Raw genomic sequence first — 56,252 nt, forward strand, 5'->3', positions numbered from 1 at the left:
CTGTTCTCCGGGGTGTTCTTCCCGATCGACTCGCTGCACCCGGTGCTGCGCGCGGTGGCGTGGGTGCTGCCGCTCTCGCACGGCGTCGATTTGAGCCGGGCCGCCACACTCGGGGTCAATCCCGGCCTCGGCGGGCTGTGGCAGCTGCTCTACCTGCTCGTCTGGTGCGTGGGCGGGTGGCTTCTCGCGCTGAGCCGCTTCCGCCGCCGGCTGGTGGTGTGACGTGCTGGCGATGGTTTCCATTCGGCGTACGTCGTCGGTGACCGCTCGCAATGTGACGGCGCTCGGTTCGGCGTACTGGCTGGTGATGCTCGGGGGCTTCCTCGAGCCGGTGCTCTACCTCTTCTCGATCGGCGTCGGGGTGGGCGCGCTGATCGGCGACATCACCCTGCCCGGCGGTGAGGTGGTGGGTTACGCGGCCTTCGTGGCCCCGGCCATGCTCGCGTCGTCGGCAATGAGCGGGGCGCTCGCCGAGACCACCTTCAACTTCTTCGGCAAGATGAAGTTCATGCGGCTGTACGACGGCATGCTCGCCACGCCGATCCGGCCCATCGAGATCGCCCTGGGCGAGCTGACCTGGGCGATGATCCGCGGCAGCCTCTACTCGGCGGCGTTCCTGGTGATCATGGTGCTGATGGACCTGACGACGCCGTTGCGTGCCCTGGCCGCGTTCCCCGCCACGGTGTTGACCGGCTTCGCGTTTGGCGCGGCCGGCATGGCCACGGCCACGCTGATCCGCAGCTGGCAGGACTTCGACCTGATCGGGTCGGCACAGTTCGCGCTCTTCCTGTTCTCCGGGACGTTCGTGCCCGCTACGGCGTACCCGGCGGTGGTGCGCTGGGTGGTCGAGGCGTCGCCGCTCTATCGGGCGGTCGACCTGGTCCGCGGCATCACAACCGGCACGGTCGGGTGGGTGCAGATGATCGACGTGCTCTATTTGTTCGCGCTGATGGCGCTCTGCCTGTCCGCGGCCGGCCGCCGGATGAACAGGCTGCTCTGCAAGTAACGTCCGGCCGCGCCGGGTGCCGCTTCCGGGTGCCTGCGCGGGGTGCCGCTTCCGGTTCGCCTGCGCGGGTTTCGGTTGCCTGGGCGGGGTGCCGCTTCCGGTTCGCCTGGGCGGGTTTCGGTTGACTGCGCGGGGGTGCCGCTTCTCTCGCCGTTTTCCTGCGCGGCCACCGCTGGCAGGATCTTGGCGAGTTTCGGTGGGGTGAGTTCTTCGTTTGAGGGGCTTCGGGGTTGCCGCCCCTCCCGGTTGTCACGCAGGGTGATGGATCGGCGGGCAGGGTTCTGGCTGCGGCGTATTTGTGGAGACCTGTTGGGGTCATAGCACCCGCAGGTCTCCAAGATTGCCGCCTCCTGAGCACGCCTGTCACTACCGGTGACAAGTGCGGCCGGCGCGGCCGGTGCGGCCGGGAATGCCCGGGGCACCTCTGCTGGCGACCGCACGTTGCCAGGATCGCGGATAGAGGGTGCGCAATGGGGCGGCCCACGCCTGCTCGTCCTGCACCGCCATTTGCCGTCGTTCGCAGATCTTGTGAGTTTTGGCCGTCGTGCCGGCCACTCGGGTTTCGCCATTTGTGGAGCGGTAGTGGTTCAGGGCGGCGTGACGGCGTCGCGGCGTGGCGGGGTGGCGGGGTGGCGGCGTGGCGGCGTGACGGGGTGGCGGGGTGGCGGGGTGGCGGTTTCTCGGTGCGAGGCGCCGTTCGGAGATCTTGTGCGGTTCGGCCGGCCAATCGACCACGAGTGCACGAGTTCGCAGGACGGCCATCCGTGGCGGGTCGGTTTCGGGTGGCTGGCGAGCGTTGTGGTGATGCTCTGCCACCACGACAGGTGAACAGCGCTGGATCTTGGAGGCTCGTGGGTGTTCTATGCCAGGTGCTCTATGCCCCACCGGTCTCCAGACCTGGTGAGCGCGGTGCTTCGCAGTTTGGCGTGGTGAGCGCGGTGCTTCACCGCTTCGACGTGGGAGCGCGGTGTTTCACGGATCTTGTGGAGTTCGGCGAACCGTTTGCGCACAACTCCACAAGATCGACTAGGCCCGTTCGATCTTGTGGAGTTGTGCGGACACGTCAGCGGGGAAGTCCACAAGATCCAGGTGGCGCGGCGCGGCGCGGCGCGGCGCGGCGCGGGGCGGGGCAGGGCAGGGCGGTGCCCGGGGCGCGGGGGCGGCGCCCGGTCGTGGAGGGGCGGCGCCCGGTAACGACGGACCGCCTCACTCTTGGGGGAGTGAGGCGGTGCGTTGTGGGGTGGGAAGGGTGGGTCAGTGTTCGCCCAGCCCCTGCTCGCTGCCCTTCTTGAGCTTGCGACTGTCGCGCAGTTGCAGGAACGGCTCGTCGTCGGCCGGGTGGCCGGCGGCGATGGCTCGGCCGCGTTCCAGTTCGGCATCCAGCTCGGCGCCGAGCAGGATCGCGATGTTGGAGATCCAGAGCCAGACCAGGAAGGCGATGACGCCGCCGAGCGTGCCGTACGTCGCGTTGTAGTTGGCGAAGTTGGCCAGGTAGATCGCGAAGGCGGCGGAGGCGATCACCCAGAGCAGCACCGCGAAGATGCCGCCGGGGCTGACCCAGCGGAAGCCGCCGGTCTTGGCGTTCGGCGAGGCCCAGTACAGGACCGCGAACATCAGGCTGATCAGCATGACCAGGACCGGCCACTTGACGATGTTCCAGGTGGTGACGGCCACGCCGCCGAGGCCGATCTTCTCGCCGACGATCTGGGCGAGGTCGCCGGTGAAGATGACGATGGCGGCCGAGGCGATCAGCATGACGCCGACCACGGCGGTGACACCGACCCGGATCGGCAGGGTCTTCCAGATCGGACGGCCTTCCGGCACGTCGTAGATGGCGTTAGAGGCGCGCATGAACGCCGCGATGTACCCGGACGCCGACCAGAAGGCGACGATGACACCGATGATGGCGGCGAGGCCGGCCTTGCCGGTGCCCTGTACCTGGGTGAGCACGGTGTCGACGAGGTCGCGCAGCTGCTGGTTGGGCGCCAGTTCGCTGACCGCGTCCTGCACCGTCTTCTGGCCGTCCGAGCCGAGCAGGCCCAGCAGCGAGACGATCACCAGCAGGCCGGGGAAGATTGACAGCACGCCGTAGTAGGTGAGTGCCGCTGCCCAGTCCGAGACGTTGTCCTCGGAGAACTGCTTGAAGGTCCGCTTCACCGCGGCGAAGACGCCCTTGGCGTGCAGCTGGGTGGGCTTGTCCGGGCCGGCGTCGGGGCCGGGTGCGTTGAGATCCGTGCCCTTGTCCTCAGCGGTCCGGGTGCTCGTGGCGGCGGAAACGTCGTAGTCGGCGGCTCCCCGATCACGGGCCTCGCTGCTCTCGTGGTCTGTGGACTGCTCGTCCTTGGTGGGGCGAAGTTTCATCGAGGACCTCCTTCGGGGTGACGAACCGGCGGCTCGTGGTCGCTCACCCCAGCTGCGACGTGCGACTACGGCCGTGCCAGGACTGTTCCCCGTGTTCGCCGACGCTAACCCGAGCCACCCGTACGCGGCACGCTCGTGCCCCATGGCCGACCCCCCTGATTGTCACTTGTCGATCACGAGACCCAACTTTCGCCAGGATTTGCAAAAGTTTGTGTTGATCAAGAAAAAGGTATGGCTCGATGTGGCGGAAGCGCCCTAGTGTGACCCGCGTAACACGCTGTTAACGGAGGTGTACGTGTACCAGCCTGCGGCTCCTCACCTGCGACTACTGCGGCTGCTCCGCGACCAGGGCCCGGTGTCCCGTGCCGAGCTCGGTGACCGCCTGGAGCTGAGCCGGCCCCGTCTGCTGGCCGAGGTGGAGCGCCTCGTCGCGGCCGAGATGATCGTCGAAGCCGGCATGGCGGCCTCCCGGGGCGGCCGGCGCTCGACGCTTGTCGAGCTCCATCCGCGGCTGCGGTTCGCCGCCGTCGACCTGGGCGCCACCTCGATCAACGTGGAGGTGACGAACGGGCGGCTGGAGCCGCTCGCGGCGTACCAGGAAGCGGCTGACATCCGCTCCGGGCCGCGAGCGATCCTGCTGCGGGTCAACGAGCTGCTGGCGAAAGCGCGGACCGACGGCGTCTACGACCGTCTGGACGCGGTGGGCATCGGCGTGCCGGGCCCGGTCAGCTTCCGCGACGGTGTCCCGGTCTCCCCGCCGATCATGCCGGGCTGGGATCGGTACCCGGTCCGCGAGCTGCTCACCCAGGAGTACGGCTGTCCCGCCGTGGTCGACAACGACGTCAACATCATGGCGATCGGCGAGCGGCACGGCGGCGTCGCCCACTCCGTCGACGACTTCCTGTTCGTCAAGATCGGTACGGGCGTCGGCTGCGGCATCCATCTCAACGGTGGCGTCTTCCGCGGTGTCGACGGCTGTGCCGGCGACATCGGGCACATCCAGGTCGAGCAGAACGGCCCGGCCTGCTCGTGCGGCAACACAGGTTGCCTTGAGGCGCTATTCGGTGGCGCTGCGCTGGCGCGGGACGCCCTGGCGGCGGCCCGATCAGGAGAGTCGCCCGCCCTGGCCGCCCGCCTGGAGGCACTCGGCGGCGGGACACCCGGCGGCGGCGCGACAGCCGGCGGTGCCACGCTCACTGCCCGGGACGTCGCGATCGGCGCCGCCGAGGGCGACATCACCTGCATCCGGCTGATCCGCGACGGCGGACGCCGGGTGGGCAGTGTGCTCGCGACCCTCGTCTCGTTCGCCAATCCGTCGATGATCGTCATCGGGGGCGGGTTGGCGCAGCTCGGCCACGTGCTGCTCGCCGAGATCCGCAGCGTGGTCTACCGCCGGTCGCTGCCACTCGCCACCGGCAACCTGCCGGTGGTCCTCTCCGAGCTGGGCAGCCGGGCCGGCGTCACCGGCGCGACAGTGCTGGCCAGCGACGCGCTCTTCGAGCAGGCGTCATGACCGTCCCGGAGCAGGAACAGGAAAAACCCGTCGTCCTCCGGCTCACCGACGTGGTCAAGGTCTTCCCTGGCGTACGCGCTCTCGACGGCGTGCAGCTCGAGGTCCGGGCCGGCGAGGTGCACTGCCTGCTCGGCCAGAACGGCGCCGGCAAATCCACATTGATCAAGGTGCTGGCCGGGGTGCACCACGCCGACGCCGGCGAGGTCACCTGGCTGGGCGAGCCGTTCGCACCGCCCACGCCGCAGGCCGCCATGCGTGCCGGCATCGCCACGATCTACCAGGAGCTCGATCTGGTGGACGACCTGTCGGTGGCGGAAAACGCCTTTCTCGGGCACGAGCCGAGCCGGGCCGGGTTCACCCGGCGACGTGTCACGGCCTCGCGTACCAAAGAGATCTTGGGCCGGTTGGGGCACGGGGAGATCTCACCGCGCCGGATGGTCCACAGCCTGCCGGCCGCCGCCAAGCAGGTGGTGAGCATGGCCCGCGCGCTGTCACACGACGCCCGGCTGATCGTGATGGATGAGCCGAGCGCGGTGCTGGCCCACGACGAGGTGGCGAACCTCTTCCGGATCATCCGGGAGCTGACGTCGCACGGGATCGCGGTCATCTACATCTCGCACCGGCTCGATGAGATCCGTGAGATCGGCGACCGGGTGACAGTGCTGAAGGACGGCCGGACCACCGCGGCGAACCTGCCGGCCCGAACCACCCCGACCAAGGAGCTGGTCGGCCGGATGACCGGCCGTTCCATCGAGTACGTCTTCCCGCCCCGCGAAGGCAGCCCGGGTGAGAACCCGCTGCTGGTCGTGGAGAACCTGACCCGGTCCGGCGAGTTCGCCGAGGTGAGCCTGACGGTCCGCCCCGGCGAGATCGTGGGGGTCGCCGGGCTGGTCGGGTCCGGCCGGTCCGAGCTGCTGGAGACCATCTTCGGCGCTCGCCGGCCGGACTCCGGCACCGTCACGGTCGAGGGCAGGACGATCCGCGGGGTGGGCGGCGCGGTCCGGGCCGGCATGGGCATGGCGCCGGAGGAGCGCAAGAGCCAGGCGCTGCTGCTGGACGAGCCGGTCTACAAGAACATGACGCTCGCGTCGTTTGCCAAGTTCGCCCGGTTGGGCTTCACCAACACCGGTGGCGAACGGGCGGCGGCCATCCGGACCGCGGATCAGCTGGAGCTGCGCCCGCGCGACGTGGTCCGTCCGATCCGGACACTCTCCGGCGGCAACCAGCAGAAGGTCGTGGTGGGCCGCTGGCTGCTCGGTGGCACCAGGTTGCTGCTGCTCGACGAACCCACCCGTGGCGTGGACGTGGGCGCCCGGGCGGAGCTCTATCAGGTGATCCGGGACCTCGCCGCGAGCGGCGTGGGTGTGCTGCTGGTCTCCAGCGAGGTTCCCGAGGTGCTCGGTCTGGCCGACCGGGTGCTGGTGATGCGGGAAGGCCGCTTGATCCACGAGGCCCCGGCCGGGGAGCTCGAAGAAGACACCGTTCTCAACCTCGTGATGGCGGGGTCGCTTCTGGAAGGAGAGCCGGCGTGACAACTGAAACGGCACCCGCCGACACGCGAGCCGGCCGCGAGCGCCGCCGCCTCGACGAGGGCACGATTCGCAACCTGGGCCTGGTCGCCGTCCTGGTGATCCTGGTGATCATCGGAATCATCACCAGGCCGGAGCTGTACAGCGACCCGACCTGGGTACGGAACAACTTCCTGACGATCCTTCAGCAGGCGTCGGCGATCGGTGTCGTGACGGTCGGGATGACCTTCGTGATCATCGGCGGTGGCATCGACCTGTCGGTCGGGGCGATCATCGCGCTCGCGGCGGTCTGGTGCACCACTGTTGCGACACAGAGCTTCGGCGCTGTCGGCATGATATTCACGGCGCTCGCCGTCGGTCTCGGTGTCGGCCTGGTCAACGGGGTCCTCATCGCGTACGGAAGGCTCGTTCCGTTCATCGCGACGCTCGCCATGCTGGTGGCGGCCCGGGGTCTTGCCGCGCAGATCTCCGGCAAGCAGACGCAGATCTCCGAGAGCTCGGTGATCAACGGCATCGCGACCACGAAAATTCTGGGGATCCCGCTGCTCGTGATCATCCTGGCCGCGGTGGTCGTCGCCGGCTGGGTGCTGCTCAACCGCACGACGTTCGGCCGCCGCACGGTCGCCGTCGGCGGCAACCCGGAGGCCGCACGGCTGGCCGGCATCAACGTGAAGCGGCAGACCCTGCTGCTCTACATGCTCTCCGGTCTCTGCTGCGGCATCGCCGCGATCATGCTGACCTCGCAGGCGACCAGCGCGCAGGCCGCGATGGCGAACCTTTACGAGCTCGATGCGATCGCCGCGGCCATCATCGGCGGCACGCTGCTCAGCGGCGGCCGCGGCACCATCGTCGGCGCCCTCTTCGGGGTGCTGGTGTTCTCCACCATCACCAACCTGTTCGCGATCAACAACCTCTCCACCGAAGTTCAGAACATGGTCAAGGGCGCCATCATCGTGGCCGCCGTCTTGGTCCAGCAGTTCCGCTATCAGTCGCTCACTCAGCTCTTCAAACGATGACGGGAGCAATAATGTCCTCATTGTCCCGTAGGCGCGTTCTGTTCGGCGGCGCTGCCGTCGGCGCCGGCGCCCTGCTCACCGCCTGCACCAGCAACGAGTCCGGTACCCCCGCTCAGGTCAACCAGAACAGCGGCGACGCGAACGCGGCGCCCGGCGACAAGGTGACGATCGGCTTCACCGCTCCGGCCGCCGACCACGGCTGGATCGCCGCGATCACCAACAACGCCAAAGCACAGGCCCAGCAGTACTCCGACGTCGAGCTGAAGGTCACCGAGGCCGGCTCGGACGCGGCGGCCCAGCGTGCGGCGCTCGCCACGATGATCGCCGAGAAGCCGACGATCATCGTGATGCTGCCGCACGACGGCAAGGAGCTGAACTCGGCCGCCGAGGAAGCCATGCGGGCCGGCATCCCGGTGGTCAACCTGGACCGGGCGTTTCCCTCGCGGGACGCGTACCGGTTGCAGATCAAGGGTGACAACTTCGGGATGGGACTGGCCGCCGGGTCGTACATCGGTGAGCAGCTCAAGGCCAAGGGCGTCAGCAACCCGATCATCGGCGAGATCCCGGGCATCGACTCGCTGGAACTGACCCAGGAGCGGTCCGACGGCTTCAACACCGCGCTCGCCGTCTACGGCTTCAAGGTCGCCAACCGCCGTCCCGCCGACTTCACCATCGACGGCGGCCAGAAAGCGGCGACCGACCTGCTCCAGGCGCTGCCCAAGATGGACGCTCTCTGGAACCACGACGACGACCAGGGCGTCGGCGTCCTCGCCGCGATCAAGCAGGCGAACCGCAGCGAGTTCCTCATGGTCGGCGGCGCCGGCGCGAAATCCGCCATCGACGCGATCACGGCGGACGACACCGTGCTCAAGGCGACGGTCACCTACAGCCCCTCGATGGCCTCCTCGGCCATCTCCCTGGCGCGGTTGATCGCCCAGGGCAAGGGCATGAGTGACCTGGTGGAACTCCAGGTGCCGAAGGAGATCACGCTCGCCTCCGAGACGATCACCAAGGAGAACGCCGCACAGTACGCCAAGCTCGGGTTCTAAGAGGGGGCAGCATGTCGCAGGACCTGCGAGTCGGCATGGTCGGCTACGCGTTCATGGGGGCCGCGCACTCGCAGGCCTGGCGAACCGTCAACCACGCTTTCGATCTGCCCTTGCGGGCGCGGATGTCGGTGGTGTGCGGCCGCTCCACGGACCAGGTGGCACGCGCCGCCACGCGCCTGGGCTGGGAGAACCACACCACCGACTGGCGTGCCCTGGTGGAGAGCGACGAGATCGATCTGGTCGACATCTGCACGCCGGGTGACACCCACGCCGAGATCGCGCTCGCGGCGCTAGCCGCCGGCAAGCACGTTCTCTGCGAAAAACCCCTTGCCAATTCGGTGGCCGAGGCAAGAGAGATGGCCGCGGCCGCGGCCCAAGCCCAGACCCATGGGGTACGCGCGATGTGCGCCTACAACTACCGCAGGGTCCCGGCCGTCGCGTTGATGCGAGACCTGGTGGCGTCCGGACGGATCGGTGCGATCCGGCACGTCCGGGCGCAATACCTCCAGGACTGGATCGTCGATCCGGAGTTCCCCCTGGTCTGGCGGTTGCGCAAGGAGATCGCCGGTTCCGGGGCACTCGGTGACATCGGCGCGCACATCGTCGACCTCACCCAGTTCGTCACCGGCCAGTCGATCAGCGCGGTGTCGGCGCTGACCGAGACGTTCATCCGGTCCCGCCCGCTGCCGTCGGAGTCGTCGGGGCTGGCGGCATCGGCCAACGGGACCCTGTTCGGCGACGTGACTGTCGACGACGCCGCGCTCTTCCTGGCCCGGCTGGACGGGGGAGCGGTCGCCACGTACGAGGCGACGCGGTTCGCCACCGGCCGCAAGAACGCGTTGCGAGTCGAGCTCAACGGCGCGCTCGGCTCGCTCGCTTTCGACTTCGAGCGGATGAACGAGCTGGAGTTCTACGACGGCACCCGGGAGAGCACCGAGCAGGGCTTCACCCGGATCCTGGTCACCGAGCCGGACCACCCGTACCTGGCCGCCTGGTGGCCGCCGGGCCACTCGATCGGATACGAGCACTCGTTCACCCATGAGGTCCGTGACCTGATCGAGGACATCGCGGCGGGACGGCCGCCGGCGCCGTCGTTCACCGACGCGCTGCAGGTTCAGCTGGTTCTGGACGCGGTCGAGCGGTCTGCCGCCGGCGGCTCCTGGGCCGAGGTCGAGACCGTCCTGGAGCCCGCACAGGGCTGAGAGATAACGGCTACTCAGGGCCGATGACGTCCCGTCGGGGGCGGCGAGGGACGGCGTGGCTGCGCCCCGCGCCGGTCGTCCGCGGCGGGCGGTGCGGGTGCACGGGAACCCCCTGTGCATCCGCACCGGCGCGTGGCACGCGGCGAACGCACGAGCAGCCGGTCATTGCATGTCCGTTTGTTCAGAATATGAACAATGTGGCTGTCCGACTATGCCCTTCCGGTGCGTGACAACAAAAGCTACTCGCTGGTCACCCGGGTCGAAGGCATTGGCGTCAGTAAATTTACCGGTCTGTTTTAGATCATGTTGTGGCCGGTCAGGATGTCGCACGGCCGGTGTGCCGGTGATCCGTCATGTGACGCAGTCTCGTATCCGAGGACATGCATTCCACGGATGGAGGCGACGATGACAACCCGGTGGCGTGGCAGCGGCCGATCCGAGACAGGTCGCCGGATGGTCCATACTGGAGGCGTTAGCACGAGCGGATGCACGTGCACCTGCACGGGAGACCTCGTCCGGGGAGGAAATTGATGCGGCTGCGCCATCCCTCCGGCCGAATCGTGCACCTGAGCTGCGGCGTCAGCCTAGTCCACGCGGAGACGCCGGCAGATGGGCTGGAGCGGCTCGAGGCCACGGCCGCCGAGCTGCGGTCCCATTTCGGAACCGGGCTGCTCGGTGTGGCCCTGCGGCTCTCGTACCCTCTCGCCGCTGCCCTCGCTGACGACGGCCGCGCCCGCACCCGGCTGCGCGCCGAGCTCGACGCCAAGGGCCTCGAGGTCGTCACGCTGAGCGGAGTGCCCGACGCCGAGGGCGGCGGCGAGAACACCGTCACGACCACCGACGACGCCGCGGACGACCCCCGGCTCCCCGGGGACTGGAGCACGCCGTCCCGGGTGCGCCACACCCTCGCCCTGGCCCGGATCCTCGTCGACCTGCTGCCTTTCGAGGAGGTCCGCGGCGCGATAGCCACCTGCGGCCTCGGACCGGCCACCGAGTGGGACGAGAACCATCAGAAAGCCGGCGCCCGGCACATCTCCCGCCTTTCCGGCGGGCTCGCCGACCTCGCCTGGCGGGTCGGCCGCGCGGTCCGCTGCGGTTTCGAGCCCGGTCCCGGCCAGGTGCTGGACAGCCCGGAGGCCACTGTCGCCGCGCTCACCCGGGTCGACAAGGACCGGCTCGGCGTCTGCCTCGACCTCGCCACCGTGATCCGCGACTGGCCCGACCCGGAAGCCGGCATCGACCGCATCACCGACGCCGGCCTCTCCGTCATAACGGCCCGGATCACCGACCCGGCCTCCGGCTGGCAGCCGATCCTGCGGCACCTGCTCGCCGCCGACACGGCCCGGACCGAGTACGTGGACGTCGACACCCCGGCGGGGGCGGCCGATCTCCCGTACGTCCTGGAGGAGCTCACCGCGATCGGCCTGGTGCCGGAGCAGCAACCCTGCACCGCGCCCTGATCCCGGTCTTTCGCGAGCCCATTTCTGGTCTTTCGCGAGCAGGGCCGCCGCCGTAGAGTCCGGGGAGAGGCACCGCTGCGACGCGCGGGCCGGGATGGGTGCGCAGATCCGTTCCGGCATCGATACGCCGTTCAGTCGTTGCGCGCCCTCGTGGGCCGGTCTCCCTCGCCGGCCGGTAACGCGGCCACGTCTCGTGGCCACATCACCAGCCACGAGGAGGGACCATGGCACGACCCATCACACTCTTCACCGGCCAGTGGGCTGACCTGCCGTTCGAGGAGGTGTGCCGGCTCGCGTCGGAGTGGGGATACGACGGTCTGGAGATCGCCTGCTGGGGCGACCACTTCGAGGTGGACCGGGCGCTCAACGAGGACGGTTACCTCGATCGCAAGCACGAGCAGCTCGCCAAACACAACCTGAAGTGCTTCGCGATCTCCAACCACCTGGTCGGTCAGGCCGTCTGCGACCATCCGATCGACGAGCGGCATCAGGACATCCTGCCCGCCTCGATCTGGGGCGACGGCGAGGCCGAAGGCGTCCGGCAGCGGGCGGCGGAACGGATGAAGGACACCGCGCGCGCCGCGGCACGCTTCGGTGTGCGTACGGTCGTCGGCTTCACCGGATCGTCGATCTGGCACACCGTCGCGATGTTTCCGCCGGTGCCCGCCTCGATGATCGACCGTGGGTACGCCGACTTCGCCGACCGCTGGAACCCGATCCTCGACGTCTTCGACGAGGTGGGCGTCCGGTTCGCGCACGAGGTGCACCCCAGCGAGATCGCGTACGACTACTGGACCACCCGGCGGGCGCTCGATGCGATCGGCAACCGGCCGGCGTTCGGGCTCAACTGGGATCCGTCGCACTTCGTCTGGCAGGACCTCGACCCGGTCGGGTTCATCCTGGAGTTCAAGGACCGGATCTACCACGTCGACTGCAAGGACGCGAAGGTGCGCACCGGCGACGGGCGGCGCGGGCGGCTCGCTTCGCACCTGCCCTGGGCGGATCTGCGGCGCGGGTGGGACTTCGTCTCCACCGGGCACGGCGACGTCCCCTGGGAGGACTGCTTCCGGGCGCTGAACAGCATCGGGTACGCGGGGCCGCTCTCCATCGAGTGGGAGGACGCCGGGATGGACCGTCTGGTCGGGGCGCCCGAGGCGCTCAAGTTCGTGCGAGGGCTGGCGTTCGAGGCGCCGTCGGCCGCTTTCGACGCGGCCTTCTCGTCCCGCTGAGGTTCGCTGCTCGGAAATGCCGCCGGGCCGCCCCGCGACAGTGCGGGGCGGCCCGGGCGACGTTTGACCGGCTAGCGGTACCTCAGTACGTGGTACCGGTGCTGGTGCCCTTCGATCCGGCGAGCGAGTCGCTGGGGGCCAGCAGCTCGTCGGTCGTGCTCGTGGTGCTGGACGTCGTGCCAGTGGTGCTCAGCTTCTCTCCGAGCTTGGACGACTGGATCTTGTCCTTGCCCTCGGTGTACAGCTTGTTGGCCTGCGCCTGTGCGACGCCGGCCGCCTCCTGCACCGTGGGGTTCTCCCAGATCTTCTGAGCGTTGGCCCGGATCTCTTCGTACTTCTCCCGGCCGGCACGGGTGCCCAGGACGAAGCCCGCCGCGAGACCCGTGAGGAACATCAGCTTTCCGCGCATGGTGGCGGCTCCTTCCGTTCGATGACGCGCGTGCGTCTTACGAGTGGTGCATACCCATCCTGTCGGCGCGATACTCCCGTTCAGCAGGTTTCCCGGATGTCGCCCTGTCGGGGTGGGTATCCCTGTTGCTGAGGACCCGGGATGGTCATGTAGTCTGTTCTCCGTTGCCAGGGAAACCCGGCGGCACAGAACAGAACGATCCCCGATAGCTCAATTGGCAGAGCAGCCGGCTGTTAACCGGCAGGTTATTGGTTCGAGTCCAATTCGGGGAGCCACACACCACCCCAGGCGGTTCACCTGCCTGGGGTTTTCTGTTGTCTGCCTCCCTGTATAACCCCGGGCCCCGCCCTGTGTGGTGACGGCTATCCGACTGGGGTGTGCTTTGCGCGTACCCAAGCCGGCTTTTGATCTTGATGGTCTTGCCTTGCCTGGCCTTTCGCCTCCTCGGGCACGTCTGCCCGGTTACGCTGAGTTCCGCGTTGAATGCAGCATGTGAGGTGGTTATGTCGCAGCCGGTTGAGGTGGACGTCGTCATCGTTGGCGGCGGGCTCGCCGGGCTGGCGGCTGCCCGCAGGCTTGATCGCGCCGGGGTCGAATGGCTGCTCGTCGAGGCGAGCGACCGGATCGGCGGTCGCGTGGCCACCGACGTCATCGACGGCTGGCACCTGGACCGCGGCTTCCAGACGATCAACACGGCCTATCCGCTGCTGCCCGCGCTCGTCGACGTGGACGCGCTGGACATGCGGTACTTCACGTCCGGTGTGCTGGTGCGCCGCGGCAGCTCGCTGCACCGCCTGGAAAATCCGCTGCGCGAACCCCTCACCACTACGAAGACCCTGCTCTCCGGCGTTGGCAGCCTCGCCGACCGGCTGAAGTTCGCCGCGCTCGCGACCCGGTGCGCGACACTGCCCGCCGCGAAACTGCTCGACATGCCGGAGATCACCACCCAGGAGATGCTGCGCAACGCCGGCCTCTCGCACCGGATGATCGAGGAGGTGCTGCGCCCGTTCTTCTCCGGCGTCTTCGGCGACCGCAGCCTCGACACCTCCAGCCATGTTGCCGCGATGACGCTGCGTTCCTTCACCCGCGGCCGGATCGGCGTGCCCTCGGCGGGGATGGCCGCGCTGCCCGCCGCGATCGCCGGGCCGCTGCCGTTTCCGCAGCTGCTGATCGGCGCGCGCACCCTGTCGCTGGGCCGGGGCATGGTGGTCACCGAGGCCGGCGAGATCCACTGCCGGGCCATCATCGTCGCGACCGACCCGCTGCACGCCTCCGAGCTGCTCAGCGGCCGCATTTCGCGACCCGACGTGCACGGGCTCACGACCTTCTACTTCGGCGCGCCGCACGCACCCATCGACGAGCCGATCCTGGTGCTCGACGGTGACCGGCGCGAGATCATCGCCAACACCGTCGTGATGAGCAACGCCGCGCCCGAATACGCACCGGGCGGCATGAGCCTCATCGCGGCCACCGTGGTCGGCGTCTCGGCGCCGTCCAGCGCCTCGGAAACCGTGATCCGGGTCGAGCTGTCCCGCATCTACGGGGTGCCCACCGACGACTGGCAGCTGCTCGAAGTGATCAGCATGCCGTACGCCCTCCCCGCGGCCCGCGTGCCGCAATCCCGCCTCCGAAAGCCGGTCGCCCTCGGCGACGGCCTGTTCGTAGCGGGTGATCATCGCGACAGCCCGTCCATCCAGGGCGCGCTCGCCGGCGGCTGGCGCACCGCCGGAGCGGTACTGTCCGCACTCGGCGCCCACGTAGGGGTGTGACCCATCATGAGCGATTTCAACCCGGAGAATTACGCAGAATTCACCACGCAGGATGGCCCGGGAGAGCCAAGCGTGGGCGACGATGAGTTACCGCGGATAGAGGATCTGCAACCGCCGGAGATGGTGGTGGACCCGGCCAGGCAGATCGTCCTCCTGCCGAAATCCCTGGTGCAGTGATAGATCGCCTAGCTGAGGGAGCAGGGCACGAGATAGGATCGCCGCCGGTACGGGGCGGTAGCTCAGTGGGTTAGAGCAGGGGACTCATAATCCCTCGGTCGCGGGTTCGAGTCCCGCCCGCCCCACTCGTATCTCCCTGGGGGCGACCCCCGGACCCCACGTTGCGGTGGGCCAGTGGGTGGCTCGGTGCGGGCGTGGCAGGCGGTGGATGTCTGGGACAGCGAACATGTGCTATTGGTCGAGTTCGCTGGGCAGGCGCCGCACACGTTGATGGCTCAGATCTCCCCGGCCGGGGGTGTGCTGGTGAACAAACTGGCGGTGTTGCAGCCAGGGGCTGCGGAGACCTGGGATCGGCTGCGGGAGCCCGGCGAGGTGCCGATGCCGGCCGTCGAGTGCCCGGTCGAGGTCGCGCTGGCGGAACTGGCCGACGCGTTGCGGACCACGGACATGACCTGGCCCCGTCATGATGACGAGGACTTCGTCGATTTGCGTGCGATGGCCTGGTCGCGATGTCTGCCGTACCTGCCGGACTTCCGTGACTGGCAGCGGATGGGCGAGGAAGAACGGCAACGGCTGCTGGACGGGTTCGCGCCGGTCGGCGACACGGTCGCCAGGTCGCTGGCGGACCTGTTCCTGGATTACGGCGACGGCTACATGACCAGCGGCCCGTTGTGCTGGAGTCCGGAGCAGGTGGGCTTGTTCCTGGCCGACTGGCTGCCGCGCAAGGCGGCGCTGGACGCCGAGCAGCGTGTCGCGCTTCCGGAGGTGTTGCGGCGTTGGATCCGGTACGCCCTGGAACGCCGGGCGGTGGACCCGGTGTGGATCGGTCCGGTGATCGAGGCGGTCGACACGTCTCTTTCGGCATTCGAGGCGGCGTTCGACGACACGGCTGCGTGGGGTCCGGCCAAGCAGATCGCCGCCGAGTTGACGGCCCGTGGCATCGATCTCTCCGACACGGAAGCCGTCGAGGACGCGATGCGGGGCCTCAACGCCGAACGCCTCGCTCGATATCTGACCGACTGATCACCCGAACGAGGCACCCCGTAAGGATCTGACTCCGGCAGGTCATAGGTTGATGGCGTGTCGATGTCTGATGCCGCGCTGCTGCGACGGGCTGGTGACCTCAAGGGCGAGCTGGTGGCGTTCTCTCAGCAGCCCCGCTACGACCGGGCTGCGTCGAGTTTTCTGGCCCAGTACGGCAGCGGTTTGGAAGACGCCGACGAGCAGCGGTGGATGCTGCTCTGGGACTGTTTCATCCTGGAGCACCGGCTGGCGAACGGCCGGACGGTGGTGGAGCAGTTCGTCGAGGCCCGTCCGGACCTGCCGGAGGCCGAACGGGCGATGGTGCTCGGCTGGCGCGATGTGGTGCAGGGCCCGTTCGAGGTGCAGCGCAAGGACGGGCCCGCGCTTGTGGTGGAGAGCCTGGTCGACGACTTGACCTACCGCGTCCGGTCGAACATGGGTCCGGCCGTGTTCAAGCAGATGCCGCGCCGGTCGTTCATCATTGCCCGGCTGGTCGCGGTCGGTGACGAGTGGATGCTGAGCGGGCCGGTACAGATCCTGCGCGGGAGTGAGCGGGGCATCGCCTATGAGCTCGCGTTGGACATGTCTTTGCGTACGCCGGAAGCGGTGTTCCGAAACCCGGAGAAGGTGGCACTGGCATGGGAACACCAGCGTGCTGACCGGGCACGGTTCGTCGAGTTCTTCGGCACCGACCTGCTGGTGGTCCCGGGGGAACAGGCGAAGGAGCGGCTCGACGCCTACTACACGTTCTGCCGTGACGCGGTTCTCGGGCCGGACCCGAAGGACATCCCGCCGGCGGTGTCGATGTCGTTGCCGGAGGATCTGACCGATGCGGAGACGGTGGCGCTGATCTACGACGAGAGGAACGGGCTCGGCTTCTACGCGGAGTTCGGCCTCGTGGAGGAAGCGTTCGCGAACCCCGATCTGCTGCGGCGCCGTCGGTGGCGAGAGCAGACACTGTCCTATCTCGAGGACGACAGCCTGGAGCCGATGGTCCTACGCCGGTTGGCTGATCGGGATCCCGAGAAAGCGACTACCGTCATCCGGCGGCTGCTGAAACGGCCACGGTTCGACTGGAGCCGGGACGGTGAGGCGCTGATGCGAGAGGTCAAGCCGGGCTATTTCGATCGGCCACCGCGCCCGCGGGTGAGCCCGCTCAGCGAGCGCTTGGCAGCATTCGCCAAACGCCGCTGATCAGGAACGAGAGGGCCGGGCGCTACTCGTAGTGGTACCGGCAGGAGATGATGGTGATCTCGTTGGGCTCGACGGCGTACACCATGCGGTGTTCGTCGTCGATGCGCCGTGACCGGAGTCCTGCGAGGTTGTTTCGGAGGATCTCCGGTTTGCCGATGCCCTGGCCGTCGGGGTCACGTTTGATGTCGGCGATCAGCGCGTTGATGCGTTTGAGAGTCTTGCGGTCCTGAGTCTGCCAGTACAGGTAGTCGTCCCAGCCATGGTCGGTCCAGCTGAGCTTCACTCCTCGGGCCCGAAATCACGCTCGGTGGCTCGGCCCGCTCGCCACTGCTCGACGCTCTCGACGAGGCGCTTAGCGTTGGCGGGCGATCGAAGCAGGTAGTTGGTCTCCATGATCGAGTCCCAGTCCTCCTTGCTAACCAGGACGGCGTTGCCACGCTTGGAGACGATCTCGATCGGGGTGTGATCCTCGTTGACACGCTCGATGAGCGGGAAAAGGGACTTGCGCGCCTCGCTAGCACTGATCGCTGAAGTCACGATGCCTCCCAAGGTTGTACCGGATACGGTACCACTTTCGTGGTGGCTGTACGCTCGCTCCTGACACCCGTTCGGGCCGCCCGTGGCGCCCCCGAGTGCGAATTGCGGGCGGTGTCGTCGCGGGGGCGGATCACGTCGTCGAGTTTCGTCACGACTATCAGTGGGGCGCTCTCAAGGCTGATCCGGCCAAGTGGATGGAGCGGTATTTCGACGCGCATCTTTATTTGGCGAACTGGGGCACGCGGCGGATGATGCTGAGACTGCCCCGAGCGGTGCTGGACCCGCGAGCAGCGCTTGGACGAGCTGGCACGGAACCCAGTCCGCGCTTGGGACCAGGTGGACGAATTGATCGCGACGAAAAGTCCGAAGGACTACGACGCGGCGGTGACCCTGCTTTTGGATCTTCAGGCGCTGGCGGTACGGGAGGGTGAGATCTTCGAGTTCGCGGAGCAGATGACCCGGCTGCGGGACCGGCATGCCCGTAAGCCGAGCCTGCAACGTCCGGCCCACCCTTACCTGCCTGGGGGCGACCCCCAGACCCCACGTTGCGGTGGGCGCGCTGGGTGAGTCGGTCCAGGTCGGGTGGCGTTCCCAGCCGGTCTGCTTTAGACGGTGTGCGCCGCGATTTCGCTGTGGGCGGCCGGTTTGCACTTTTCCGACTGCGGCTGCGTCTCAGCCTTCTTGGTAAGGCTCGGTCCGGTGTGCGGGCGAGTCCAGTTGGACACGGCCGGCCTGCGGTACGGCTGTCCCGGCGGCCAGCAGCGACAGCAGCGCCAGGTTGTCGTGCGAGCTGCTGCCCGGGTCGGTGTGGTAGATGAACAGCACCTGGTCCGCGTCGCCGGGCAGCGGCAGCGCCTCGTACCGGAGCGTCATCGGGCCCACGGCGGGGTGAGCCACCCGTTTGACGCCATGGGTGCGCTCGTGCACCTGGTGTCCGTTCCACCACGCGGCGAATTCGGCGCTCTTGATGGTCAGCTCACCGATCAGCTCGTTCAACCGTACGTCGTCGGGATGGCGCCCGGCGTAGAGGCGTAACGTGCCGACCACCTCGGCGGCTACCGTGCGCCAGTCGAGGAACAGCTCGGCCGCCGCTGGATCCAGGAACATCCATCGCGCGTAGTTGCGTTCCCGCGCCGGCAGCCTGGTCCAGTCGGTGAACAGCTCCCGGGCCAGCTTGTTCGCGGTGAGCACGTCGGTGCGCCGGCCGAGGATCAGGGCCGGATGCTCGCTCATCGAGGCGATCAGCTGCTGCATGGCCGGCCGCACCCGCTGCACGGGTGGCTGTGCCGTCCTGTGCCGTACCGGACGGGCGAGGTCGGCCAGGTGGGCGCGGGCCGCCGGTTCGAGCCGGAAGACGCGAGCCAGCGCTTCGAGCACCGCCTCCGACGGGCTCAAGTGCCGGCCCTGTTCCAGCCTGGTGTAGTAGTCGACGCTGACCCCGGCGAGTTGAGCGACCTCCTCGCGCCGTAGTCCGCGCACTCGCCGTTTCACCGGGCCACCGTCGTCGAGTCCCACGGCCTCCGGCGTCAGGCCGGCCCGGCACCTGCGCAGGAAGTCGCCCAGATCCGTACGCGAAGCTGCCATGCCCCGATGGTCGCACCATCCCCGTCCGGCATACACGGTCTGGGTGGGCATGCCGTTCCTATGTAGCACTGGGCCTGCTCAACCGTGTCCGTCCAGGTCCGGGCGATCAAGCATGGAGCCATGTCCAACACATGGTTCGTCACTGGCACTTCCCGAGGCCTTGGCCTTGAACTCGTCCGGCAACTGCTGTCGCAGGGGCACAATGTCGCGGCCACGTCCCGCTCCTCCGAACGCCTCACCGACGCCCTCGACGACGTCGACTGCGCGCGGCTGCTGCCGATCGAACTCGACCTCACCGACGAGCGGGCCGTAACCGCTGCGATCACCGCGACCGCAGACCGTTTCGGCGGGATCGACGTCGTGGTCAACAACGCCGGCTACGGGTTCCTCGGCGCGGTCGAGGAGACCAGCAGCGCCGAGGTCCGGCGCATGTTCGAGGTGCAGGTCTTCGGCGTCTGGAACGTGTTGCGTGCCGTGCTGCCCGGCATGCGGTCGGTCCGCCGCGGACATGTCATCAACGTGTCGTCGATCCTCGGCCTGACCGCGTTCCCTGGGTGGGGGCTGTACTGCGCCGGCAAGTTCGCACTGGAGGGACTCTCCGAGTCGCTCGCGGCCGAGGTCGCCGAGTTCGGCATCAGGGTTTCGTTGATCGAGCCCGGCTACACGCGGACCGACTTCCTGCGTCCGGTCTCGCTTGGTCTGCCCGTGTCGACAGTGGATGGATACAGCGCGATCCGGGAGATGACCACGGCGCATCTCGCGATGCCGGGCACCCAACTCGGCGACCCGGCCAAGGTGGCGGCGGCCGTCATCGCGGTCGCCTCGAACAGCGCGTCGCCACTGCACCAGGTGCTCGGCTCCGACTCGTACGGGCTGGCGAAGGCTCGGGTGGAGTCGCTGCTCAGTGACGTGCAGGCAGGCCGTGACCTGGCTTTGACGACTGACGTCAGCCCCGCCCGTCGGCAGTAGACAGAGGGGCGGGAACACCCCGCGATTGGTGCCCGTTACGAGGCGACGCGGTCGCGGATGCTGTCGAGCACCGCTTCCGCCGCCCATGCGGCGGCGTCGGCGATGTCGCGCCGGTCCATGTCGAACTCGCGGCGGAGCGTCACCCAGGTGCCGGCGGAGTCGAGGTGCGACAACGCCGCGATGACCGCCCTGCGCTGCGCCGCGTCGAGGGAGGGCACCTCGGCATCCAGCAGCCGCTCGAGGTGTGCCCGGTCGGGCGACGGCGATGCGCCGCTCACGCCGCGCATCGCCGTCTCGGCGACGACATGCGCGAGTTCCGGTCGCGCGTCGTACCGCTGCATCGCGTCGCGGATCGCGAGAGGGATGTCGAAGATCGAATGCGACTCCTCGCGGGCGAACAGCGTCGCCTCGATCCACGCTGCGGTCGCCAGCAGCAGGTCGACGCGCGTGGGGTAGTTGCGGAAGACCGTGCGCTCGGCGATGCCGGCCCGGCGCGCGATGACCCGGTACGACACGTCGTCGCTGCCGAGCTCCTCGATCAGTTCGGCGTAGGCGGCGAGGATCGACGCTTGTGTGCCGCTCAGCTCCGGGACAGCACTTGACCCGGTCACTGCTCCGCCCGGGTCACGTCGGGCAGCTTGGCGAGCACGTTGTCGACGGCGCGATCGAACGCGTCGCAGATCTCGCCGGCATCCAGGTCGAAGCCGGTGCGCAGGCGCGCCCAGAACATCGCCGACGAGAAGAAGCGCAGGGATGCCGCGACCCGCCGCTGATCCCGCCGGTTGAGCGTCGGCGCCGCCACGGCGAGCATCGCCTCGATCGCACGGGTGATGTAGGCCGGCTCGGTGTTGATCGTCGGCGAGATCGCGGACGCCCGCGCACCGACGTACGCGTACGCGGGCAACGCGTCGAAGGCACGGAAGCGTTCGTGCACGGCGGCGCGGAAATCGGAAACGGTCACGAAAGGCGGCAGTGGGAAGCAGGTCTGCTCGATCCAGTTCGAGAGTGCGGCGAGCAGGTGCGCGCGCGTCGGGTACTGGCGGTAGATCGTGCGCTCCGAGATGCCGACCTCGTCGGCGAGGGCACGATAGGAGATGTCGTCGAAGGTGCGCTCACGCAGCAGCACCGCCGCGCTCGCGAGAATCGCGGTCGCGGTGTCGACCGGCTCCTCCATCACGTCTCCCTCTGTCGGGCGGCCGCCCGGTACGGGGGTCCGGTGACTTCCGGCGGGAGCACGTAGTGATCGGAATCGTCGAGCGTGAGCGCCAGCGACGAGACGTACTGCACTTCGCCGTGCGGTCCCCGCTCAGCCGAGGCCAGCATATCCGGCCGCTCAAAGGTGTACCCGGTGACATGACAGCGGAGCCGCTCGCCCGAGGGGTTGCCGTTGTCGTCGAACCGGGGGGAGTCGATGCCGTCGGAGCGGCGGCGCAGGTAGTAGCGCCCGCGCGTGGCGAGGGCCACAACCGGCGTGGCCACGAACGCGACGCCGATCGCGATGAGCACCGAGAACGGCTTGAGGGCGGCGCCGAACGCCCCGGCGAACGCGAGCAGCGACAGCACCGAGGCGAGCCCCACCGACACCGGCCCGACCGGGTTCCAGTCGTGCAGCATGCCGCGGCGGAACTCGGGGAAACGCGGCGAGATGCGCAGCACCCACTTGTTGATCGCGATGTCGGTGGCGATCGTCACGAGCCATGCCATGACGATGTTCGCGTAGAGGCTCAGCACGAAGGAGATGAGGGTGAAGACGTCAAGCATCATGAGCACGTAGGCGATCACCAGGTTGAACAGCACGAAGATCGTGCGACCCGGGTAGTGCTTCGCCACCCGGGTGAAGACGTTCGACCACGCGAGCGAACCCGAGTACGCGTTCGTCACGTTGATCTTCACCTGCGCGACCACGATGAGGACCAGGGCGAGGACGATCGCGAGCCAGTCGGGGAGGAGGGTCTGGTACATCACGACGAACTGCTTGGCCGGTTCGGCCGCCTGGCGCCCGAGAGTGGGATCGACCTTCACGAGCAGGTAGACGGCGAGGAACACACCGATCACCTGTTTGGTGCCGCTGAAAATGACCCAGCCCGGGCCGGCGAACGCGAACGAGGCCCACCACGAGCGTACGTTCGACGGCGTGCGCGGCGGCATGGCGCGGATGTAGTCGATCTGCTCCGCCAGCTGAGGGGTGAGGGCGAAGCACACCGCCGCACTCGAGACCACGGCGCCGAAGCTGATCGAACCGTCGGAGTCGCCGGTGAACGACGTGAAGGCGCGTACCGCCTCGGGGTCGGAGACGACGATCCACAGCAGCGGCAGCAGGGCGAGGGCGAGCCACAGGGGAGTGGTCCAGAACTGCAGGCGTTCCAGCGCGCGCATGCCGTAGATGACGATCGGGATCACGACGACGGTGGAGATCAGATAGCCGAGCCACAGCGGCATCCCCGTCGCCAGCTGCAGCCCCTGCGCCATGATGGCGCCCTCCAGGGCGAAGAAGATGCAGGTGAAACCCGCGAAGATCACCGTCGTGATGATGGAGCCGTAGTAGCCGAATCCCGAGCCGCGGGCGATGAGGTCGAGGTCGAGGTTGTAGCGCGCGGCGTAGTAGGCGACGGGCACACCCACGATGACGATGATGACCGACGCGAACACGATGCCGAGCACGGCGTTGGAGGTGCCGTGGTCGATGCCGATGCTCGCGCCGATCGAGAAGTCGGCGAGGAAGGCGATGGATCCGAGGGCGGTCGCGCCGACGGAGGCCGCGCTCCAGCGCCGGAAAGTGCGCGGCACATAACGGAAGGCGTAGTCCTCCAGGCTGTCCTCTGCGGCCGCGCGCGCGTTGTCCGTCGACACAGTGGCATCCCCTAAGGCACCTCGCGTTGGCGCATCCTCCCTATCCGGTGTTACGACGGCATTGCGGGCGTGGGTCATGCCGGCTCAGATCGCCATGGCGGCCCGCACGGTGGAGGTGGCGGCCATGCCACCCACCCCGGTCTGTGTGACGAAGCCCGAGGCGAGTACGACGTAGCGTTCGGCCGCTTCGAGGGCGAAGCCGATGTGCTGCTCGACCAGCAGCACGTTGATGCCCTCCGCGGCGAGTTGCATGATGGTCTGCTCGATCTCGGCGACGATCGTGGGCTGGATGCCTTCGGTCGGCTCGTCGAGGATAAGCAGCTTCGGCTGGGTGATCAGGGCGCGGGCGATCGCGAGCTGCTGGCGCTGCCCGCCGGATAGCAGGCCGGCCTTCCGGGCGGCGAACTGCTCCAGTGCGGGGAAGCGGGCCATCTGCGCGTCGATGAGGGCCTTGCCGCCCCGGCGCCCGTCGGCGACGAGCTGCAGGTTCTCCAGTGTCGTGAGCTGGCCGAACGATTGCTGACCCTGTGGCACGTACGCCATGCCGCGAGCGACGCGCTGGTTGGGCGCGAGTGAAGTGACGTCCTCGCCGTCGAACAGCACCCGGCCTTTCGACGGCTTGATCAGGCCGATTGCGAGGCGCAGCAGGGTCGTCTTGCCGGCGCCGTTGTGGCCGAGCACTGCCACCACCTTGCCGGTCGGCACCGTCACACCGTGCAGCACCCGCGTGCGCCCGTAACCGGCCTCGATGTCGGTGAGCTCCAGCATGTCAGTCCTCCGTCCGCTTATTCGTCCCGGCCACCGGTTCGGGCACGACCGACATGGCAGCCGTGGTGGCGGCGCCCGCGGTGCCGAGGTAGACCTCCTGCACCTTGGGATCGGCCTGAACCTCGGCCACCGAGCCCTGCGAGAGCACCTTGCCCTGGTGCAGCACTGTCACGCGGGTGGCGAAGCGGCGCATGAAGTCCATGTCGTGTTCGACCACGAGCACGATCCGCTTCGCCGCGATGCGCTGCAGAAGCTCGCCGGTCGCGGTGCGCTCGTCGTGGCTCATGCCGGCGACGGGCTCGTCGAGCAGCAGCACCTTCGCGTCCTGCACGAGCAGCATCGCGATCTCCAGCCACTGCTTCTGTCCGTGCGACAGGATCCCGGCCGGCGTGCCGAGTTCGCCGGAAAGCCCGGTCTCCTCCAGCGCCTGCTCGATCGACGGGTCGACACCACGCCGGGCCCGCAGCAGCGAGACCGGCGAACGGTGGCGCCCGGCGGCGATATCGAGGTTCTGCAGCACGGTGAGTTCGTCGAAGACGCTCGCGGTCTGGAACGTGCGCCCGACCCCGAGGCGGACGATCTTGTGCACCTGCTTGCCGAGCAGTTCCTTCTCGCCGAGCCTCGCCGATCCGGTGCCCTTGGACAGCCCGGTGATGGCGTCGATGCAGGTCGTCTTGCCGGCGCCGTTCGGGCCGATGAGGAACCGGACCTCGCCGGGGTGCGCGTCGAAGGAGACGCCACCGACCGCAACGAATCCCGAGAACTCGACACGGAGGTCGGTGACGACGAGCGAAGCGTCGGTCATGACCGCACCTCTTCGAGTTCTGCGGCGACGATCGCCGGGGTGGGCTGTACGTCCGGCTTCCGGCGGGCAGCGGCGATCCGGGCGGGCAGCGATGACAGCCCGTTCGGCAGGAAGAGGACGACGACGATGAACAGCAGGCCGAGGATGTAGGTCCAGCCCTCCGGCCAGGTCGAGCCGAGGCTCGACTGTCCCCAACCGACCGCCATCGCGCCGAGCGCCGGGCCGAAGAGCGATGCGCGGCCGCCGAAGGCGACACCCGCGATCATCAGGATCGAGGCGGCGGCGCCGATCTCGGCGGGGGTGATGATGCCGACGATGGGTACGAACATCGCGCCGCCGATGCTCGCCATCAGCGCGGAAACGATGAAGGCGGCCAGCTTGACGTTGGCCGGGTCGTAACCGAGGAAGCGCACGCGCTCCTCCGCGTCCCGGGTGGCGATGAGGAGTTCACCGAAGCGGCTGCGGTAGAGCTGCCACACCGCGAGCAGGCACACGATGAGCAACGCGGCCGTGATGAGGTACACCATGGCCTTGTTCGCCGGGTCGTTCAGTACGAAGCCGAAGAAGTACTTGAAGTCGCTGAGCCCGGTGTCGCCGCCGGTCTCGCGGATCGTGGAACTGATCAGAACGGCCAGCGCGACGGCGAGCGCCTGCGTCAGGATCGCGAAGTACGCCCCCTTCACCCGGCGCTTGAACAGCGCGTAGCCGAGGACCCCGGCCACGATCACGGGCAGCACGACGATCGCCAGCAGGGTGACCGTCGTGCTGCGGAACGGTTCCCAGAACATCGGGAGCGGCGCGAGCGGGTCGTAGAGCACCATGAACCCGGGGATCCGGTCGCCCGCGGTCTCCAGCGTGAGGTGCATTGCCATCGAGTACGCGCCGAGGGCGAAGAACACCCCCTGCCCCATCACGAGCATCCCGCCCCGGCCCCACGCGAGGCCGATGCCGACCGCGGCGATGGCCCAGCAGCAGTACTTGCCGAGGTTGTTGAGCCAGTGATCGGTGAGCATGAGGGGAGCCACCGCGAGCAGCAGGACGGCGAACACCCCGATACCGCTGAGGGAAAGCCATGACTTCGACTTGGTCATGCCAGACTCCTGGTTCGCACCGTGAACAGGCCCTGCGGGCGCAGCTGCAGGAAGATGATCACGAGGATGAAGGCGAGCACCTGCGCCAGGCTGCCGGTCGTCCAGTACGCGAAGTACGAGAGAGCGACGCCCACCGCCCACGCGGCGATGATGGTGCCCTTGAGCTGGCCGATGCCACCGGCCGCGACCACGAGGAACGCCGGGATGATGTACTGCGCGCCCATCTGGGAGTTCGTGCCGCCGATGAGTGACGCGGCCACGCCGGCGACCCCGGCCAGCCCTGATCCGACAAAGAAGGTGAGGCGGTCGATGGCGCGGGTGGAGATTCCCGTGGTCTCGGCGAGGTCCCGGTTGTGTACGGTCGCCCGGATGCGGCGGCCGAACGCGGTGTACTTGAGCCAGGCCGACAACGCGGCGACGCAGACGACCGCGAGCACGATGGTGAACAGTTGTCGTAGCGGCCAGTTGTAGCCGAGGATGTTCAGCTGCCCGTCGAGCCAGTTGGGCTTCTCCACCGGTACGCCCTGGGACGGGAAGATCTGCAGTGCCGCCTGCTGCAGGATCAGGCCGACACCGACCGTGACGAGCAGGGTGTCGAGGGGCCTGCGGTACATCCATCGAATGATGGTGACCTCCAGCAGGAGACCGAACAGGCCGGCGACGACGAACGCGACCGGCAGCGCGACCGGGATCGACAGGTCGCTGGCCTCGATGACCTGCTGGACGAGGTAAGCGGCGAAGGCGCCGATCATGAGGAACTCGCCGTGGGCCATGTTGATCACGCCCATCTGGCCGAAGGTGAGCGAGAGGCCCAGCGCGGCGAGCAGGAGCAGCGCACCCTGTGCGCTGCCGTTAAGCAGTGGGGCGATCAGTGCGTCCACGTGCTCTCTCCCTGTAGCGGGTTGATGTTCTCTCCGAGCGCGGGGCCGCGCGCCGCAGGCGACACGCGGCCCCGCCGGGCGGTCAGCCCGCTGCGTCCACCAGCTGCTTGCGGATGTCCGCCGGGAACCAGTCGTAGCCCTCGAGGTAGGGATCGGGCTCGATGAACTTGTCGGAGGCCCACACGATGTCGAACTGGTTGTTGGTGTTGATCTGGCCGATGTGGCCCGGCTTGGAGATGTGGTGGTTCTCGCCGTCGAGCGTGACGGTGCCCTCCGGCGCGTCAAAGGTGATCTTGTTCGCCTTCGCCGCGGCGTTCACCGCGTCGACGTCGAACGAGCCGGCCGCCTCGACGAGCGCCTTGTACAGGTACATCGAGATGTAGGCCGCCTCCATCGGGTCGGAGGTGACCCCGCTGCTGTTGGGGTAGGCCTTCCAGCTCTCGATGAACTTCGGGTTGGTCTCGGTCTTGAGCGACTGGAAGTAGTTCCAGGACGCGTAGTTGCCGGTGACCTCATGGCCCATGGCCGGCGCCTCTTCCTCGGCGATCGACACCGAGATGATCGGCGTCTTCGCGGGGGTGAGGCCGGCGTCGTAGTACGCCTTGACGAAGCCGACGTTCGACGAGCCGTTGATGGTGTTGAAGATGAAGTCGGGCTTGGCTGCCACGATCTTCGCCACCTGGCTGGTCCAGTCGTCCTTGTCGAGGGGCACGTACTCCTCGCCGACGATCTCGATGCCGAGCTTGGCCGCGTAGAGCTTGATGATCGCGTTCGCGGTGCGGGGGAAGACGTAGTCGCTGCCGGCGAGGAACAGCTTCTTCACGCCCTTGGAGGCGAGGAAGTCCATCGCCGGGATGATCTGCTGGTTGGTGGTCGCACCGGTGTAGTAGATGTTCGGCGACGACTCGAGGCCCTCGTACTGCACCGGGTAGAAGAAGAGGCCGTTGAGCTTCTCGACGACCGGCTTCACGGCCTTGCGGGAGGATGAGGTCCAGCCGCCGAAGATCGCGGCGACGCAGTCCTGGGTGAGCAGCTTCTCGGTCTTCTCCGCGAAGGTCGGCCAGTCGGTGGCGCCGTCCTCCTGGACGTACTCGATCTTCTTGCCGAGGATGCCGCCGCTGGCGTTGATCTCGTCGGAGGCCATGTGCAGCACATTGGAGACGGTCTTCTCGGAGATCGCCATGCCGCCGGTGAGGGAGTTGAGGAAGCCGAGCTTGACGGTGTCTCCGGAGGTGTCGACGCAGCTGGCTGCCGGGGACGACCCGGCGCCGGCCGTGTCGTCGCCGGCCCGGGCGCCGCAGCCGGCGAGCACGAGGGCCATGGCCGTCCCGAAGGCACCCGTAGCCATCAGCGCGCGCATCCGCTTGCTGGAGTTGGACATATGTGAGAACTCCGTTCCTGGTGAAGGAGACGTGACGCCGGGGTCGCGGCACGACGGATCGTGCGGATGAAAAGTGCAGGCGAGCCGCCGTCGTCTCGAGTTCCCCGCCCCGTGCCGTCGGCTGCCGGTAGTGAGAGCAGACTGAACTTGAGTCATTACTCTGACATTTCTTGACTGTTCCAACTCTGTAGCCACCACATTGGTCAGGCTGCGTAAGTCCTGGATGCACACGGAAAACCACGGCTCCGTGATGTCAAAGTTCTGCCACCACCCGGCGGCGCGCGACGTGCATGGCACACTCCTGACATCACCGATGCGGCCGGCCTGAACGTCTCCACGCGGCAACCCGCTTCGGGCCCGCCAGCAGGCAGCCGCCGAATCGAGCAGTTTTGGATAAGCCGCCGGGACGGCGGTTTTCATATCCTTACGACGTTCCGATCCGATGAGCGGGGAGCGCGTAATGATCACGAAGTTGAACGTCACGTCCATCTACGTCCTCGACAAGGACGAGGCGCTGGAGTTCTACGTCGGAAAGCTGGGCCTGGAAAAGGGCAACGACGTTCAGCAGGGCTCGTACCGCTGGCTGACCGTCCGCGTGCCCGGCGCGGACGGCACCGAGATTTCCCTGGAACAGCCGGGCGCGCCGCTGCACGACGAAGCGACGGCCGAGCAGCTTCGTGAGCTGATGGCGAAAGGCGCGCTGACCGGCCTCGTTCTCAACTCCGACGACGTCCGAGGTCTGTTCGAGACCCTCAAGGCGAGCGGCTTCACCGACTTCACCCAGGAGCCCGCCGACCACTTCTACGGCACCGACATGGGCCTGCGTGACCCTTCCGGCAACCCGATCCGCATCCTCCAGCAGGGCAGCCCGGCGGCCTAGTAGTGGCCGTTGTTCTGGAAGTACGTCCAGGCGCCGCACGGGCTCTGGTAGCGGCCCTTGATGTAACCAAGCCCCCACTTGATCTGGGTGGCCGGGTTGTTCTTCCAGTCGGCGGCGACTGAACTCATCTTGCTGCCGGGCAGGGCCTGGGGGATTCCGTACGCGCCCGAGCTGCGGTTCTCGGCCTTGTAGTTCCAGCCGCTCTCCTTGTTCCACAGCTGGTTCAGGCAGGGGAACTCGGCCAGCCCGAAGCCCTTGTCGAGCATCAGGGTGCAGCCGATCGCGCGGCTGCCGCTGAATTCCTGGCAGGAACTCGGGATCGGGCCGGTGAAGGCGACCGGGCCGGCGTTCGCCTCGGCCTCCGCCTTCTTCTTCGCGATCCGCTTCTTCTCCAGGCTGCGCGCCTGGGTGGCGGCGCTCTTCGCCTCGGTGGCAGCTTTCTTGGCGGCGTCGTTCTCGGCCTGGTGGCGCATCGCACGGGCGGCGGTGTGCTGGTTCTGCCGGTCCTTGAGCAGCTGCATGTCGCTGATTTCGGCCTGGGCGAACGACGCGACGGACGGCGAGAGCGAGGTCTGCTTGCCGAGGTGGACACCCCCGGCCACGCCGGCCAGCAGCAGCGCCACCGAGGCAGTTCTGGCTCCGGCCACGCTCCAGGCACGTTTCACCGTGCCCATGATGGTTTCTGTGAGGCACAAGGGCCAGACCAGATCCGTGACCGAGCCGCTACACCACGATTGACGACCTTGCCAGGCCCACTAGCCGCGCCGCCACCTGTCGAGGACCCGGTCGATGTCGTCGCGGATCTGGGTACGCGCCTGCTCACGCTCCACACCGGACATCAGCAGCTCGTCGTACGGGGTGTCCTCGTGCCGGATCGAGGCGATCACGGCACGGGTCACGGCGTCCGGGTCGAGGGCCCGGCCGGCAGCGCTGCGGCCCACCCGGCCACTGCCACGCACGGCGGTGTGCCGGCTGATCTCCAGTGCCCGTGGTGGCGGGCAGCCGGGGAACAACTGGACGATGTGTTCGGCCAGGTCCTGCTGGAACGTCTCGTCGGCGGCCTCTCGGCGTACCCGGTCCCGCTCTCTGCGGCGGGCGCGGGCGTCCTCGTCGGACAGGCACTCCTGCTCGGCCTGCTCGAGCGCGGTCCGGTCCACCAGCAGTCCCTGCCGGTCGTACCGTTTGCGGGAGCGATTGAACCGCACCACCACCGCCGAGAGCCGGCTGGCCTTCTTGGCCCGGCGGGTCAGCGCCGCGTCACCGGCCGGCAGGAAGACCGCTCTTCACCCAGCGGTGGAAGATCTCCAGCGCGTCGGCGAGGCGATCGGGTGACACCGCGGCGACCGCCTCAAGGTCCGGCACCCGGCCCTGCCGCCAGTCCGTGATCAGCCCCAGCGGCACCCAGCCCAGGCCGGTCAGCACGTCGAGAGGGCTCACGTGATGCCGGCGCTTCAGCGCCTGCTCGGCGGCGGTCACCACCCGGCGTTCCAGCTTCGAGGCGGGCTGCATGGGGGGAAAGGTTACCGACTGTGTCGCGCGGCACAGAAACCTGTGGTGATCCGAACCGGCCAGTGATGCGTATCACCGGCTGTCACCTGTGTGGCCGGCTCCCGATGTGGGGGGCGCACACGCTCGAGTCCAGGAGGTTCGCGTGGCTGCTGTCGGGTCGATGACCGCGTGGCGCCGGCTGTGGGCGGCGGCAGTGATCGCCACCGCTCTGACGTTGCTCGTTCCGGAGGGGGCGTTGGCGGCCGACGTGCCGGTGCCTCCGGAGAACCTGCTCTCCGACCAGGGCGAGGGCAAGCTCACCGATGCCGACCGGGACTTCGTCATCAGGGTTCGTCTCGCCGGGCTGTGGGAGATCCCGGCCGGGGAGATGGCGCAGGAGAAGTCGGAGAGCACCCGGATCAAGCGGATCGGCCGCAGCATCGCCGACCAGCACGCCGAGCTCGACCTTCTCACCCGGAACGCCGCGAAGAAGCTGGAGATCAAGCTTCCGAACGAGCCGAACGAGGATCAGCAGGGCTGGCTCGACGAGATGGAGGAGTCGCAGGGAACCGACTTCGACGAGATTTACATCGACCGGCTCCGGGCCGCGCACGGCAAGATCTTCCCGGCGGTCGCGACGATCCGGGCCAGCACCCGCAACGACACCGTGCGCAAGCTCGCGCAGCAGGCCAATCAGTTCGTGATGACGCATATGACGCTGCTGGAGAGCAGTGGCATCGTCGACTTCGCGGCCCTGCCGACCGCGCCGGCGCCGGCCGCTGCCACGTCGGCGCCCGCTCAGGCGCTGGCGGCCCAGGAGAGCGAGGGCGGTCAGGGCACCGGGGGACAGACCCAGAATCTGCCGCTGATCCTCGCCGCGCTCGCCGGCGGACTTGTCGCCGGCGTCTTCGCCACCAGGCAGATCGTCGGCAACCGGCGGCCCGGTTACCGAAGCCGCCGAACCCGGTATTACGGAGGCTGATCAGCGGTTGGCGGGGCCGAGGACCGAGACCCGGGTGATCTCGGAGTCCTCGGCGGCGCCGAGCCCGGAGACGCGGTAGCTGGTCAGCACCTTCAGCCAGCTGGCCGGCAGGTGGCCACGGTCCGGGTCGCCGACCAGGACGTGCGCGCCGCGAGCCACGGCACGCTGGAGGAAGCTCTGCATCCGGACGGCCAGGCTGGACGCGTAGAAGGCGTCGCCGATCAGGATCACCTCGGCGTCGCCGCCGTCGCCGTCGAGCAGCTCGTCCTGGTCGAAGGTCACCGCGACCGCGTTCGCCTCGGCGTTCATGGTGGCGGCGACAAGTGCGTACGGGTCGATGTCGTTCGCGATGACCGTGCTGGCGCCGGCCTTGGCCGCGGCGATGGCGGCGATCCCTCCGCCGGAGCCCACGTCGAGCACCCGCCGCCCGGCCACCACCTCGGGGTGGTCGAGGACGTACCTAGCGAGTGCCTGCCCACCGATCCAGGCGATCGCCCAGAACGGCGTCGCCCCCGGCCCGAATTCCGCCTCGATCCGCGCGCGCAGCACGATCGGGTCGTCCGCCAGATGCAGCCGAAGCTCCGGGACGAACGAGGGACGCACCAGGCGCAGCCCGTCGAACCCGTCAGCGCGCGAGGCGATGAAGGGCGTGAGCTGGGTTTCGGTCATGGTAGGCAGGGAGTGCTCCGCTCAGTAGGGCCCCAAAGGGCTCAACCGACAGTACGCGATGCCCCTGAGGTCAATCGGACAACCGGTCTGTATGCCACGTTCGGGCGCTCAAGGCGCCTAACTTGCGCTCCATTACTCTGTACGCGTATTCGCGCACTGACTCTTGGCAACCGACCGTCTTGGTGAAATCGTCAAGCGCGTGATCGACCCGTACCTCTGGCTAGAAGAGCTCGACTCGGCCGACGTCCTCCCCTGGGTGGACGAGCGCAACTCGGAGACGCTGGGTGAGCTGGGGGGTGAGGGGTTCACCCGGCTCAAGGACGCCATCCGCGAGGTGCTGGACAGCAAGGACCGCATCTCCTTCCCGGGCTGGCGCGGCGACGGTTTCTACTACGACTTCTGGCGCGACGCCGACCATCCGCGTGGGCTGTGGCGGCGGACCACCCTCGACCAGTTCCGCCGCGACGAGCCCGACTGGGACGTGCTGCTCGACGTCGACGCGCTGAACGCGGCCGAGGACGAGAACTGGACGTGGAGCGGTGTGACAGTGCTGCGCCCCGGTTACGGCCGCTGCCTGATCAAGCTGGCCCGCGGCGGCTCCGACGCCGTGGTCGTGCGGGAATTCGACCTGGTCGACCGGGTCTTCGTCACCGACGGTTTTGTGCTGCCCGAGGCGAAGACCGACGTCGACTGGATCGACGCCGACCACATCTACGTGGCCACCGACTTCGGGCCCGGCTCGCTGACCACGTCCGGGTACGCCCGCGTCGTGAAGCGGTGGCGTCGCGGCACCCCGCTGGCCGAGGCGGAGACGGTGTTCGCAGGCGAGCCCGACGACGTCCTGATCAGCGCCGGCCACGATCCGACACCCGGTTACGAGCGGGACTACGTGATCCGGCGGGTGGAGTTCTTCCGGACGCAGTACTACCTGCGCCGGGCTGACGGGGAACTGGTGCTCGTCGATCTGCCGGAGGACGCCGATTTCGACGTGCACCGGGAGTGGATGCTGGTCCGGTTGCGGTCGCCGTGGCTGTCGTACCCGGCCGGGGCTCTGCTCGCCACCGGCTTCGAGGAGTTCCTCGCGGGGGAGCGGGAGTTCACCGTTCTGTTCGAGCCGGACCCGAGCACGTCGCTCGTCTCGTACTCGTGGACGCGTAACCACCTGCTGCTCGTGACGATGACCGACGTGGTGACGCGAGTGCATGCGCTCACCCCGGGCACGCCCCTGTGGAGCAGCCGGCCGCTGCCCGGCACGGCTGAGTTCGGCACCACGTGGATCGTCGACACCGATCCGGAGAACGACGACGCGTACCTGATCGCTTCGGAAGGCTTCCTGCAGCCGGCGACCCTCAGCCTGGGCAGCGTCGGCGGTGACGTGACGGTGCTGAAACGGGCGCCGGCGTTCTTCGCCGCCGACGGCCTGGCGGCGCGGCAGTTCTTCGCCAAATCCGCCGACGGGACCCGGGTTCCCTATTTCGTGGTGGGCGGCGACGGCGTCCTGGACGGTGACGGCAAGGGCCCGGCCCTGCTGACCGGTTACGGCGGCTTCGAGATCCCGCTCACCCCGAACTACAGCGGCGTACGCGGCCGGGGCTGGCTCGCGCGCGGCGGCACCTACGTCCTCGCGAACATCCGCGGCGGCGGCGAGTACGGCCCGGCCTGGCATCAGGCGGCGCTGCGGGAGAACCGGTCCCGGGCATACGAGGACTTCGCGGCCGTCGCCGCTGACCTGGTGGCCCGCGGCATCACCACGCCGGAGCGGCTCGGTATCACCGGCGGCAGCAACGGCGGTCTGCTCATGGGCGTCATGCTGACCCGCTATCCGGAGCTTTTCGGTGCCGTCGTCGCGGGTGTGCCGCTGCTCGACATGCGCCGGTACACCAAGTTGCTGGCCGGGAAGTCGTGGATCGCCGAATACGGAGATCCGGACGTCGAGGCTGATTGGGCATTCATCCGGGAGTATTCGCCCTATCAGAATGTCCAGCCGGATCGGCCGTACCCTCCGGCGCTTTTCATCACGTCGACCCGCGACGATCGGGTGCATCCCGGGCACGCCCGCAAGATGATGGCGCTGCTTCGCCAGCACGGATACGAGAGCCTTTTGTACGAGAATGTCGAAGGCGGTCACGGTGCTGCCGCGGACAACGAACAGGCTGCCACGAAAGAGGCGTTGACCCTGGAATTCCTCTGGCGGAAATTGAGCCCTGACGAGGCGTGACCCAGCCCGTACCATCGGGCGGTGCGAAATCGAGGACTGGCTCTGGCAGTGGTCGGCGTGCTGATGCTGAGTGCCTGTCAGAGCGGTGGTTCCACGGGACGGGTGAGTTCTTTGCCCGTACCCACAGAAAGCGGGACAACCGCGCCTGGGTCCGCACCCTCGGGGTCGGTTTCTGCCTCTCCGTCGTCTTCGCCCTCGCCATCGGCAACGAAGATCGAAAAGCTTCCGAAGCCCGGCAATCCGGATGGGAAAGCGACCGTTCCGGCCGCGGCCAGAGCGGTCGACACGAGCAAACCGACGCGTACGGTCGGCAGCGGCACCGCGGCGAGCTGCACCTCCGCCGCCGTGGTGAAAGCCGTCGCGGCCGGCGGGATCGTCACGTTCGACTGCGGGCCGAAACCGGTGACGATCACGATGGCCAAGACGGCGAAGGTGCGGAACACCAGCTCACAGGTGGTGCTCGACGGCGGCGGGCGGGTCACGCTCAGCGGAGCCGGCAAACGGCGCATCCTCTACATGAACACGTGCGACGAGGCGCAGGTCTGGACCACCTCGCACTGCAACGATCAGGACGAGCCACGCCTGACCATCCAGAACATGGCCTTCACCAAGGGAAACAGCACCGGTGACAAGACCGACGGCGGTGGCGGCGGCGCGGTCTTCGTGCGCGGCGGGCACGTCAAGGTGGTCAATTCGCGGTTCACGAGCAACAAGTGCGACCGGACCGGGCCGGACCTCGGCGGTGCTGCCATGCGGGTGCTCGACCAGGGCGGCGGCAAGCCGGTTTACGTCGTGGGCAGCACGTTCACCGGCGGCGTCTGTTCCAACGGCGCGGCGCTGAGCAGCATCGGGGTGTCCTGGAAGGTGCTGAACAGCCACTTCTCCGGCAACTCGGCCGTTGGCAACGGTGCCAATCCGGCGAAAGCCGGCACACCCGGCGGTGGCAGCGGCGGTGCCATCTACCTGGACGGCAACACGTTCTCGCTGACCCTCGACGGCACAGTGATCGAAAATAATGCCGCGGTCGAGGGTGGCGGTGCGATCTTCTTCGTGAGCAACGACCGGACCGGGACGCTGACGGTGCGGAATTCCACGCTCCGTAAGAACCCCAACGACGGTTTCGAGACGCCGGGGCTGCCGGGCATCTTCTATCTGGGATCCGGCGAGCCGTCCGTCAACGGATCCCGCATCCGAAAATGACGAACCGAACGCCTGACCGGCGCTGACCTGCGGATGTGACAGCGTTCCCGGCGTGACGGACAAGCGGGTCGATCTGTTCTGGGCGTTTGTCGCTGTCGCGCGACGGGCGAAAAGCGCTGAGGCTTATGCGACGGCGATCTCGATCTATCGGGATGGTTCGTTCAGTGGGGATTCCGAGGATGAGTTCTTTCTGGTCGTCGAGGAGTATGCGGGGCTGCTGGAGGCCGCCGGTGACTTGAGCGGTGCGGCGGAGGCTGTGCGGTTGCTCACCGATGCTTCTCCTTTTCATGCGGATTCGCAGGCGGGGCTGGCGCGGATCGCTGTGCTTGCCGAGGGTGGTGAGCGGGCGGCCGGGCTGTGGGAACAGGTCGGTGATCGGCGGGTTCAGGCCGGTGATCCGGGCGGGGCATTGAGCGCTTTCGATCAGGCGTTGGAGTCGGTTTCGCGTACCCAAGAAGGCCGGATCCATCGCAAATGCGCGAGTGCGTGGCTGATGCGGCATGAGGTGGATGAGGCGCAGCCGCATCTCGCGGCAGCGGCGGCGCTGGGGCCGGATCCCGCTGAGAGTGGGCGGCTGCTGGGCGTGCGGGCGGCCCTCGCTGTCGAGGCCGGTGACCTTGCCGGAGCGCAGGAGCTTGCCTCGCGGGCGCATTCGGTCGCACGTGATTGCGGTGACGCCGAGGGTGCCGCGGTTTCCGGGGAGACGCTTGCGGTGATTGCGCATTTGCGCGGTAATTGGCGGCCTGAGCTGCACGAACTGCCGAGCGTCTGGGATTTCAACCACTGCCTCAGCCAGTCGCGCCTCTATGAGGCCGGCGATCCTGGTGGTTATGCGCGGCGCATCGTGGCCGACGGTGCCGCCCCCGGGCAGGCTTTCGCCTGGTGTTTGCTGGGGGAGTCGCTTCTGCTGCGTGCCGAATGGGACGAGGCGGCGGCGTGTCTGGAGCGTAGTTGCGCTGTGTACGAGTCGCTGAGTGATCGATCGCCGGAGTTTCCCGGGTCGTCCCGGGCTCCGGTGGCTTTGCCCTGGTTGCGCCGGGCTGAACTTGCCGCCTGCATCGGGGATCACGCCGAAGCGGCGGCTCTGCTTGAGCGGGCCACCGCGATCGCGACGGAAACCCCGATGCCACGGCACGCGTGGGCCCGGCTGCACGCCACCGCCGCCTTCGCGGCGATGGAGCGAGGCTCGGCTTCGGACGCAATCCGATCGGTACGCGCGGTGCAGAGCGCAGCGGCCCGGCACGGCGAGTGTCCGACCTGCAGCGCTGTCGTGAACCCGGTCGGCGCTCAGGCCTATGCGCTGGTCGGGGCGGTGGACAGCGCCCAGGCCCTGGCGGTGTCGGCGGAACGCCTCGCCGGGTTGTTCCCGGGTTCGGGGTGGAGCGCGATGGCTGACTCGGCGGGCGGGTGGGCACTGTTGGCGGCGGGTGACGGGGTCGGCGCTGGGGTGCGCTTCCGCTCGGCAGCCGCAGGGTATGCGGAGGCGGGTCATCGCTTCTGGGCGGAGAGGTCTTCGCTGAACGCCCTTCGTTGAACGGTCTTTGCTGAACGCCGAGGAAGCGAAACTTCCACCCGGAAGCGTGTCGATTGGGGTGCGATTCGCACCTGAAGTCCACACGCTCCGGTGAGACGGTCAGGCGGTGGGGTGGGCGTTTGCGCGGCCATCTATTCCAACCGTTCGATCACGTAACCGAACTGGGCGATCGAGCCCTCTCGATCGATTTCATCGAGGATCTCAGGGTCGAAGCTGGGCATCGGCGGATCGTCCGCCCGCTTGCGCCAGCCTCGCATCGAGACGGACTTCCACTCGAGGTTGACCTCGCCGTTCTCGGTATGGAAGGAACCGCCGCGTTCGAACAGCAGGATCAAGGGCTCGAAGGGATCCTCCAGTTCCTCGGGAAGGAGGAAGTCCGGAGTCGCGCGGAGCGCGGTCCAGTGAAGGATGAACGGCGCGACCTGTTTGACGTTCCAGCCCCCACGCCCGATGGCGAGTTTCTCGACGAGATCGTCGATGACGCGCTGGTCGGCACGAACCGCCGGGTCGACGCACGCGGCGATGTCGAAGAACGGCCCGGGTGCGTCGCACGCGTATACAGCGGACCATCGCGCTGCCCGGCGAAAGTACTCCTTCAACAGAGCGGCTTTCGACCAGGCTTTGTCGCCGTGTCGCTCCCAGTCGATGGAGCTCAGGCGAGTTGTCATCGCATGCAGGGCTTCGTCGAGTGTCATCGTCTCAATCCTCGCAGAACCGTGTCGACGATCGTGTCCAGATTAGAGAGGTCATCGGCCATCCGGATGCCTGAACTGTCGATGCCGAACACGCGCCAGTGCTGAAGAGGAGCATCGGCCCGCCAGGCGTTGGGTGCCAGTTCGTGCGCTCCGGGGTGATCCCGGCTCATGATGCGGTCGCCGTCAGCGTCGAATGCATCCGGATGTGCGGAGCGATAGGGGAGTCCCGCCTCCATGAGCCGGTTCTCGACGTACTCATGGGCTGCAAGGCTGCGGAACGCTGTCACGTCGTCGGGGTCAAGAGTGCCCCGCGCGGCGCCGTCCCAGAGCGCGGCGGTGCGTTCGTCCGGAGTGAAGAATCCGCGTTCCACCTGATTGGGGCCGAGCGCGACGTCGTGCTGCTGGACGAACAGATTCTGGCGCATAACCTCGATGATTCGAGGGTCGAGGCCGGTGTTGGCGGCGATCAGGGGAGTGTCTTCCGGGCTGTGCCGGATCCGCCGATATGCCTCCGCTGCGCGCTCGGAAATCTCATTGCCGTCATCGACGAAGTGGGAGCCGCGCGGGAAGTCGGCGCGGAACTCGCTCGGCCCCGTGGTCAGTGGGTGGGAGCGGGATTGGGTGTTTGCTCGGGTGGTCAGTCTGCTCAGGGCTCCGGTCAGCTTGTCGAGCATGGGGTGCAGGCGGCGGAGGCTGGTCAGTAGGCCTCGGATGAACTGTTGGATTCGGTTTGTCCATTTCAGGACCAGGGCTGACACCTGGCTCGCCACCGCCGGTGTGGCTATGCCCAGGGTCAGGCCCTCCATGGCCAGCCACTGCGGTAAGCGGACCGCCAGGGTGGCCACGAACTCGGCGATCAAGTCGCGGACGATGCCTCGGACCAGGGCCACCAGAAGGCCGGCACCCTCCACCGCGTACGAAATTCCGCGCGCTGCTGTCGCCAGGCCGTTCAGGGTCTCCAGGTGGAGGCGGGCGTGCTCTCGGTACGCGTCACCGGCCGCGCCGAACCAGCCGGTCACCTCGGTGTTCAGGCGACTGATGTAGTCCTGGCGGGCTGTGGCGGTGAAATCGGAGACATTTGACCAGGTGGCGGCTTGGGCGGTTACTTCGTCGGCGTTGCCGGCCAGCCAGTCGAGAGCGTCCTTCAGGGGTTGGACGTGTTCCATCAGCCAGGAGACGCCCCAGGCCACGAGACCGCCCAGCGGGTCGATGGCGAGGGTGAGCAGGTCGAGGCTTGCGCCCACGCCGCCGAGGATCGGGTCGACCCAGCTGTTGTTGCGGATCCCCTCGGCGATGTCGGCGAAGTCACCCGCCAGGCCGAGACCGGTGTGCCAGGTCGTCGAGTCGTGGGCCTGGACCACCAGGGGATTCGGGTACGTCACGGCTTGCCGGCCTCCCTACGGGATAAGTCCTATCCGGAGGAACACCGGCTTGCGGAAGCCGGTTCAGCAGCGGTGATCAGACGGCAAGCTGAAAGTTCGGGATCTTGGGTTCTCGCTGCTCGGCGGGCAGGCGAATATCCCGGACGACCGCGTCGTCGGGGATGAGTGTGCGAGAAATGCCGATGCCTTGCAGGCAATGGTCACACCAGAAGGCGGCGTATCCGACATCGCGATCAGGCCGGCCGGTGAAGACAATCCGGAGGCATCGTTGTCCGCAGTTGGGGCAGGCGATCTCGACGTGCCCCGGCAGCATGTCGTAGGCATCGCTGTAGGTATCCAGCCACTGGTCGTATGTCGCCATCATTGGACTCTCGGCTCGGGTCGGATCGGCTGATTGTCCCACCAATCGTCCTCGTGTGCGTATGCCCTGTCTTCGTAGGCATCCAACTCTGCATCGTCACGGGGATAAGGCCTGCCGGCTGCAAGTTCGTCGTGATGGAACTTTTCGTGGACGAGCGTTCTGGCGAGGTCCTCTTCGCTCCGGAAGCCTGGGACGAACAGCCTGATGGAGCCATCGGGCAGGGTCACGCCGCAAACCCCGCGAATCGTCGGCTTGCCCAGCGAAATCTGCAGTCCAGAGATATCGATGCCATATTTCTCGGCGATTTGTCGCGCTGAGCGCATTTTGAAGGGCCGGGACTCTCCTTCGCCGATCTTTTGAACACGATTGAGAGCATGAGCTGGCACGTTGTCGGTGAGGAGGTTTTTGAGTTCGGTGATTCGGGTGGTCAGGGTTTGGGTGATCGGGGTCAGGTTGCGCAGGCTTCGGATCAGGGCTCTCAAGAACCCCGCGATCCGGGAACCCCACGAACTGATCGCCGCGGTGACCTGCCCTATCACCACTGGCGTCGCCAGGCCCAGGGTGAAGGCTGCCTCGGCTGCGTACACCACGAGCCGGGACACCAGGAAGGCGATCGCGTCGCGGACCAGGAGCCGGACCGCCGCTACGAGTGCCCCGGCGCCTTCGATCAGCTCGGCCAGGGTTTGGGCCGCTGCGGCCAGGGCGGACGTTGCCTGCTGGTCCCTCGCTGACCGGATGCGGTAGGCCATCGCCGCCGGGCCGTCCCACTCGGACAGATCCAGGCGGACCGACCACCCGATTTGGTCGGCCTGCGTGCGCAGGCCTGCGGCTGTCTCGCGCCAGCTCTGCGCGGAAGAACTTATTTGTACGGGATCACCCGCCAGCTGATCGAGTGCCGCGGTCAAGGGCCGGACGTGCTCGATCAGCCAGGCGACCCCCGATTGCAGCAGCATGCCGACCGGATCCGCGACGTAAGCGAGCGCATCGAGGCTCGCGCCGGTTGCGCCGAGCGTGCCGTCGATCCAGCTGCCGTTCCGGATGCCGCCGGCGAGCAGCTCGATGTCCTCAGCGATCCCGATCCCGGCCACAGCTGAGGTCATCACGCCCCGCCGAAAGCTCCGCCGACAACCCCGCCGAAAGCTCCGCCGACAGGCCGGCCGAAGAACCCTTGGCCTCGCAGCTCTGCGGCACCCAAATCGTCGGTGAGCTGGTATTCGTCTGCTGCTCGCCGGATCGCGGTGGCGCTCGTGCCGACCGCTCGGGCCGCCGCGCCGATTGCCTCGGACAGCGGTGCCCTGACCTGTTCGAGAAGAATGAGAACTATGACGCAGAGATGACCGTAGGCGTCGGGCGTCATAGCGGTGTCATCTCCGGCGATTCGGGCGCGGACCAGCTTCTCGGTCACGTCATCCAGGTGGGCGGAGTGCCGCCACAGCTCTTCGGGCGTGACCCTCATCGCCGGGTACCCAGGCGATCGGTGAAGGCTGTCAGCAGCACCCGCCCTTCGGCCGTCTCGTCGTCGCCGTTCTCCCGCGCCACCTGGATCGCTTGGCGGGCCAGTTCGGCTCGGGCTGACTCGGAGGCGGTCAGGATCTGTTCGGCTATCCAGCGGGCCGAGTGGCGGCGTACCTCGTCGGACAGGTAGAGGTTCGTCAGGGCGCCCGCGCTGTCCACGGTGGCCTCGATCAGCCCTCCACCCGACTGGGCGGATCCGGTCAGGGCGTGCAGCTTGACGGACAGGGCTCGGGTACGCGCCAGGCGTTGCTCCAGCCCAGCCTGCCAGTCGCCGACCCAGCGGTCGGCGTCGTCCAGGGCAAAATCGGACATGTCACGAGGTCTGGGTCAGGATGTCGTTGGCGATCTTCTGCACCTCGGCGCGCTGCTTCTCCGGCGCGGTCGCGGCCACCGCCACCTGCCACTTGCCGGCGAAGAAGTGGTCCAACTCCATCTCGTATTTCCCGGTGCCGGACGAATCCAGGAAATTCGTGGCGTTGCCGGCCGCCTTCGGTGTCGCGCTGAACCAGTCCTTCGTCAGCCGCGCGGCGGCCTGCTCGCCACAGGGCGGTGCGCAACTGCGCAGCATCACGCCGACGCGTTTCTCGCCGCTGGGGTCGGATTCGTCGATGCAGATGTACGCCTTCGCGCCGGTCAGCTCGACCTTTGCGCCGAGGCAGCCCCAACTCGCCGGCGTACGGAAGGCAAACGGCCAGCCGCTGAACCGCATCGTCGCTGTCTTCTCCGACGCTTCGAAGGTGGCGCCGGCGACGTTCCGCACGGCCGCGCCTTCCTTCAACGCAGGCTGAGAAGGCAGGGCAGGCTGAGAAGGCAGGGCAGGCTGAGAAGGCAGGGCAGGCTGAGAAGGCAGGGATGGCAGCTTCGGGATCGTCCGGGCCGGCGTCGGTGTCCAGGCCGGGACCGTGCGGGTCTCGGCGGAGGCGGCGACGATCGCGTTGCCGACCGCGCAGAACGCCATCAGCACAACGAGCGCCAGCAGGACGATCGTGGCGATCATGCCGGGGTATTTCTGCGGCGGTGCGCCCAGTGCGCCGCGCATGTAGGCGATCATCGGCGCGCGGTACTCCAGCGCGGCGGTCTGGCCGGGCAGCACGACGACGTCGAGGTCGGCCTTGCCGATCCGGCGCGGCAGAAGGTACGGGACATGAACGTGCACGTGGTGCCGCCCGGGCGCGACCGGCAGCACGATCGGCCGCTTCCAGCCCGCGCGAACCGGCTGCCCGTCGACAGTGAGCACCGGCGTGAACAGCCCGAGCAGCATCGCGAGCGGCGAATACCGCAGCGTCACCGCGAGAGCAGCATGCTGCGGATGACTGGGCTGTTGATAGATCGGGGGAGCGGAACTGACAGGCGTATACGGCTGCCATTGCTGGTCGTACATAGCGAACCCTCTCGCAGGCGGAGGTGCATCCCTGCCTGGAGAAACAGCAACGCTACGCAGTCAGTTCAGTACTCAAAGGCATTGAACTTCATCGGTGGAGAGGGGGTATAGAAAGAGCCCGCCGGGCGCGAACCCGGCGGGCGAAACGAACTCAGGCAGCCGACGCGGCCAGCGGCACACCCCGCCGGGCGGCGTCCGCGCCCTGGTCGTCGAGCTGTTCCTGGGCGGCCAGTTCGGCCATGACCACTGCTTCGTACCGGGCGATCTCGCGCTCGGTCTCCTCATCGGTCCAGCCCAGTGCTTCCGCGACCAGCTTCGCGGTGGTCCGGGCCGCGGCGACGCCGCGGTCTGCGGTTTCCATCGAGATCCGGGTACGCCGGGACAACACGTCCTCAAGGTGACGGGCACCTTCGTGGGTGACCGCGTAGACGACCTCGGCAGCCAGATAGTCGGGTGCGCCGTCGAGCGGCCGTCCGAGCGCCGGATCCGCCTCGATCAGGCCGAGGACCTCGTCGGTCAGCGTGCCGTACCGGCGGAGCAGGTGTTCGACGCGGGACACGTGCAGGCCGGCGCGGCGGGCCAGCTGGGCGCGGCGGTTCCAGGCGGCCCGGTATCCCTCGGCGCCGAGCAGCGGCACCTGGTCGGTGCAGGAGGCCGGCACCCGGGTGTTGAGATCGGCGACGGCGGCATCGACCGCGTCCTTCGCCATCACCCGGTACGTCGTGTACTTGCCGCCGGCCACGATGACCATGCCCGGGACCGGTTTGCCGACGGCGTGCTCACGGGACAGTTTCGCGGTGGTGGAGGCCTCGGCGGACAGCAGCGGGCGCAGGCCGGCGTAGACACCCTGCACGTCGTCGCGGGTCAACGGCGTGGCGAGCGCCTTGTTTACTTCTTCGAGCAGGTAGTCGACATCGCGGCCGGACGCCGCTGGGTCGGCCTTGTCCAGGTCCCACGGTGTGTCGGTGGTGCCGATGATCCAGTGGCGGTCCCACGGGATGACGAACAGCACGCTGGTTTCCGTACGCAAGATCATGCCGGCCTTGCCGGAAATCTTGTCGCGCGGCACCACCAGGTGGATCCCCTTGCTCGCGGTGATCTTGAACTGCCCCCGCTCGCCGGTGAGCATGGCCTGGCTGTCGCCGGTCCACACACCTGTCGCGTTGATGACGCTGCGGGCCCGCACCTCGAACTCGGCGCCCGTCTCCAGGTCACGAGCTTGCACGCCGACAACCCTGCGGCCTTCGCGCAGGAAGCCGATCACTTCGGTACGGGAGGCGACATGCGCGCCGTAGGCGGCCGCGGTCCGGGCCAGGAACATGGTGTGCCGGGCGTCGTCGACCTGAGCGTCGTAGTAACGGATCGCGCCGATCAGCGTCTCGGGGCGCAGCCCCGGGAACGCCTTGAGTGCCTGGCCGCGGGACAGGTGCCGGTGCCGGGGAAGGCCCGCGCTGCCGCCGGAGAGTGCCAGGGTGTCGTAGAGCGCGATGCCGGCGCCGATGTAGAACCGTTCCCAGGCGCGGTGCTGGAGCGGGTAGAGGAACGCCACCGGGCGGACCAGGTGTGGCGCGAGCTTTCCGATCAGCAGGCCACGCTCCCGCAGGGCCTCGCGGACCAGCGAGAAGTCGAGCATCTCCAGGTAACGCAGGCCGCCGTGGATCAGCTTGCTGGACCGGCTGGAGGTGCCGCTCGCGAAGTCGCGGGCTTCGAGCAGGCCGACCGAGAGCCCTCGGGTGGCGGCGTCGAGGGCCGCACCGGCGCCCACCACGCCGGCGCCGATGACCAGCACGTCGAGTTCGTCACCTGAGGACAGGGCGGCCAGGGCGGCGGCGCGAGCTTTCGGCGAGATCATTCCGGTGTTCATTGCTACCCCATTCAAGTGGTGATCAGCCGACGCTGACCCAGCCGAGGGTTCGGTCGATGGCCGCCTTCCAGCGGGTGATTCCTTCGTCGCGCCGCTCCGGCGACCAGGACGGCTGCCATCGCCGGTCCTCGTGCCAGTTGGCGCGCAGGTCGTCGACGGAGTGCCAGAAACCGACGGCGAGCCCGGCCGCGTACGCGGCTCCGAGCGCCGTGGTCTCGGCGACGGCGGGCCGGCTGACCGGCACACCGAGGATGTCGGCCTGAAGTTGCATGCAGAGCGCGTTCGCGGTCACGCCGCCGTCCACCTGGAGGCAGTCCAACGTGGTTCCGGAGTCCTGCGCCATCGCCTCGACGACGTCGCGGGTCTGGTAACAGATCGCTTCGAGCGCGGCCCGGGTGATGTGCGCGGCGGTGTGAAACCGGGACAGCCCGACGATGGCGGCCCGGGCGTCCGGCCGCCAGTACGGCGCGTAGAGGCCGGAGAACGCGGGCACGAAGCAGACGCCGGCGCTGTCCTCCACCGAGCCGGCCAGGGTTTCGCTCTCGGCCGCCGAGTCGAGGACACCGAGCTGGTCACGCAGCCACTGGATGGCGGCGCCGGCCGCGGCGATCGACCCTTCCAGGGCGTACGTGGCCGGGGCGTCGCCGAACCGGTAGCCGACCGTGGTGATCAGGCCGTGGCTGGACCGGACCGGTGTGGTGCCGGTGTTCATCAGCAGGAAGCCGCCGGTGCCGTACGTGCACTTGGCCTCGCCCGGGGCGAAGCACGTCTGGCCGAACAGTGCGGCCTGCTGGTCACCGATGGCGGCGGCGATCGGTACGCCGGGCAGCACGGTGTCCGCGGTTCCGTAGACCTCGGCCGACGAGCGGATCGCCGGCAGCATCTCCCGGGGAATCCCGAAGATCCGCAGCAGCTCGGGGTCCCAGTCGAGGGTCTCCAGGTTCATCAGCATCGTGCGGCTGGCGTTTGTCACGTCGGTCAGATGCTGGCCGCCGGTCAGGTTCCAGATGAGCCAGCTGTCCATCGTGCCGAACAGCACCTCGCCACGTGAGGCCCGGTCACGCAGGCCGTCGACGTTCTCCAGCAGCCACTGGATCTTGGTCGCGGAGAAGTAGGTCGCCGGAGGCAGCCCGGTCTTCTCCCGGATCAGACCGGCGTCCAGACGAGCGACAAGCGCGTCGGTGCGGGTGTCCTGCCAGACGATGACGTTGTGGCAGGGCTCGCCGGTCTCGGCGTCCCAGACCAGCACGCTTTCCCGCTGGTTCGTGATGCCGATCGCGGCCAGGTCGGCGGCGACCAGGCCGGCGCCGGACAGTGCCACACCGATCGTCTTGAGGGTGTTCTCCCAGATCTCGGTCGCGTCATGCTCGACCCATCCGGCGGCCGGCAGGATCTGCCGGTGTTCGAGCTGGTGGCGGGCGATCTCCCGGCCGGCCCGGTCGAAAATCATGAAGCGTGTGCTGGTGGTGCCCTGATCGATCGCGCCGACGAAGTGCGCCACAGTACCCCCTTGATCGCCGCCCCTTGAGAGTTGCGACGTTAGGGAGCTGATCAGGTGGCGGCAACGCGTTCCGTGCGACAATGTCGCACGTGCCGGGCCTGATCCAGTCCATCGAGCGGTCGTCAGCAGTGCTCCGGCTGCTCGCCGCCGACAGGCTGCGGGTCGGCGAGGTCGCCGAAGCTCTCGACCTGCCGAAGTCGACAGCGCACAGCATCCTGCGGACTCTCGAACACGTCGGTTTCGTCGAGCAGGATCCGCGCACCACCCGGTACCGCCTCGGCCGTGGTGTGCTCGACCTCGGCTCGGCCGGCCTCGACACTGCCGGGCTGGACGTGAACGAGCTGCGCGGACGTGCGCTGAACTGGGCGGACGCGCTCGCCGCACGCAGCGGCCAGGAGGTACGGATCGGCGTGCTCCGCGACCGCCAGGTGCTCGTCGTGCACCACGTGTTCCGGCCGGACCACTCGGCGCAGTCGATGGACACCGGGCGGCTGCTACCGGCACACGCCACGGCACTCGGGAAGACGCTGCTCGCCTATCACCCTTCGGTGGCATCCGCCGTGGCACGGGAGGGCTTTGACGCGTACACAAGAAGGACCTTGACCAATCGGCAGGATCTGGCCCGGCAATTGGGTGAGACCCGCGGGCGGGGGTGGGGTCTCGCGGTGGAGGAATGGCGTGCGGGGCAGGCCGCGATCGCGGCGCCGCTGAGGACGAGTGGCGGTCTCGTGGTCGGGGCGATCGGGATCGCGGGGCCGGTGGAGACGGTGTGTGACACGCGGCGGCAGGCGCGGCAGGCGCTGGTCGAGCATGTGGTGGCCGGCGCACGGTCGATTTCCAGGGATTTGGCAGGGGCATGAGCGATCGTTATGTGCTCGCCATCGATCAAGGGACGACGTCTACGCGGTGCATTCTTTTTGATCGCAAGGCGACAGTTGTCTCGGTGGTTCGCGGTGAGCATCCGCAGTCCTATCCGAAGCCGGGGTGGGTGGAGCATGACGCGGCGCGGATCTGGCGGGATGTGCAGCGGCTGATCCGTAAGGCGCTGCGGGAGGCCGGGATCGGGTTTTCGCAGGTGGCGGCCATCGGGATCGCCAATCAGCGGGAGACCGCTGTGTTGTGGGATCGGGTCTCCGGGCAGCCGGTGGCGCCGGCGATCTCGTGGCAGGACGTGCGCACCGAGGAGCTGGTTTCCCGGGTTGATGCGTCCTTTGTGCGAGACAAGACCGGTCTGACGCCGGCTACCTACTTCTCCGCCACCAAGATTCAATGGTTGCTGGACGAGCATGGGTTGCGGGAGCGCGCTGAACGCGGTGAGGTGCTGTTCGGGACGATGGACAGCTGGCTGATCTGGAATCTGACCGGTGGGTCACATTTGACGGATGTGACGAATGCGAGCCGGACGATGCTGATGGATCTGGTGACGCTGGATTGGGATGTCTCGCTTTTATCGGCGTTTGACATTCCACGTGCGATGTTGCCGTCGATCCGGTCATCCGCCGAAATCTACGGATATTTTGAGGGTGTGCCGATCGCCGCTGCCATCGGTGATCAGCAGGCCGCGCTGTTCGGCCAGACCTGCTTCGCTCCCGGTGAGGCCAAGTGCACCTACGGCACCGGCGGGTTCCTGCTGATGAACACCGGCAGCACACCGGTCCGATCCAGCCACGGCCTGATCACCACAGTGGGTTATCGGATCGGTGATGACCCCGTCGTTTACGCCCTCGAAGGCTCGATCGCCACCGCCGGATCGCTCGTGCAGTGGTTCCGGGACGGGCTCGGGCTGATCAGCACCGCCTCGGAGATCGAAACCCTCGCGGCGACGGTCTCGGACAACGGCGGCTGTTACATCGTGCCGGCGTTCTCCGGGCTGTTCGCTCCCTATTGGCGCAGCGAGGCCCGGGGTGTGATCGTGGGCCTGACCTCGTACATCACCAAGGCACACCTGGCCCGTGCGGTACTCGAAGCGACAGCCTGGCAGACCCGCGACGTGGTCGACGCGATGAATGCCGACTCCGGTCTCACGCTGACCGCTCTCAGCGTCGACGGCGGCATGACCGCCGATAATCTTTTGATGCAATTCGTCGCGGACTTTCTGGACGTTCCCGTGGTCCGGCCGATGGTCGCCGAGACGGTGTCGCTGGGTGCGGCGTACGCGGCCGGGCTGGCCGTCGGGTACTGGTCCGACCTGCGGGATCTTCGTGCCAACCGGCATCGGGCGGGTAGCTGGGCGCCCAAGCTGGCGCCGGACCGGCGGGCCGCCGAATACACGAGCTGGCGCCGCGCGGTGGACTGCGCGGTCTTCTACAGCCGTTGATCCCGTAACGCGGAGTTTGAAGTTCTTCGATAGGTTCGGTGTGACTGTTCTTGCCCAATGGGAAGGAAGTTCACCGTGCGCAGACTGCTTACCGCAGCTCTCACCGCAGCACTGATCCTCACCGGCACCCCGGCGATGGCGCATTCGAAGGCCGCCCCGGCTCCGGGCGGCGCCGGCGTCGGCGACGAGTACTACCCGGACTACGGCAACAGTGGGTACGACGTCACCCACTACGACATCCGGGTGCGGTACACCCCGGCGACCGACCTGCTCACCGGCACCACCACGATCCTGGCGAAGGCGACACAGGACCTCAGCCGGATCAACCTCGACTTCCTGCTCGACGTTTCTTCGGTACGCGTCAACAACCGTCCCGCCACCTTCGCGAAGGAGGGTGACCACGAGCTCGTCGTGACACCGGCCCGCCCGGTGGCCGACGGCGGCGCCCTGACGATCGTGGTGCAGTACGCCGGTGTCCCGTCGAGCAAGGTCGGCGCCGGATACACCGCCTGGATCAAGACCCCGGACGGCGCCCTCGCCGTCGGTGAGCCGGAAATCGCCTGGTGGTGGTACCCGAGCAACGACCACCCGTCGGACAAGGCCACCTTCGACGTCTCGGTCTCGGTGCCGGACGGCGTCGAGGCGATCAGCAACGGCGTCCAGCCGCGCCCACCCGTACGCGAGACGCTCGGGTACACCCGGTGGAGCTGGCGTTCGCTCAAGCCGCAGGCCACGTACCTGACCTTCATCGCGGTCGGCCAGTACGACATCACCCAGGACACCACCGAGGGTGGGCTGCCGGTTTACAACGCGTACTCGCAGTCGCTCAGCGAGGACTTCCGGTTCGCGGCTGAGGCCAGTGTGGAGCGGACCGCTGAAATCGTCGACTGGGAGAGCACTGTTTTCGGGCCGTACCCGTTCGAGGCAACCGGCGGCATCGTGGCGCCGCCCGGCACGCTCGGGTTCGCCCTGGAGAACCAGACCCGGCCGAACTACTCGGCGGCGTTCTTCCGGCGCGGCTCCAACACGTACGTCGTCGCTCACGAGAACGCGCACCAGTGGTTCGGCGACGCGATCTCGGTGGCCGAGTGGAAGCACATCTGGCTCAACGAGGGCTTCGCCAGTTACGCCGAGTGGCTGTGGTCGGAGAAGAACAACGAGGGCACCGCGCAGGAGATCTTCGACTACGTGTACGCCTCGTACCCCGACGACGCGGCCATCTGGACGACAGCGCCGGCCGACCCGGGCACCGACGAGCTGTTCGGTGACGCTGTCTACGATCGTGGCGCCCTGACGCTGCACGCGCTTCGCCTGGCCGTGGGGGACGACGACTTCTTCGAGATTCTGCGTAGCTGGGTGGCCGAGAAGCGTTACCGCAACGCGACCACCGAGGAGTTCACCGCGCTCGCCGAGAAGATCTCCGGCGAGGATCTGGACGCGTTGTTCGACGCGTGGCTCTACACGCCGTCGAAGCCGGTGGTTGCTTCGTCGCTGGCTCGTCGTTCTCTTGCGGAGCCGAAGTCGTGGGCCGCGATCAGTGAGGCGCACGAGCTGTTGCACCAGAACTGATTTTCGTGAGGCCCGGGCCGGTGGCCCGGGCCTCACTCTACTTACGGCCAGATATATCCGTCTTTGATCGGCTTCGGCTCGCGCGGCTGCTTCACCGGGTACGCCGCGAACTGCTCAGCGTGCAACCCGAACGACCTGTCCAGCTTGGGCATCCAGTAGGCATCGCTGTGATTGCCGGCGCCGAGCTGGTAATCGTGCTTGACGCCCTTCGCGGCCAGCGCCGTGCTCATCTGCTGAGCCGCCACCCCGAACCGGTACTCGTCGGAGTCCCCACCGTCCAGGTAGAACCGGTGCCGCTTCAGATCAGCCGCGGACATCCCGGCGACCAGGGTGAGCGGCCGCAATCCGGCGTTCGCGGCCCGCTCCTCGGCGGTGCCGACCAGCGGCGCCAGGCTGAGCGCGCCCATGTGACTGGCGATCGAGCTGAACAGGTCCGGGTTGGTGAGCCCGAGCGTGAACGCGCCCTGCCCGCCCATCGACACACCGCTGATGCCGCGGTGGTTCCGGTCGGCGACGGTCCGGTAGACCCGGTCCACCATCGGGACGATCTCCTTGACGATCATCGACTTGAAGTTGCCGGCCGCGGTGTCGACGTACCAGCCGCTGTCCCCGTCCGGGAAGACGACGATCGAGTCCACGCCGAGCTTGTCGAGAACCGCGTCGATGTCACGCGCCTCCCACTCGATGTTGCTGCCGTTGAAGCCGTTGAGCATGTAGACCACCGGGAACCGCTTCGCGGTCGTCTTCGTGTAGCCCTTCGGCAGGTAGACGTTGAACTGCACCCGCCGGTTCATCGCCGCCGAGTCGTAGTCGTCGCGGAAGAACCGCGCGTGGTCACCCAGCTCGACGTCCTTCTTCGGGTCGAGATAGAGCAGCTCACGGGCGGTCGGCAACCCGGTCCAGGTGCGGATCGTGTCGACAACGAGCCGGCCCTGCGAGTCCACGAACACCTCGGCCTGGGCATCGGTCAGGGTGACTTTGCCCTTTTTGAGGAGCGCCTTCACCTCGGCGACGCGGCGCTCGGCGGTGTCGCCCTGGTGGAAGAACCCGTTCGCCAGCGTCGCTGCATAGGCGCGCCAGTCGCCTGCGGCGACAGCGCGGTGCTGCTGGTTCAGCACGGCGCACGCATGAGCCAATTGGGTACGCGTAGCCGCCGTCCCGGTGACCCCGGCCAGGGTACGCAGCCGCGACTTGGAGTAGAGCCCGATCGGACCCTGGTAGAAACCGCCGCCACCGGTGCCGTCGTAGACCCGGACCGCGATGGTGTTCGTGGCTCCCCAGCGAAGCAGGCCGTCCGCCGGGTAGTACTCCCGCGGCACCTCCCACGTCGAGTCGAACGTGGGCGGGAACCCGCCGGTACGCCCGATCTCGGACCCGTTGAGGAAGACCTGGTCAGCGTCGTCGATCTTGCCGAGCGCCGCGATGATCGTCGAGTCGGTGACCCCGGTGGGCCTGGCGGGCAGCGTGAACGTCTTGCGGTACCAGGCGAAACCGTCGTACCCGGACAGGTCCGTGTGGTTGCCCCAGTTGTCGGGAACGGTCCAATCCCGCCAGGCGGTGTCCGAGAAGGACGGGTCCGACCATGCGGCGTCGTCGCCGGTCGTGAACTTCCAGCCGGCACCGGCGAGATCGACACCGAAGTCGACGGATCCGGTGGTGGCGCACGAGGTGTCGGTGGGCTTCGGGGCGGGTCTGGTGCCCGCTGAGGCGGATGTGGGAACGTTCACACACGCCAGCGAAAGAACGAGGGTGCCCAGCAGGGCACCAGCCGAACGGAAGTGTTTTGCGGTCGGTGACATCGAGCCTCTCCTAGAGGACGTGTTCACAAAATCACACACGAAACGTGGTGTTCGCACACTCGCAACATTCGAGATCGATGTCAATGGGGGGGTAGGGCTGTTGCTCTGGGTGGTTGCCCTGTCGCTCTAGGTGGCGTCGAGCCGCGGGGATTCGATGTACCCGAGGGGCGAGGAACTGCACGGGGTATCGAACTGTTCCATCGCTGAATGCGTGAATTGGCGGCGCTGGCATTGGCGTCAGTAAATTTGATGATGATAGCAGCGCGATGATGACTGTGACCGGCCGGCTTAACTGTTCCGGCTGGTTCGGCCGGCTCGACTGGTCCGGTTCGGCCGGCATTCAGGGTCGTCACAATGGCCGTGCGGCAGCATTGCAGGCCGGCCCGCGTCATCCGGCTGGCCGTCAGCGCTGTTTCGACCGCGTTTTGACAGCAGTGAGCGTCAGCCGGCTATCCACAGCGCGGATGAAGTCGCACACAACGGCAACGTGTGCCCATGTCCACGCCCTGGCAGGGATCAGGTCGCACAGATGGCGATCGTGCGACCTGATCCACGCCAACTCGGGCCATCGTGTGCCCCCACCACGGCGCCTTTCGTTCCAGGCGTAGAGCTCACCGTGCGCCGAGGTCTTCCCGGTCGAGCGCTCACTGTGTGCTCTCGTCTCTCCGGGACTCGCGCTCCCTGTGTGCTCTCGTCTCTCCGGGACTCGAGTTCACTGTGTGCCCTCGACTCCGGGACTCGAGCTCACTGTGTGCCCTCGAATGTCTTACCCGCCCAAGGCCGAGCGCCGTCGAGCCTGCCCCGTCGCGCGCGACTTGCGTGTCGAATTGGGGTTAAATCCGCGCCTTAATTCGACACGCTGCCTGCTTTTCCGGGATGCGTGTGAATTTGCGGCGCGATTCGCACCCCAATTCGACACGGGAGTCGGGCCTCGCTGCTGCCGGCGCGGCTGGGGCGTTGAGCGCACGCGCAAGCACTGTGCGTGCGTCGGCCACCCTTACGGTGGCGGTGAGCGCACGCAGAACGACTTCGCGTGCGCTCATCGGCCGTGCCGGGCGGGAACGCGGTGCTCACCGCCCGTGTGGAATGACGCTGCGTGCGCTCACTGCTCTGGGCGGGTGGCGTCGCTTGGGGTGGTGGGGCTTGTGGCCTGGTCGGGGGCAGCTCTTTCCGAATGGCTGGCAGGTCTCTTCGAATGGCTGGCAGGTCTCTTCGAATGGCTGGCAGGGGCTGCCCGGGCCAGCACCTCCTCGGTGGTCAGCGGGCTGCGCGGGTGATGAGTAAGGGAGAGTGGCGTCCGGATCTTGCGGGGCGGCAGGCCCTCGGCGGCGAAGTAGAACTCGCCGGTGCTGAGCCGGGAGATGTCCGGGACGTCGCCGCCCTTCGCCTTCGCCATCTCGCGGGCCGCCTCGATCTGGATCGGGCTGTTCATCAGGCCGTAGAGCTGGGTCGCCGCGTTCCCGGGGATCCGGTTGTGCAGGCCCTTCGGCGCCTGAGTCGCGAAGATCAGCCCGAGCCCGTACTTGCGCGCCTGTGCGGCCAGCGCGAGGGTGCTCTGCGTACAGGCGGTCATCGTGCCGGAGGGCGCGAAGGTCTGTGCCTCGTCCATGATCAGCAGGCCCAGCAGCGGCCGGTCGCCGGCTGGATTTTTCTTGATCCAGGCGAAGAGGGCCATTTGCAACTGGTTGACGAAACTCTGGCGTACGTCGTCCGAGGGCAGCCCGACCAGGCTGATCACCGACACCCGTGCGCGTTTGCCCGGCGCCGGGGTGAGCAGCAGCCCCGGATCCATCGGTGTGCCGTCGCCGCCGAACAGCGGATCGTTCACCATCGCGGCGGTCAGCGTCTGTGCCAGCCCGAGGCCGATCTTCTCGGCGTCGTCCAGGTCGATGATGCCGTCCGGCAGGTTCGCCAGGGTGTCGATCAGCCCTTGGAGCCGGGTGCCGCCCCGGCGACCGTAGTGCTCGACGGCCTTGCGGAGCACCGCGAGCCCGAGGTGTGCCTTGCTGGCCCGGCCGGTGACCATGGCCCGGGGAGCGAGCGATGCCACGGCCGCCTCGACCGCTTCACCGAACTCGTCGGGGTCGTCGAGCACACTCCGGAAGTCGGGCAGCGGCTGGAAACTGAGCGGCCGGCCGGAGTTGCGGCGGGGTGTCCAGATCACCACGTCGGTCTCCGCGAGGTATTCCGCGGCCTTCTCGGCGTCACCGTCGCGCCAGTGCGACGGCGCCTCGGGCCAGCCCTCGCCCAGCCGTGCGAGGTCGTTGTTCGGATCCAGGACGATCGCGGAGACGCCCTGGAGTGCGCACTCCTCAACGATCCGGCGGATCAGGACGGTCTTTCCCGAGCCGGAGCCCGCGAAGATGGTCGCGTGTTTACGGAGGGCTTCGAGCGGCAGCCCGACGGGCGAGCCATCGCCGTAATCGTGGCCGATGGTGAACCCCACCGAATCCCCAAGATCCACAGGAGAAGCGGAAAGACCCGCAGGAGAAGCGGAAAGACCCGCAGGTGGAGGGGCAACGGCCTCGGGAGGCGCTTCCAGTGCCTCCTGCAGGAACTTGATCTCGTCGGTCGGCCGGCGGTCGGCCAGCCATCCCTGCAACTCCATCGTCGAACCGTCGAGCATGATCTGCAGCGCCGTCAACGCCCGCAAATCCGCCTCGTCCAGGGCCAGCGTCCGCCCACCCGCCTGTTCAAAAGCGGCCACCGCATCCTGGGTCTTCGCTCCGCTCGACCAGTCCGTGTTCCGGAGCAGGAAAAGCTTCCGCTTGGGTACGGACGGATCCAGCGCGGCCGCGACACACGCTTTACGGAGCCGGGAGAGCGCCGCGACGGCATGATGGCCGTCGCTGATGGCGCGGAAACACCAGTGGATCTGGTCCTCGGTCTGCTGATCAAGGGTTTGGCGCAGCCGGGCGTGCAGCGGCGGATCGTTGCTGGGCGGCGGATCGACGGTGAAGGCTTCGCCGTCCGCGCCGCGTTCCAGGATCCAGGCGGTGAGCCCGGCGGCGAGCAGCGGCGGCACCCGCGAGCCTTCCGAAGTTCGCTCCAGCACCGCGCCGACGGCGGCGTTCTTCTTGAGTTCGGCGTACCGCGCGTCGAACCGTTCGAGTTCCGTTGTGGAGGCGGCGACGGTGACCCGAGGAGTCGCTGACGGACCGCCGAGCCGGGAGAGTTGGTGGATCTCGCCGTCGGTGACACAAGCACGGACGTGCCTGTCGATCTCGATGAGCAGTTGCCGCGGTGTGAAGTCGCCGGCCTGCGCGAAGGCCTCCGGCAGCACCGGCCACGACGGGTACGGCGGGGTGAAGCCGATCTCGGCGAACCGGATGGCGAAGCGCTTCTCGATGATCGCGCGGCCCAGCTCGTCGTCGTTGATCGGCGTCAGCTGTGGCGCGAGACGGAAGCGATCGCCAACCGTGTCGGCCGCCGAGTTCCGGATGATCGTCCACGATGTCGGCAGGCATGCGACGACGGTGAGGGTGCGCCGGGTGAACTGCCGCAGCGACATCAGCCCTTCGGCGAGCTGCGCCAGCATGAGAGCCTGCGCCGGATCGGTGGCCGCGGCCGTCGCGAGCGCGGGGTCGGCCTGCACCGCGGACTGGGCGATCAGCGTGTCGATCTGGTCGATCGCGACGACCGAGGGACCGGTCAGGGCGATCAGCCAGGAGAGGTCCTGGACGATCTGCTGCGGGTGCCGGGGCGCCCGGCGCATGCCCCATTCGAGGCGCTCACCGGCGACGTTCTCCTCGCCGGACACGAAGTAGTTCTCGGCCAGGTCGCGGTGGGCGACCTCGTCCGAGGCGCTCAGCGCCAGAGCGCGGGCGGTCTCCTGGCTGGCCCGGGCGACGTGCCGGTCGAAGGCGCCGAGGCCCTCGATGAAGGCATCAAGCGCCGGCCTGGTCAGCTCGGTCTCGCCCATCACCGCACGCCGGGCCGTCCGTGGCGCGCCCACCATCGCGGAGAGCCGTTTCAGCAGCAGGCGCAGCTGGGTCTCGCCGCCACCGGGCACCGGCCGGGAGAGCCCGTCCAGCATCGCGGCCAGCACGCTGTCCCAGAAACCGGCCGCGTCCAGCAGGCTGACCAGGAAGAAGTAACCGTCCTCCTGCTGCACCCGCTGCCGGGTCCAGCCGAGCAGGTGGGTCTTGCCCGACCCTCGCTGACCCTGGACCACCAGGCCGATCGGGCTGGGGCCGCTGCTCGCCCGTGCGTCCGCCACCCCGTCGAGCACGTCGCGTGTGACGGCGGTGTGCAGGCCGTCGACGTGGAAGGGCAGTGGCCGCCAGACGTCATCGGGTACCGGCGCCCAGTCGAACCGCAACGCCGCCAGCGCGGCACGTTCCTCTTCCGTCATCAGACACCGATCGCCAGCAGGTGCTTGTCCTGTCCGCCGATGTGCACTGCGGCCTGCACATCGGTTTCGGTAAGCATCTTCTGGTTCGACTCGGGCACGATGTTCACACCGGTCTCCCGGCTCAGCAGGCGCAACGTCTCGTCCACTGCCTCGCGCGGAACGTCGGCGAGGAATGGACGAAGCCGGGCCAGGCCGACCCAGGCTCCGGGTTCGCCGGCGAGCGCGTCATAGGTGGCCTTCACGCGTACCCGAAGAGCTTGATCGTCGGCTGCGGGCGCGGCAGTGAGCGCGCGCACGTCGGTGAGCGCGAAGAGTTCGGCAAGCGAAGCGCAGCCGCTGCGGGCCAGGACCCGGTCGCGAAGCGCTGCCTGCAGCGCGGTGAGTGCCGCGCCCAAGGCCGCGGCCCCACGAGCTTTGAAATCCAGATCCTTCTGTACGCGGACCCAGCCGTCGTCCTCAAGAGTGAGCGCGATCGATCGGCCACTCTTGCGGCTGGACAGGTATCGCAGGCGGACCAGCTTGTCGCGGGACGGTTTCCGGACGACCAGGCCGTAATGCTCCTGGAGTTCGGTCTGGAGGACCTCCCGTGCCTCGGCCATCAGCACCACCAGGAGGGCGCTTTCGGAGGCGATGAGTTTATCGTCGGCCATGGGGATTTCCTTCCGCTGCAACACTTCGGCGGCCTTTCAGGTAGGCGCCGATCTGATGGACCACCGCGCCGACGTCGTGGATGACTCGTG

The 56,252-nt window shown here is 67.9% G+C and carries 54 protein-coding genes and 2 tRNA genes (2 of these 56 only partly in view); 25 read left to right on the top strand and 31 right to left on the bottom strand.

The window, feature by feature from the left end:
- Together ACQP2E_RS06335 and ACQP2E_RS06340 are read left to right on the top strand one after the other, a co-directional pair.
- A protein-coding gene (locus ACQP2E_RS06335) for an ABC transporter permease (RefSeq protein ID WP_433828919.1) crosses the window boundary here: on the top strand, positions 1-222 show its final stretch. The gene continues 528 nt to the left of window position 1, outside the view; 222 of the gene's 750 nt are visible here — the last part of the coding sequence; the start codon falls outside the window, past its left edge; the stop codon is at positions 220-222.
- Positions 223-232: 10 nt separating this feature from the next.
- Positions 233-1,006 (top strand): ABC transporter permease, encoded by a 774-nt coding sequence (locus ACQP2E_RS06340; RefSeq protein WP_433828920.1) that lies wholly within the window; start codon positions 233-235, stop codon positions 1,004-1,006.
- A gap of 1,254 nt (positions 1,007-2,260) precedes the next feature.
- On the opposite strand, the gene ACQP2E_RS06345 is transcribed toward ACQP2E_RS06340, so the two are convergent.
- Positions 2,261-3,367, bottom strand: a complete 1,107-nt coding sequence (locus ACQP2E_RS06345) for a YihY/virulence factor BrkB family protein (RefSeq protein ID WP_433828921.1) — start codon at positions 3,365-3,367, stop codon at positions 2,261-2,263.
- Positions 3,368-3,656: 289 nt separating this feature from the next.
- Here ACQP2E_RS06345 and ACQP2E_RS06350 point away from each other — a divergent pair, with 289 nt between their 5' ends.
- The 7 genes from ACQP2E_RS06350 (at position 3,657) to ACQP2E_RS06380 (ending at position 12,365) form a co-directional block, all read left to right on the top strand.
- Positions 3,657-4,880: an ROK family protein gene (locus ACQP2E_RS06350; RefSeq protein WP_433828922.1), complete on the top strand. Its 1,224-nt coding sequence runs from the start codon at positions 3,657-3,659 to the stop codon at positions 4,878-4,880.
- Positions 4,877-6,412, top strand: a complete 1,536-nt coding sequence (locus ACQP2E_RS06355; RefSeq protein WP_433828923.1) for a sugar ABC transporter ATP-binding protein — start codon at positions 4,877-4,879, stop codon at positions 6,410-6,412. Before ACQP2E_RS06350 ends, ACQP2E_RS06355 begins: the two co-directional genes overlap by 4 nt.
- On the top strand, positions 6,409-7,425 hold the full coding sequence (locus ACQP2E_RS06360) for an ABC transporter permease (protein ID WP_433828924.1): 1,017 nt from the start codon (positions 6,409-6,411) through the stop codon (positions 7,423-7,425). Before ACQP2E_RS06355 ends, ACQP2E_RS06360 begins: the two co-directional genes overlap by 4 nt.
- 11 nt (positions 7,426-7,436) lie before the next feature.
- A complete protein-coding gene (locus ACQP2E_RS06365) occupies positions 7,437-8,474 on the top strand; it encodes a substrate-binding domain-containing protein (RefSeq protein WP_433828925.1) in 1,038 nt (345 codons plus the stop codon).
- Positions 8,475-8,485: 11 nt separating this feature from the next.
- Complete coding sequence (locus tag ACQP2E_RS06370; RefSeq protein WP_433828926.1) at positions 8,486-9,676, top strand: Gfo/Idh/MocA family protein; 1,191 nt, start codon at positions 8,486-8,488, stop codon at positions 9,674-9,676.
- A 530-nt stretch (positions 9,677-10,206) separates the two neighbouring features.
- Positions 10,207-11,136, top strand: a complete 930-nt coding sequence (locus ACQP2E_RS06375) for a hypothetical protein (protein WP_433828927.1) — start codon at positions 10,207-10,209, stop codon at positions 11,134-11,136.
- 224 nt (positions 11,137-11,360) lie between these two features.
- Positions 11,361-12,365: a sugar phosphate isomerase/epimerase family protein gene (locus tag ACQP2E_RS06380; RefSeq protein ID WP_433828928.1), complete on the top strand. Its 1,005-nt coding sequence runs from the start codon at positions 11,361-11,363 to the stop codon at positions 12,363-12,365.
- An 82-nt stretch (positions 12,366-12,447) separates the two neighbouring features.
- Here ACQP2E_RS06380 and ACQP2E_RS06385 read toward each other — a convergent pair whose 3' ends face one another.
- Entirely contained in the window at positions 12,448-12,774 is a 327-nt protein-coding gene (locus tag ACQP2E_RS06385) for a hypothetical protein (protein ID WP_433828929.1), read from the bottom strand.
- A gap of 199 nt (positions 12,775-12,973) precedes the next feature.
- Between ACQP2E_RS06385 and ACQP2E_RS06390 the strand changes: the two genes are divergently transcribed.
- From ACQP2E_RS06390 to ACQP2E_RS06415, 6 genes are all read left to right on the top strand, one after another.
- Positions 12,974-13,049 (top strand) — tRNA-Asn (locus ACQP2E_RS06390).
- A 228-nt stretch (positions 13,050-13,277) separates the two neighbouring features.
- On the top strand, positions 13,278-14,543 hold the full coding sequence (locus ACQP2E_RS06395; protein WP_433828930.1) for an NAD(P)/FAD-dependent oxidoreductase: 1,266 nt from the start codon (positions 13,278-13,280) through the stop codon (positions 14,541-14,543).
- Between the two features lie 6 nt (positions 14,544-14,549).
- Positions 14,550-14,720: a hypothetical protein gene (locus ACQP2E_RS06400; RefSeq protein WP_181557780.1), complete on the top strand. Its 171-nt coding sequence runs from the start codon at positions 14,550-14,552 to the stop codon at positions 14,718-14,720.
- Between the two features lie 51 nt (positions 14,721-14,771).
- Positions 14,772-14,845, top strand: a tRNA-Ile gene (locus tag ACQP2E_RS06405).
- A 61-nt stretch (positions 14,846-14,906) separates the two neighbouring features.
- Positions 14,907-15,743 carry a hypothetical protein gene (locus ACQP2E_RS06410; RefSeq protein WP_433828931.1) on the top strand — a complete coding sequence of 279 codons (837 nt, stop codon included), beginning with the start codon at positions 14,907-14,909 and terminating at the stop codon, positions 15,741-15,743.
- Between the two features lie 57 nt (positions 15,744-15,800).
- On the top strand, positions 15,801-16,937 hold the full coding sequence (locus ACQP2E_RS06415) for a hypothetical protein (protein WP_433828932.1): 1,137 nt from the start codon (positions 15,801-15,803) through the stop codon (positions 16,935-16,937).
- 22 nt (positions 16,938-16,959) lie between these two features.
- Here the strand turns inward: ACQP2E_RS06415 and ACQP2E_RS06420 are convergent, their stop codons facing one another.
- Positions 16,960-17,220 (bottom strand): Txe/YoeB family addiction module toxin, encoded by a 261-nt coding sequence (locus tag ACQP2E_RS06420; protein ID WP_284919258.1) that lies wholly within the window; start codon positions 17,218-17,220, stop codon positions 16,960-16,962.
- Entirely contained in the window at positions 17,217-17,474 is a 258-nt protein-coding gene (locus ACQP2E_RS06425; protein WP_285556111.1) for a type II toxin-antitoxin system Phd/YefM family antitoxin, read from the bottom strand. The genes ACQP2E_RS06420 and ACQP2E_RS06425 overlap by 4 nt, the downstream gene beginning before the upstream one ends.
- 345 nt (positions 17,475-17,819) lie before the next feature.
- Here ACQP2E_RS06425 and ACQP2E_RS06430 point away from each other — a divergent pair, with 345 nt between their 5' ends.
- Complete coding sequence (locus tag ACQP2E_RS06430; protein ID WP_433828933.1) at positions 17,820-18,041, top strand: hypothetical protein; 222 nt, start codon at positions 17,820-17,822, stop codon at positions 18,039-18,041.
- Positions 18,042-18,146: 105 nt separating this feature from the next.
- On the opposite strand, the gene ACQP2E_RS06435 is transcribed toward ACQP2E_RS06430, so the two are convergent.
- Positions 18,147-19,058, bottom strand: coding sequence for a helix-turn-helix transcriptional regulator (locus tag ACQP2E_RS06435; RefSeq protein WP_433828934.1), 912 nt, complete (start codon positions 19,056-19,058; stop codon positions 18,147-18,149).
- Positions 19,059-19,178: 120 nt separating this feature from the next.
- Between ACQP2E_RS06435 and ACQP2E_RS06440 the strand changes: the two genes are divergently transcribed.
- The gene (locus ACQP2E_RS06440; protein ID WP_433828935.1) at positions 19,179-20,027 is read left to right on the top strand and encodes an SDR family NAD(P)-dependent oxidoreductase; all 849 of its coding nucleotides are present in this window, start codon (positions 19,179-19,181) and stop codon (positions 20,025-20,027) included.
- 35 nt (positions 20,028-20,062) lie between these two features.
- Here ACQP2E_RS06440 and ACQP2E_RS06445 read toward each other — a convergent pair whose 3' ends face one another.
- The 8 genes from ACQP2E_RS06445 to urtA form a co-directional block, all read right to left on the bottom strand.
- Positions 20,063-20,638 carry a TetR/AcrR family transcriptional regulator gene (locus tag ACQP2E_RS06445; RefSeq protein WP_433828936.1) on the bottom strand — a complete coding sequence of 192 codons (576 nt, stop codon included), beginning with the start codon at positions 20,636-20,638 and terminating at the stop codon, positions 20,063-20,065.
- The gene (locus ACQP2E_RS06450) at positions 20,635-21,201 is read right to left on the bottom strand and encodes a TetR/AcrR family transcriptional regulator (RefSeq protein WP_433828937.1); all 567 of its coding nucleotides are present in this window, start codon (positions 21,199-21,201) and stop codon (positions 20,635-20,637) included. Before ACQP2E_RS06450 ends, ACQP2E_RS06445 begins: the two co-directional genes overlap by 4 nt.
- Positions 21,201-22,955 carry a purine-cytosine permease family protein gene (locus tag ACQP2E_RS06455; protein WP_433828938.1) on the bottom strand — a complete coding sequence of 585 codons (1,755 nt, stop codon included), beginning with the start codon at positions 22,953-22,955 and terminating at the stop codon, positions 21,201-21,203. The genes ACQP2E_RS06450 and ACQP2E_RS06455 overlap by 1 nt, the downstream gene beginning before the upstream one ends.
- A 6-nt stretch (positions 22,956-22,961) precedes the next feature.
- Positions 22,962-23,645 carry an ATP-binding cassette domain-containing protein gene (locus ACQP2E_RS06460; protein ID WP_433828939.1) on the bottom strand — a complete coding sequence of 228 codons (684 nt, stop codon included), beginning with the start codon at positions 23,643-23,645 and terminating at the stop codon, positions 22,962-22,964.
- Position 23,646: 1 nt separating this feature from the next.
- The gene (gene urtD, locus ACQP2E_RS06465) at positions 23,647-24,450 is read right to left on the bottom strand and encodes an urea ABC transporter ATP-binding protein UrtD (RefSeq protein ID WP_433828940.1); all 804 of its coding nucleotides are present in this window, start codon (positions 24,448-24,450) and stop codon (positions 23,647-23,649) included.
- Complete coding sequence (gene urtC, locus ACQP2E_RS06470) at positions 24,447-25,541, bottom strand: urea ABC transporter permease subunit UrtC (protein WP_433828941.1); 1,095 nt, start codon at positions 25,539-25,541, stop codon at positions 24,447-24,449. Before urtC ends, urtD begins: the two co-directional genes overlap by 4 nt.
- A complete protein-coding gene (gene urtB / locus ACQP2E_RS06475; RefSeq protein WP_433828942.1) occupies positions 25,538-26,422 on the bottom strand; it encodes an urea ABC transporter permease subunit UrtB in 885 nt (294 codons plus the stop codon). The genes urtC and urtB overlap by 4 nt, the downstream gene beginning before the upstream one ends.
- An 82-nt stretch (positions 26,423-26,504) precedes the next feature.
- On the bottom strand, positions 26,505-27,803 hold the full coding sequence (gene urtA / locus ACQP2E_RS06480) for an urea ABC transporter substrate-binding protein (protein ID WP_433828943.1): 1,299 nt from the start codon (positions 27,801-27,803) through the stop codon (positions 26,505-26,507).
- 460 nt (positions 27,804-28,263) lie between these two features.
- On the opposite strand from urtA, the gene ACQP2E_RS06485 reads away from it, so the two are divergent.
- Complete coding sequence (locus ACQP2E_RS06485; protein ID WP_433828944.1) at positions 28,264-28,683, top strand: VOC family protein; 420 nt, start codon at positions 28,264-28,266, stop codon at positions 28,681-28,683.
- Here the strand turns inward: ACQP2E_RS06485 and ACQP2E_RS06490 are convergent.
- From ACQP2E_RS06490 to ACQP2E_RS06500, 3 genes are all read right to left on the bottom strand, one after another.
- Positions 28,680-29,348: a lytic transglycosylase domain-containing protein gene (locus ACQP2E_RS06490; RefSeq protein ID WP_433828945.1), complete on the bottom strand. Its 669-nt coding sequence runs from the start codon at positions 29,346-29,348 to the stop codon at positions 28,680-28,682. The genes ACQP2E_RS06485 and ACQP2E_RS06490 overlap by 4 nt on opposite strands.
- A gap of 90 nt (positions 29,349-29,438) precedes the next feature.
- Positions 29,439-29,888, bottom strand: a complete 450-nt coding sequence (locus tag ACQP2E_RS06495) for a DUF2293 domain-containing protein (protein WP_433828946.1) — start codon at positions 29,886-29,888, stop codon at positions 29,439-29,441.
- Between the two features lie 52 nt (positions 29,889-29,940).
- The gene (locus ACQP2E_RS06500; RefSeq protein WP_433828947.1) at positions 29,941-30,192 is read right to left on the bottom strand and encodes a hypothetical protein; all 252 of its coding nucleotides are present in this window, start codon (positions 30,190-30,192) and stop codon (positions 29,941-29,943) included.
- 142 nt (positions 30,193-30,334) lie between these two features.
- On the opposite strand from ACQP2E_RS06500, the gene ACQP2E_RS06505 reads away from it, so the two are divergent.
- Positions 30,335-31,153: a DUF4142 domain-containing protein gene (locus tag ACQP2E_RS06505; protein WP_433828948.1), complete on the top strand. Its 819-nt coding sequence runs from the start codon at positions 30,335-30,337 to the stop codon at positions 31,151-31,153.
- Here the strand turns inward: ACQP2E_RS06505 and ACQP2E_RS06510 are convergent, their stop codons facing one another.
- A complete protein-coding gene (locus tag ACQP2E_RS06510; RefSeq protein ID WP_433828949.1) occupies positions 31,154-31,822 on the bottom strand; it encodes a class I SAM-dependent methyltransferase in 669 nt (222 codons plus the stop codon). It lies immediately after the preceding gene.
- Positions 31,823-32,021: 199 nt separating this feature from the next.
- Between ACQP2E_RS06510 and ACQP2E_RS06515 the strand changes: the two genes are divergently transcribed.
- Positions 32,022-34,040 carry a prolyl oligopeptidase family serine peptidase gene (locus tag ACQP2E_RS06515; RefSeq protein WP_433828950.1) on the top strand — a complete coding sequence of 673 codons (2,019 nt, stop codon included), beginning with the start codon at positions 32,022-32,024 and terminating at the stop codon, positions 34,038-34,040.
- Between the two features lie 77 nt (positions 34,041-34,117).
- Here the strand turns inward: ACQP2E_RS06515 and ACQP2E_RS06520 are convergent, their stop codons facing one another.
- Positions 34,118-34,462 (bottom strand): hypothetical protein, encoded by a 345-nt coding sequence (locus tag ACQP2E_RS06520; RefSeq protein WP_433828951.1) that lies wholly within the window; start codon positions 34,460-34,462, stop codon positions 34,118-34,120.
- On the opposite strand from ACQP2E_RS06520, the gene ACQP2E_RS06525 reads away from it, so the two are divergent.
- Positions 34,443-35,240: a hypothetical protein gene (locus ACQP2E_RS06525; RefSeq protein WP_433828952.1), complete on the top strand. Its 798-nt coding sequence runs from the start codon at positions 34,443-34,445 to the stop codon at positions 35,238-35,240. The two genes, ACQP2E_RS06520 and ACQP2E_RS06525, sit on opposite strands and share 20 nt — an antisense overlap.
- A gap of 52 nt (positions 35,241-35,292) precedes the next feature.
- Positions 35,293-36,774, top strand: a complete 1,482-nt coding sequence (locus ACQP2E_RS06530) for a hypothetical protein (RefSeq protein ID WP_433828953.1) — start codon at positions 35,293-35,295, stop codon at positions 36,772-36,774.
- A gap of 131 nt (positions 36,775-36,905) precedes the next feature.
- Here the strand turns inward: ACQP2E_RS06530 and ACQP2E_RS06535 are convergent, their stop codons facing one another.
- The 9 genes from ACQP2E_RS06535 to glpK (ACQP2E_RS06575) form a co-directional block, all read right to left on the bottom strand.
- Positions 36,906-37,469, bottom strand: coding sequence for a hypothetical protein (locus tag ACQP2E_RS06535; protein ID WP_433828954.1), 564 nt, complete (start codon positions 37,467-37,469; stop codon positions 36,906-36,908).
- On the bottom strand, positions 37,466-38,851 hold the full coding sequence (locus ACQP2E_RS06540; protein WP_433828955.1) for a hypothetical protein: 1,386 nt from the start codon (positions 38,849-38,851) through the stop codon (positions 37,466-37,468). Before ACQP2E_RS06540 ends, ACQP2E_RS06535 begins: the two co-directional genes overlap by 4 nt.
- A 76-nt stretch (positions 38,852-38,927) precedes the next feature.
- Entirely contained in the window at positions 38,928-39,212 is a 285-nt protein-coding gene (locus ACQP2E_RS06545) for a hypothetical protein (RefSeq protein WP_433828956.1), read from the bottom strand.
- Complete coding sequence (locus ACQP2E_RS06550) at positions 39,212-40,312, bottom strand: hypothetical protein (protein WP_433828957.1); 1,101 nt, start codon at positions 40,310-40,312, stop codon at positions 39,212-39,214. The genes ACQP2E_RS06545 and ACQP2E_RS06550 overlap by 1 nt, the downstream gene beginning before the upstream one ends.
- The gene (locus tag ACQP2E_RS06555) at positions 40,312-40,668 is read right to left on the bottom strand and encodes a type VII secretion target (protein ID WP_433828958.1); all 357 of its coding nucleotides are present in this window, start codon (positions 40,666-40,668) and stop codon (positions 40,312-40,314) included. The genes ACQP2E_RS06550 and ACQP2E_RS06555 overlap by 1 nt, the downstream gene beginning before the upstream one ends.
- On the bottom strand, positions 40,665-41,039 hold the full coding sequence (locus tag ACQP2E_RS06560) for a YbaB/EbfC family nucleoid-associated protein (RefSeq protein ID WP_433828959.1): 375 nt from the start codon (positions 41,037-41,039) through the stop codon (positions 40,665-40,667). Before ACQP2E_RS06560 ends, ACQP2E_RS06555 begins: the two co-directional genes overlap by 4 nt.
- 1 nt (position 41,040) lies before the next feature.
- The gene (locus tag ACQP2E_RS06565) at positions 41,041-42,108 is read right to left on the bottom strand and encodes a hypothetical protein (RefSeq protein WP_433828960.1); all 1,068 of its coding nucleotides are present in this window, start codon (positions 42,106-42,108) and stop codon (positions 41,041-41,043) included.
- Between the two features lie 151 nt (positions 42,109-42,259).
- Positions 42,260-43,972: a glycerol-3-phosphate dehydrogenase/oxidase gene (locus tag ACQP2E_RS06570; protein ID WP_433828961.1), complete on the bottom strand. Its 1,713-nt coding sequence runs from the start codon at positions 43,970-43,972 to the stop codon at positions 42,260-42,262.
- A 22-nt stretch (positions 43,973-43,994) separates the two neighbouring features.
- On the bottom strand, positions 43,995-45,473 hold the full coding sequence (gene glpK / locus ACQP2E_RS06575) for a glycerol kinase GlpK (protein WP_433828962.1): 1,479 nt from the start codon (positions 45,471-45,473) through the stop codon (positions 43,995-43,997).
- Between the two features lie 89 nt (positions 45,474-45,562).
- Here glpK (ACQP2E_RS06575) and ACQP2E_RS06580 point away from each other — a divergent pair, with 89 nt between their 5' ends.
- The 3 genes from ACQP2E_RS06580 (at position 45,563) to ACQP2E_RS06590 (ending at position 49,359) form a co-directional block, all read left to right on the top strand.
- Positions 45,563-46,333, top strand: a complete 771-nt coding sequence (locus tag ACQP2E_RS06580) for an IclR family transcriptional regulator (RefSeq protein ID WP_433833796.1) — start codon at positions 45,563-45,565, stop codon at positions 46,331-46,333.
- Positions 46,330-47,790, top strand: coding sequence for a glycerol kinase GlpK (gene glpK, locus ACQP2E_RS06585; RefSeq protein WP_433828963.1), 1,461 nt, complete (start codon positions 46,330-46,332; stop codon positions 47,788-47,790). The genes ACQP2E_RS06580 and glpK (ACQP2E_RS06585) overlap by 4 nt, the downstream gene beginning before the upstream one ends.
- Positions 47,791-47,865: 75 nt before the next feature.
- A complete protein-coding gene (locus ACQP2E_RS06590) occupies positions 47,866-49,359 on the top strand; it encodes a M1 family metallopeptidase (RefSeq protein WP_433828964.1) in 1,494 nt (497 codons plus the stop codon).
- A 41-nt stretch (positions 49,360-49,400) separates the two neighbouring features.
- Here ACQP2E_RS06590 and ACQP2E_RS06595 read toward each other — a convergent pair whose 3' ends face one another.
- From ACQP2E_RS06595 to ACQP2E_RS06610, 4 genes are all read right to left on the bottom strand, one after another.
- On the bottom strand, positions 49,401-51,158 hold the full coding sequence (locus ACQP2E_RS06595; protein WP_433828965.1) for an alpha/beta hydrolase-fold protein: 1,758 nt from the start codon (positions 51,156-51,158) through the stop codon (positions 49,401-49,403).
- A gap of 1,102 nt (positions 51,159-52,260) precedes the next feature.
- Positions 52,261-55,512: an ATP-binding protein gene (locus ACQP2E_RS06600; RefSeq protein ID WP_433828966.1), complete on the bottom strand. Its 3,252-nt coding sequence runs from the start codon at positions 55,510-55,512 to the stop codon at positions 52,261-52,263.
- A complete protein-coding gene (locus tag ACQP2E_RS06605; RefSeq protein ID WP_433828967.1) occupies positions 55,512-56,162 on the bottom strand; it encodes a hypothetical protein in 651 nt (216 codons plus the stop codon). The genes ACQP2E_RS06600 and ACQP2E_RS06605 overlap by 1 nt, the downstream gene beginning before the upstream one ends.
- Positions 56,149-56,252, bottom strand: the 3' portion of a protein-coding gene (locus ACQP2E_RS06610; protein WP_433828968.1) for an endonuclease domain-containing protein. The gene runs 907 nt beyond the window's last position; the window shows 104 of its 1,011 coding nt (coding positions 908-1,011); its start codon lies off the right edge, out of view — the gene reads right to left on this strand; it ends in the stop codon at positions 56,149-56,151. The genes ACQP2E_RS06605 and ACQP2E_RS06610 overlap by 14 nt, the downstream gene beginning before the upstream one ends.

It is taken from the genome of Actinoplanes sp. CA-015351 (assembly GCF_050955685.1).
Lineage (GTDB): Bacteria > Actinomycetota > Actinomycetes > Mycobacteriales > Micromonosporaceae > Actinoplanes.

Bases quoted from the DNA above. Each gene is read 5' to 3' on its own strand.
- ACQP2E_RS06340 (WP_433828920.1), top strand. From the start codon at position 233: ATGGTTTCCATTCGGCGTACGTCGTCGGTGACCGCTCGCAATGTGACG.
- ACQP2E_RS06345 (WP_433828921.1), bottom strand. From the start codon at position 3,367: ATGAAACTTCGCCCCACCAAGGACGAGCAGTCCACAGACCACGAGAGC.
- ACQP2E_RS06355 (WP_433828923.1), top strand. From the start codon at position 4,877: ATGACCGTCCCGGAGCAGGAACAGGAAAAACCCGTCGTCCTCCGGCTC.
- ACQP2E_RS06365 (WP_433828925.1), top strand. From the start codon at position 7,437: ATGTCCTCATTGTCCCGTAGGCGCGTTCTGTTCGGCGGCGCTGCCGTC.
- ACQP2E_RS06370 (WP_433828926.1), top strand. From the start codon at position 8,486: ATGTCGCAGGACCTGCGAGTCGGCATGGTCGGCTACGCGTTCATGGGG.
- ACQP2E_RS06375 (WP_433828927.1), top strand. From the start codon at position 10,207: ATGCGGCTGCGCCATCCCTCCGGCCGAATCGTGCACCTGAGCTGCGGC.
- ACQP2E_RS06380 (WP_433828928.1), top strand. From the start codon at position 11,361: ATGGCACGACCCATCACACTCTTCACCGGCCAGTGGGCTGACCTGCCG.
- ACQP2E_RS06385 (WP_433828929.1), bottom strand. From the start codon at position 12,774: ATGCGCGGAAAGCTGATGTTCCTCACGGGTCTCGCGGCGGGCTTCGTC.
- ACQP2E_RS06395 (WP_433828930.1), top strand. From the start codon at position 13,278: ATGTCGCAGCCGGTTGAGGTGGACGTCGTCATCGTTGGCGGCGGGCTC.
- ACQP2E_RS06400 (WP_181557780.1), top strand. From the start codon at position 14,550: ATGAGCGATTTCAACCCGGAGAATTACGCAGAATTCACCACGCAGGAT.
- ACQP2E_RS06435 (WP_433828934.1), bottom strand. From the start codon at position 19,058: ATGGCAGCTTCGCGTACGGATCTGGGCGACTTCCTGCGCAGGTGCCGG.
- ACQP2E_RS06440 (WP_433828935.1), top strand. From the start codon at position 19,179: ATGTCCAACACATGGTTCGTCACTGGCACTTCCCGAGGCCTTGGCCTT.
- ACQP2E_RS06450 (WP_433828937.1), bottom strand. From the start codon at position 21,201: ATGGAGGAGCCGGTCGACACCGCGACCGCGATTCTCGCGAGCGCGGCG.
- ACQP2E_RS06455 (WP_433828938.1), bottom strand. From the start codon at position 22,955: ATGACCCACGCCCGCAATGCCGTCGTAACACCGGATAGGGAGGATGCG.
- ACQP2E_RS06460 (WP_433828939.1), bottom strand. From the start codon at position 23,645: ATGCTGGAGCTCACCGACATCGAGGCCGGTTACGGGCGCACGCGGGTG.
- urtD (WP_433828940.1), bottom strand. From the start codon at position 24,450: ATGACCGACGCTTCGCTCGTCGTCACCGACCTCCGTGTCGAGTTCTCG.
- urtC (WP_433828941.1), bottom strand. From the start codon at position 25,541: ATGACCAAGTCGAAGTCATGGCTTTCCCTCAGCGGTATCGGGGTGTTC.
- urtA (WP_433828943.1), bottom strand. From the start codon at position 27,803: ATGTCCAACTCCAGCAAGCGGATGCGCGCGCTGATGGCTACGGGTGCC.
- ACQP2E_RS06485 (WP_433828944.1), top strand. From the start codon at position 28,264: ATGATCACGAAGTTGAACGTCACGTCCATCTACGTCCTCGACAAGGAC.
- ACQP2E_RS06500 (WP_433828947.1), bottom strand. From the start codon at position 30,192: ATGCAGCCCGCCTCGAAGCTGGAACGCCGGGTGGTGACCGCCGCCGAG.
- ACQP2E_RS06510 (WP_433828949.1), bottom strand. From the start codon at position 31,822: ATGACCGAAACCCAGCTCACGCCCTTCATCGCCTCGCGCGCTGACGGG.
- ACQP2E_RS06535 (WP_433828954.1), bottom strand. From the start codon at position 37,469: ATGACACTCGACGAAGCCCTGCATGCGATGACAACTCGCCTGAGCTCC.
- ACQP2E_RS06545 (WP_433828956.1), bottom strand. From the start codon at position 39,212: ATGGCGACATACGACCAGTGGCTGGATACCTACAGCGATGCCTACGAC.
- ACQP2E_RS06550 (WP_433828957.1), bottom strand. From the start codon at position 40,312: ATGACCTCAGCTGTGGCCGGGATCGGGATCGCTGAGGACATCGAGCTG.
- ACQP2E_RS06555 (WP_433828958.1), bottom strand. From the start codon at position 40,668: ATGAGGGTCACGCCCGAAGAGCTGTGGCGGCACTCCGCCCACCTGGAT.
- ACQP2E_RS06560 (WP_433828959.1), bottom strand. From the start codon at position 41,039: ATGTCCGATTTTGCCCTGGACGACGCCGACCGCTGGGTCGGCGACTGG.
- ACQP2E_RS06565 (WP_433828960.1), bottom strand. From the start codon at position 42,108: ATGTACGACCAGCAATGGCAGCCGTATACGCCTGTCAGTTCCGCTCCC.
- ACQP2E_RS06570 (WP_433828961.1), bottom strand. From the start codon at position 43,972: ATGAACACCGGAATGATCTCGCCGAAAGCTCGCGCCGCCGCCCTGGCC.
- glpK (WP_433828963.1), top strand. From the start codon at position 46,330: ATGAGCGATCGTTATGTGCTCGCCATCGATCAAGGGACGACGTCTACG.
- ACQP2E_RS06595 (WP_433828965.1), bottom strand. From the start codon at position 51,158: ATGTCACCGACCGCAAAACACTTCCGTTCGGCTGGTGCCCTGCTGGGC.
- ACQP2E_RS06600 (WP_433828966.1), bottom strand. From the start codon at position 55,512: ATGACGGAAGAGGAACGTGCCGCGCTGGCGGCGTTGCGGTTCGACTGG.
- ACQP2E_RS06605 (WP_433828967.1), bottom strand. From the start codon at position 56,162: ATGGCCGACGATAAACTCATCGCCTCCGAAAGCGCCCTCCTGGTGGTG.